Source organism: Streptomyces sp. WMMB303 (assembly GCF_029351045.1).
Lineage (GTDB): Bacteria > Actinomycetota > Actinomycetes > Streptomycetales > Streptomycetaceae > Streptomyces.
In genome coordinates, this window is record NZ_JARKIN010000001.1 from 6,415,001 (window position 1) to 6,472,409 (window position 57,409).

A 57,409-nucleotide genomic window follows, 5' to 3' on the forward strand; every position below is an offset into this window, starting at 1 on the left:
TGCCTTTCCCCGCCCGGCTCCAAATCGAGCCGAACCGCAAAAGCAATTCACCATGCCAAGGCACGACGAACAGACTCCCGCGAAGGGAGCGCGCTCAGTAGTAGAGGTTCCGCCGGAACGGCGGGAGGATGTCACCAGAAGCCGTGACCGGCCGCTGACAACCCGAGGAACCTTACGGACCCATGGCCGCCGTGTCAACTGCCGGTTTCCTCTCCCTTGCCTCGGCCGGCTCCCCCATCGGGCCCCGCTACCGGACCCTGCGCTCCGGCTCCGGATCCGGCTTCCGTCAACGGTCGTCCCGGCCCCGGGTGCTGTGCTCCCGGGCGACGCGGTCCTTGGCCGAGAGCCTGCCGTCCCGGAAGCAGAGCCGGTACAGCGGCGAGTCGGCGAAGGTGGCGGTGCGGTAGAAGCGGCACTCGTCGGTGTCGGCGGGGTCCGGGGGAACGCCGGACGGCCGGGTCTCCTCGTCGTACTGGTAGCCGGGCAGGCGCGGTGCCACGGAGCTCTCCGGGGTGCCGATGCGCAGCCTGTCGTAGGTGCCGCGGGGCAGTACCGATTCGTGTGACGTGTAGATCTGGAAGCCGTACATCAGGATCGCCAACGCCGCGGTGGCGGCGGCCGGGATCCACAGCACGTTGACCACGCCGCGGTGTACGCGCCTGCGGGCCCGGGCCAGTTGCTCCTGTGAGCGGGACGGGCCGATCAGCGCGTCCGAGGGAGCACGCGGAAGCGGCTCGGGGGTGAGCGGGAGGCGGGCCGTCACCTCGAAGCCGTCCCGGGTGGGACGGGCCCGGAAGGTGCCGCCGAGCTGGCGGACGCGCTCGTCCAGACTGATCAGGCCGGTGCCGGAGCCGCTCTCCGGGGCCGGCGGCCCGGCATCCGTCGGCGCGTCCGGCGCCGCGGAGTTGTGAACGCGCACGCTCAGGCAGTCGTCTTCTTTGCGCAGGTCGACGGCGATGCCGGAACCCGGCGCGTGCTTCGTCGCATTGGTCACCGCTTCCTGCACCACCCGGTGGACGGCCCGGTCGACCATCGGGGGCAGCGGGACGGACAGGTCTGTGGCGGCGTCCGGCGCCGCGGCGGTGCCGTGCTGGTGGAGGACGATGTCGACTCCGGAGGCGGCGGTGCGCCCGACCAGTTCCGGAACGGTCTCGGAGGCGTCCTGCGGGAGCCCCGTCGTGTCCTGGCGGAGGAGGCCGATGATCCGGTGCAGGCGTTCGGTGGCGTCGGCGGCGGCCTGCCGGAGTTCGGCGGCCGAGGCGCGGGCGTCCTCGTCGACTCCCCGGGAGACCTGGAGCCCGGCGGCCCGGACGGCGATGAGGCTGAGGTCGTGCCCGAGGGAGTCGTGCATGTCCCCCGCGATCCGGGACCGTTCGCGCAGCCGGGTCCGCTCCGCGACCAGTTGCTGTTCCCGCTCCATGCGGGCGGCCAGCTCCCAGCCCGCGCTCTGGAGTTCGTACTGCTGGCGGCGGAAGCGGCCCAGCAGCCACGGCAGGACCCCGGCGAAGACGACCGTCGTGACCAGTGTGAACCAGTCCCACAGGTCGGCGCCCGGCAGCGTGAGCGCGGAGACGAGTCCGGCCGCGCACAGCAGTACGGCGGCGGCGATCGAAGGGCGCACGTCCTCCGCGCGGCGACCGAGCAGAAAGCTGAGCGCGACCAGAGCCGGGCAGAAGGTGCTGGTGAACAGCTCGGGGGTGGCGGCGAGGCTGAGTACGGCGGGCACGGCGGCTGCTGCCAGCGGGGCCCGGCGGCTCAGGGGTGCCGCGAGGGCGAACAGCGGCGCGGCCACCGCGCGCAGCCAGAGCGGGAGGTCCGTGAAGAAGGGGAGCGGGTAGGAGATGAACAGCCACAGGGCCAGGTCGGCGAGGGCCTCCCTGACGCGTCGACGGCGCAGCGCCTCCCGCAGGCGGTCCCGGACGCCACCTCGCCGACCGGTTGGAGGGTCGGCCCCGAGGCGCCCGGCCGGCCGGCGGGTGCGGGGGTGTACGGGGGAGTTCACCTTGGTCACGGTACGCGGCGCCCCCTACGGGGGCCTCTGTCGAAAGTGCAGGGCACCCGGCGACGATCGTGCGCAGCGGGCCGGCTGCGCTGCTCCGTACGTTCCGGGGCATGAACGAGGCGATAGTGCACGCGGTCGAGGGCTTCGTCAGTACACCGTGGGTGTATCTGGCGCTGTTCGGGATCGCGATGCTGGACGGATTCTTCCCCGTGGTGCCGAGCGAGACGCTGGTGATCACGCTGGGGGTGTTCGCGGCGACACAGGCCGATCCGGCGCTGGGGCTGGTGATCGTGGTGGCGGCGCTCGGTGCGTTCGCCGGGGACCACATCTCGTATGCGCTCGGCAGGCGGTCGGGGGCGCGTATCCGGGAGCGGCTGCGGAAGGGGAGCCGGGCGCATCGGGTGTACGAGCGGGTGGGGCGGATGCTGGCCGAGCGGGGCGGGCTCGTGCTGGTGGCGGCGCGCTACATCCCCGGGGGGAGGACGGCCGCCACCCTCACCACCGGGGCGACGGGGTTCCCGCGTCGGTCGTTCACCCGGTACGACGCCGTCGCGGCGGTGAGCTGGGCGGTCTACTCGGCCTGCCTGGGGTATGCGGGCGGCACCGCGTTCGAGGAGACGCCGCTGTACGGGGTGGCGCTGGGGCTGGCCCTGGCGTTCACGATCACGCTGGTGCACGAGGGGGTCCGCGGGGTCCGGCTGCGGCTGCGGGCTCGGGCGTCCGCTCCCGGGGAGCCGGGCTCGGACCGGGTGCGGGCGGCCGAGCCCGGGGGGCAGCGCTGCTAGCCGTCGGTACGTGGCAGCTCGGCGGGGCGGCTAACCGCCGAGTTCGCGGCTGCGGTCACGGGCGGCCTCGATGGCGTCGATGAAGGCGGCGCGTACGCGGTGGTTCTCCAGTTCGCGGATGGCGTTGATGGTCGTGCCGCCGGGCGAGGTGACGTTCTCGCGGAGGGTGACGGGGTGTTCGCCGCTGTCCCGGAGCATGGTGGCGGCGCCGACGGCGGCCTGGACGATCAGTTCGTGCGCCTTGTCGCGCGGGAGGCCGAGCTGGATGCCCGCGTCGGTCATGGCCTCGACCAGGAAGAAGAAGTAGGCGGGGCCCGAGCCGGAGAGGGCGGTGGCCGCGTCCTGCTGGTTCTCCGGGAGGCGGAGGGTCTTGCCGACGCCGCCGAAGATCTCGTCGGCGAGCTTGAGGTGGTCCTCGGTGGCGTGGGTGCCGGGGGAGATGACGGACATGGCCTCGTCGACCAGGGCCGGGGTGTTGGCCATCACACGGATGACCGGGGTGCCCTCGGCGAGGCGCTGTTCCAGGGAGCGGGTGGTGATGCCGGCCGCGCCGCTGATCACCAGGCGGTCCGCGGGGACGTGCGGGGCGAGCTCGTCCAGCAGTGCGGCCATGTCCTGCGGTTTGGGGGTGAGGATGAGGGTGTCGGCGCGCGCGGCGGCCTCGGCGTTGCCGACGGTCTCCACCTCGTAGCGTCGGCGCAGTTCCGCGGCGCGCTCCGGGCGGCGCGCGGTGGCCAGCAGGCGGGCGGGTGACCAGCCGCCCCTGAGCATGCCGGAGAGCAGCGCTTCGCCGATCTTGCCGGTGCCGAGGACCGCGACGTTCTGGGGGGTCATGGGTGCTTCACCTCGTGCCTCGTTGCGCGCGTCGGGCGGGCCCGTCCGTGTCCGCCCTGTCCACGTTCGTGGACGCGGTGCCCATCCTCGCACCGGTTCGCGCTCCGTAGCGGGGCCGTTCCACAGCGCGGACCGGCCCCGGCGGTCGAGCGGCCCGCACGGTCCGGGTCAGGTGGTGCGGCGGCGGAGGGTGGCGGCGCCGAGGAAGAGGACGAGGAGGGCGCAGCCGGCGACGACGGCCACGTCGCGGACGAAGTCCCCGGTGGCGTCGGGGTGTTTGAGCACCTCCGTCATTCCGTCGACGGCGTAGGACATGGGCAGCACGTCAGAGATCGCCTCCAGGGCCGGCTGCATGCTGCTGCGGGGGGCGAACAGGCCGCACAGCAGGATCTGCGGGAAGATCACCGCGGGCATGAACTGGACCACCTGGAACTCGGACGCGGCGAACGCGGAGACGAAGAGCCCGAGCGCCGTGCCGAGCAGCGCGTCGAGCAGGGCGACGAGCAGCAGCAGCCAGGGCGAGCCGGCGATGTCGAGATCCAGCAGCCCGACCGCGACGCCGGTGGCGACGGACGCCTGGACGACGGCGAGGGCGCCGAAGGCCAGGGCGTAGCCGAGGATCAGGTCGGCCTTGCCCAGGGGCATCGACAGCAGGCGCTCCAGGGTGCCGGAGGTGCGCTCGCGCAGCGTGGCGATGGAGGTGACCAGGAACATCGTCACCAGCGGGAAGATGCCCAGCAGTGAGGCCCCGATGCTGTCGAAGGAGCGCCGGTCGGCGTCGAAGACGTAGTAGAGCAGGACCAGCAGCAGGACCGGGACGAGCAGCAGCAGTGCGATGGTGCGCGGGTCGTGGGCGAGTTGGCGCAGGACTCGGCGTGCGGTGGCGAAGGTGCGGGCGGTGTTCACGGGGTGCCTCGCAGGGGGTGGTCGGCGGGTTCGGCGCGGGCGGATTCGACGAGTTGGAGGAAGGCGTCCTCGACGGTGTCGCTGCCGGTGGCCTCGCGGAGTGCCTGCGGGGTGTCGGCGGCGAGCAGGGTGCCGTCCCGGACGAGGAGCAGCTGTTCGCAGCGGTCGGCCTCGTCCATCACGTGGGAGGAGATCAGCAGGGTGGTGCCGTGTGCGGCCAGGCGGTGGAAGAGGTTCCACAGGTCGCGGCGGAGCACGGGGTCGAGGCCGACGGTGGGTTCGTCCAGGACGAGCAGCTCGGGGTTGCCGAGCAGGGCGACGGCGAGGGAGACGCGGGAGGACTGGCCGCCGGAGAGGTTGCCCGCCAGGTCGTCGGCGTGGGAGGTGAGGTCGACGTCGGTGAGGGCCCGGGTGACGGAGGCTGCGCGGTCGGCGCGCGGGATGCCGAGGATCGCGGCGTAGTAGTCGAGGTTCTGCCGGGCGGTCAGGTCCGCGTAGACGGAGGGGGACTGGGTGACGTAGCCGACGCGGGAGCGCAGCGGTGCGGAGCCGGCGGGCCGGCCCAGGATGTCGAGGGTGCCGGTGACCTTGGCCTGGGTGCCGACGATGGCTCGGATGAGGGTGGATTTGCCGCTGCCGGAGGGCCCGAGGAGGCCGGTGACGGTGCCCGGGGTGACGTCGAAGGAGAGCTGGTCGAGGACCCGGCGGCGGCCGCGGATCACGGTGAGGCCGCGGGCGTGGACGGCGGGCGGGTCCGCGGCCGGGTCTGCGGTGGGCGGCTCGGTGGAGCCGCGCGGAGATTTATTCATCACGTGATGAATTATGTGGCGGCGGTACGGCCGCGTCAAGCGGCCGGAACGGAAAGCGGCGGTGCCGGTCCCCTGCGTGGCTGCAGGGGACCGGCACCGCCGGTGGCACGGGTGCGCCGCTCTCGGTCGGCGGCCGGTCAGGTCAGACGCGCTCCAGCGACCGGCCCCCCGGATCCGGGGAGCTCCCGGCCTCCCCGGTGCCGCCCTCCTCCGGAGCACGGGACCCGGCGGGCGGCTGCTGAGCCCGGCCCAGCCGGCTCGGCCACCAGATGCGGGCCCCGATGTCGAGCGCCAGCGACGGCACCAGCACGGTGCGGACCAGGAAGGTGTCCAGCAGGACGCCGATGCCGACCAGCACGCCGAGCTGGGCCATCGACACCAGCGGCATGGAGGCGATGACCGCGAAGGTGGCCGCCAGCACGATGCCCGCCGAGGTGATCACCCCGCCGGTGGAGCTGAGCCCGGTCAGCACCCCCGCGCGGTGGCCGCGCAGCGCCACCTCCTCGCGGACCCGGGTCATCAGGAAGATGTTGTAGTCGATGCCCAGCGCCACCAGGAACACGAAGCCCATCAGCGGGAGGGAGTTGTCCATGGCGGGGAAGTCCAGCAGGTACGCGAAGACCAGATGCGAGGCCCCCAGCGCCCCGAAGTAGGACAGCACCACCGTGGCCAGCAGCACCAGCGGCGCGAGCAGCGAGCGCAGCAGCGCCACCAGGACGAGCAGGACGACGGCGAGCACGACCGGGATGACGATCTTCAGATCGCTCTCCGCGGCGCGCCGGGTGTCCAGCGACTCCGCCGTCGTACCGCCCACCAGGGCCTCGGCCCCGTCCACCCGGTGCACCGCCGTACGCAGCCGGTCGACGGTGCGCTCGGCCGCCGCGCTGTCCGGCGCGTCCCGCAGGACGACCGACAGGGAGGTCAGCGACCCGTCGGCGGTGCGGTCGGCGGTCTCGACGGACTCCACCCCGGGGACCGCGGCGGCCGCCCGCTCGGTCGCGGCCCGCGCCGCCGTCCGCACGACCACGGTGGCCGGGTCGGAGGAGCCGGACGGGTAGTGCGCGGAGAGCTTCTCCTGGGCGACCACCGACTCCGGCTTGTCCTGGAACATCTCCGCGTTCGTCAGGCCCATGGTGATACCGGTCGCGCTCAGCGCCAGCACGGCGGTGACGGCGACGGACATCAGCCAGGACCAGCGCGGACGGCGGTCCAGCAGCGCGCCGATCCGGGTCCAGACCGTACGGGTGGCCTGCTGCCCGGCCTCCTCCGCCGCCGGAGCCCCGGTGCAGCGGGGAACGAACGGCCAGAACATCCAGCGGCCCGTCACCACCAGCAGAGCCGGCAGCACGGTGATCATCGCCAGCAGGGCGCAGACCACGCCGACGGCTCCGACCAGGCCCAGCGAGCGGGAGGAGTTGATGTCCGCGAAGGCCAGGCAGGCCAGCCCGACGGCGATGGTGCCCGCCGAAGCCACGATCGCCGGGCCGGAGCGGCGCAGCGCCAGCCGCATCGCGTCGTGCCGGTCCTCGTGGCGCTGCAACTCCTCCCGGTAGCGGGCGATGAGCAGCAGCGCGTAGTCGGTACCGACCCCGAAGACCAGCACCATGAGGATGCCGGCGCTCTGCGGGTCGACGGGCAGCGCGGCGTACTTGGCCAGCACGAAGGTGACGACCTGGGTGAGGACCGCGGCGAAGCCGACCGACAGCACCGGGGCGAGCCACAGCAGCGGGCTGCGGTAGGTGAGCAGGAGCAGCAGGGTGACGACGGCACCGGTGGCCAGCATCAGCGTGGAGTCGAGGTTGTCGAAGACCTCGATGCTGTCGATCAGCGATCCGGCCGGGCCGCCGACCTCGACGTCGAGACCGGGCGGTGCGTTGGCCGCCGCGACCGAGCGGACCTTCTCCACGTCACCGGTGATGTCGTCCCCGGCGGTGGAGAGCGGCACCACCAGCATCAGCGCCTTGCCGTCCGCGGACGGGACCGGCCCGCCGATCTGCTCACCCCGGGCCACCAGCGGCGCGAAGTCGGCGCGGTCGGCGCGGGCCTCGGCGGCGTCGGCCGGAGTGGTGGCGGACCCGCGGGAGTAGACGACCACCGCGGGGATGATCTCGTCCTCGCCGCGGAACTTCTCCAGCTCGGTGTTGACCTGGGCCGACTCGGCGCTGCCGGGCAGGAACGCGTTGGAGCTGCTGTCCTCGACCTCGCCGAGCTTGCCGGCCAGCGGGCCGAGCGCCGCGACGAGGATCAGCCAGGCCGCGAGGACCAGCCACTTGGCGCGCCTGCCGCCGGGGGCCGTGGCCAGGCGGCGCAGCAGGGGGGTACTCCCGGCCGGGGGTCGGGGGCGGGCAGGCATGGGTAACCTCCATGGTGTGGGTGCGGGACGCGAGGGGTTCGCGGAATGCTCGCGCTCACAGGTACGGCCGGGAGTTGCCGCTCCCGGCCGTACGAGCGCCGGTGGCCGCCGCGGTGCGGCGGAGGTGACTCGTACGGGGCCGTACGGGGCCCGGGAAGTCCGGAAAGTCCGTACGGGGGTGCTGCGGGGCTCTACTCGACTTCGCGCATCATCTTCTCCATCGAGGCGATCGACTGCCGGGCCTGCGTCAGCTCGTCCAGGGTGCGGCGGTGCAGCTCGACGTTGTCCTCCAGGAGCTGCGCGTACTTGTCGGTCAGCGCCCGGTACTGGTCCTCGCGGGCGGCCAGCATGCGGGCCCGCCAGGTGGCGGCGATCTGCCAGACGATGACGGTCAGCAGGACGAAGACGCCTCCGGTGCCGAGCGCCGCCGCCCAGATACCGGCCGGATCGACCTCTGCCGCGGTCGTGAGCTGCTCGTTCACTGCGTTTCCTCTTTCTGGTCCGAGGCTTGTCCGTCCTGCACTGTCCCGCTCCGCGCTGTCCCGGCCCGCGCTCCACCGCCCGGGGGCGGGGCCGGGATCCCGTCCGGCCCCTGGTCCGTGAGGGTGTGCGCCGCCTCCGCGACGGTCTGCGAGGTCAGGGCGTAGCCGAACGGCGCCACCTCGAAGAACTTCATGGCCTTGCCGCTGTCCGAGAGCTCCAGCGTGCCGACCACGAGGCCGGCGGCCTCCAGCCGCTGGAGGTGCATGTGCAGCAGCGGACGGCTCATGCCGATCTCGCGGGCGAGCCCGCTGACGTAGTTGCGGCCCGCGGCAAGCGCCGCGACGATCCGCATCCGGTGCGGATTGCCGAGCGCCGCCAGAACCTTCAGCAGCTCGTCTCCGGACGGGGCCTCGATCGCGCCCACCGCGGCCCCTCTCCCTCGGGTGTGTAAGAAGAATCTGACACGTGACGGAACGGGGTGTCGAGCGCAACTGACCGCTGTCCGGGGCAGTTCAGGGTTCCCCCTGAGACGGCTGCGGGAGCACCCTCGGGGTCCTCCCGCAGCCGGGAAGCGTCAGGGAGTGGCCGGGAGTGCCGAAAAGGGAAGTGCCGGGGAGCTTCGGCGTTCCGAGAGGCTCAGCGCTTGCCCTTCCGGCGGCGCGCGGGGTTCCCGGTGCGGGCGCCGCGCTGCCGTTCGTGGCGGGCGCGGGCCGCCTCGTACTCGGCGCGGTGCAGCTTCTCGCCGGGGGCCTCGACACAGCTGCGCAGCGCGTAGGCGACCAGCACCCCGATGAAGCCGATGAGCCGGATGCTGCGCATCGACGACTCGGCCGCCGCGTCGCGCTCGTCGGGGCGGCGGCTGTAGGAGGTGAGGGTGCGGGAGAACGCCAGCGCGCTGCACACCGCGAACGCGGCGACCAGCAGCAGGCTCGCCCAGCTCCCGATGTCGGCCAGCACCACGCCCTGGTACGCGAAGCGCAGCACGACCGCGCCCGCGGCGGCCGCCAGCACCGCGCCCACCCCCAGGCCGGCGCGGCGCAGCCGGTAGCCGCCGGAGTGGTCGACCCACGTGGTGCCGTAGAAGCGGAGCGGTTCGGGGGCCGGTGCGTCGGGGGTTCTGTGGTCCTGGGGCACGTCTCGATTATGGCCCGGGAGCCGCGCCGCGCTTCCGGGCCCCTCCGGCCCGGCGGCTCGGTGCCCCCGGGCCCCGCCCTCCCGGCGTCAGCGCTCCAGCTGGGTCACGTCGCGGACGGCGCCCCGGTCGGCACTGGTGGCCATCGCCGCGTAGGCGCGCAGCGCGGTGGAGACCTTGCGCTCGCGGGCGACGGGCGCGTACCGGCCGGCCAGCGCTTCGCGACGGGCGGCGAGCGTCTCCTCGGGGACGTCCAGGCGCAGCTGCCGTTCGGGGATGTCGATGACGACCGGGTCGCCGTCCTCCACCAGCGCGATCGTGCCGGCGCCCGCCGCCTCCGGCGAGATGTGGCCGATGGACAGGCCCGAGGTGCCGCCGGAGAACCGGCCGTCGGTGATCAGCGCGCAGGCCTTGCCCAGCCCGCGGCCCTTGAGGAAGGAGGTGGGGTAGAGCATCTCCTGCATGCCGGGGCCGCCCTTGGGGCCCTCGTAGCGGATGACGACGACGTCGCCCTCCTTGACCGTCTTGTCGAGGATCTTCTGGACGGCCTCCTCCTGGGACTCGCAGACCACGGCGGGGCCGGTGAAGGTGAGGATCGACTCGTCGACACCCGCGGTCTTCACCACGCAGCCGTTCTCGGCCAGGTTGCCGTACAGCACCGCCAGCCCGCCCTCGGCGGAGTAGGCGTGCTCGACGTCGCGGATGCAGCCGCCCGCCGCGTCCGTGTCCAGCGACTCCCAGCGCTCGGACTGCGAGAAGGCCTCGGCGGAGCGCTTGCAGCCGGGCGCGGCGTGGAAGAGCTCCACGGCCCGCGGCGCGGGCGAGTCGCCGCGGATGTCCCAGGTCTTGAGCCACTCCTCCAGCGAGTCGGCGTGCACGGTGCGCACGTCCTCGTTGAGCAGCCCGCCGCGGTGGAGTTCACCCAGGATGGCGGGGATCCCGCCGGCCCGGTGCACGTCCTCCATGTAGTAGGTGCCGCCCGGTGCCACGTTCGGGGCGACCTTGGCCAGGCACGGCAGGGCGCGGGAGAGCTGATCGATGTCGTGCATCGTGAACTCCAGCCCGGCCTCCTGCGCCGCGGCCAGCAGGTGCAGGATCGTGTTGGTGGAGCCGCCCATGGCGATGTCCAGGGCCATGGCGTTCTCGAAGGCGGCGCGGGAGCCGACGTTGCGCGGCAGGACGCTCGCGTCGTCCTGGTCGTAGTAGCGCCGGGCGATCTCCACCACCGTGCGGCCCGCCGTCTCGTAGAGCTCCTTGCGCGCCGTGTGGGTGGCCAGCACGGAGCCGTTGCCGGGCAGCGCCAAGCCGAGGGCCTCGGTGAGGCAGTTCATGGAGTTCGCGGTGAACATGCCCGAACAGGAGCCACAGGTCGGACAGGCGTTCTCCTCGATGCGGAGGATGTCCTCGTCGGAGACCTTGTCGTTGACGGCCTCGGACATCGCGTCGACCAGATCGAGCTTGCGGACGGTGCCGTTCACCAGCGTCGCCCGGCCGGCCTCCATGGGCCCGCCGGAGACGAAGACGGTGGGCACATCGAGCCGCATCGCGGCCATCAGCATCCCGGGGGTGATCTTGTCGCAGTTGGAGATGCAGATCAGCGCGTCCGCGCAGTGCGCCTCGACCATGTACTCGACGGAGTCGGCGATCAGGTCCCTTGAGGGCAGCGAGTAGAGCATGCCGCCGTGTCCCATGGCGATGCCGTCGTCCACCGCGATCGAGTTGAACTCGCGCGGGATGCCGCCCGCGGCCTTGACCGCCTCACTGACGATCCGGCCCACCGGCTGCAGATGGGTGTGGCCCGGCACGAATTCGGTGAAGCTGTTGGCGACCGCGACGATCGGCTTGCCGAAGTCCTCGCGCGCTACACCGGACGCCTGCATGAGGGCGCGTGCCCCCGCCATGTTGCGTCCGTGGGTGACGGTGCGGGACCTCAGCTCGGGCATGACTGCCCCTCCCTTGGTGCGGGCGGCCACCACGGCGGGGGCCCGGCGACCGCTGCGGTACGTATCCGAGATGATCCGAGATGCACGGTGCCGTACGAGGGAATCGTGCGGTACGTGGAACCTCCGAGCGTACGCCTACCGCTCAGGATCCGGACAGGGGGTCCGGATGGTGGACGGAAGCCGGTTCAGCCAGTGGTCCGCAGCCCGCGGCCGCCCCCCGGACCCGGATCGTCCGCCGGGTCCGGCCCGGTGAGATGGTGCTGGATCACCGGCGCCAGCCGCGCGGTCACGGCCGCCAGCGGCTCGGATGCCAGCGGCTCGATGCAGATGAGATACCGCAGCATGGCCGCACCGACCAGCTGGGACGCCGCCAGCGAGACCCGCAGCTCCGCGTCCGGCTCACGGAGCTGGACCGCCAGCCGGCTCAGCAGATTGCGGGTCAGCAGCCCCCGGAAGACGGCCGCCGCCCGCTCGTTGTTGACCGCCGAGCGGACGATCGCCAGCAACGGCTCCCGGGTCGCGGGATCGTCCCAGGTCTCCAGAAACCTGCGGGTGACCGTCTCCCCCACGGCGTCCAGCGCGGTCTCCCGGACCAGCTCCGGGACGATGAGCACCGGTGCGATGGCGCCCTCGACCGCGGCGGCGAACACCTGCTCCTTGGTACCGAAGTAGTGGTGGACCAGCGCCGCGTCCACCCCGGCGCCACGCGCGATGGCCCGGACGGAGACCTTGTCGAAACCGTGCTCTGCGAACTCGCCCCGGGCCGACGCCAGGATGCGCTCCCGCGTTCCGGGCCCGTCCTCGGCGGTACGCCGCGCCGGGCGGCCCCGCCTGCGGGGTGCGGGCGCCGGCTCCCCGGCGGCGGAGCTCCCGCTCATGCCTTCCTCCGGCCCGACCGGCGCCCGGCGGCCCTCCGGCCGCCCTGCTCGCCGGTCCCGTCGCCCGGAGCGGCCCCCGGGGTGGCGAGGTGCAGCCGGGTGAAAGCCAGGGCCTCCGCCAGGTCCTCCTCGCGCTCGGCCGCCGACATGGCACGCCGCGTGTTCACCTCGACGACCACATGGCCGTCGAACCCGCGGGCGGCCAGCCGCTCCAGCACCTCCGCGCAGGGCTGTGCGCCCCGCCCCGGGACCAGGTGCTCGTCCTTGGCCGAGCCGCTCCCGTCGGCGATGTGCACATGCCCCAGACGGTCGCCCATCCGGTCCACCATGGCGAGGGTGTCGTTGCGGGCCGTCGCCGTGTGCGAGAGATCGATCGTGAAGTGCCGGTAGTCGTTCCGGGTGGGGTCCCAGTCGGGCGCGTAGGCCAGCATCTCCCGATCCCGGTAGCGCCAGGGGTACATGTTCTCGACCGCGAACCGCACGTCGGTCTCGTCCGCCATCCGCCACACCCCGCGCTCGAACTCCCGCGCGTAGCTGCGCTGCCAGCGGAACGGCGGATGCACCACGACGGTGGACGCGCCGAGCGTCTCGGCCGCCGCCCTGGCGCGGACCAGCTTCGTCCACGGATCCGTGGACCAGACACGCTGCGTGATGAGCAGACACGGTGCGTGCACGGCAAGGATGGGCACCCCGTGGAAGTCGGACAGCCGCCGCAGCGCCTCGACATCCTGGCTGACCGGATCGGTCCACACCATGACCTCGACGCCGTCGTAGCCGAGGCGCGCGGCGATCTCGAAGGCCGCGGCCGTCGACTCCGGGTACACCGAGGCCGTCGACAGCGCGATCTTCGCCTGGGGGACCCGCACGCTTTCGATGCCCACCCAGCCACCCTAAGCGCGGTTCGCCACCCGTGAGGGACCGGCCCCCGCCGCCCGGCCCGGGCCCAGCCACACCGACGACTGCCACGCGCGGGCCTCACACCGTCCGGAGGCGGTCCAGACGGCGCAGGATGATGCCCTCGCGGAGCGCCCACGGGCAGATCTCGACCTCGGAGACGGCGAACAGGTCCAGGGCCGCCTCCGCCACCAGGGCGCCTGCCAGCAGCTGGCGGGCCCGGCCCTCGGAGACCCCGGGCAGGGCCGCGCGCTCCTGCTCGGGCATCACCGCGAGCTTCGGCACCCACTCCTCCAGCGCCCCCCGGCCCAGCACCCGGCGGGCGTAGAGGCCCTCCGCGCTGCGCGGGGCACCCGCCATCCGGGCGAGCTGCTTGAAGGTCTTGGAGGTCGCCACCACGTGGTCGGGCGGACTGAAACGGTTGAACTCCCCCACCGTGCGGGCGATCTCCGCACGCACATGCCGCCGCAGGGCCCGCACGTCCTCCGGGTCGGGCGGGTCGCCGGGCAGCCAGCCGGAGGTGAGCCGTCCGGCGCCCAGCGGCAGCGACACCGCGGCGTCGGGGTCCTCGTCCAGCCCGTAGGCGATCTCCAGCGAACCGCCGCCGATGTCCAGCACCAGCAGGCGCCCCGCCGACCAGCCGAACCAGCGCCGCACCGCGAGGAACGTCAGCCGCGCCTCGTCGGCGCCGGAGAGCACCTCCAGCTTGACGCCGGTCTCCGTGGCGATGCGGTCCAGCACCCGCTCCGCGTTGGCCGCCTCGCGCACCGCGGAGGTCGCGAACGGCAGCAGCGCCTCGACCCCCTTGTCCTCGGAGATCTGCAACGCCTCGGCGAGCGTGGCGCAGATCCGGTCGATGCCCTCCTCGCTGATCGACCCGTCCGCCTCCAGGAGTTCGGCCAGCCGCAGGGCCGTCTTGTGGGAGTACGCCGGGAGCGGCCGGGCGCCGGGGTGCGCGTCCACCACGAGCAGATGAACCGTGTTGGATCCCACATCGAGGACACCGAGTCTCATACCCAGCACGCTAGCCTCCTCACCGGTCCGCCGCTGCGGGTACCTCCAGGTAGGCCCCGGGGCATCTCCCGGCCGACGGTACGGGAGTTCTCCCGGCCGCGGCAGCCCGCCGCGGCACGCGCTCCGAGCGCGGTGTGCGCGTCCCGCCCCGGCCGCGCCACAGCACACCGCGGGGAGCGGCGCGGCCGGTACCGCGGTCGGCGGGCCGCGGCCCGTACGCTGGGCGGTGTGGGTAAGACGAAAGCGGCGAAGTACAAGAAGCAGGACGGCGCACGCCCGCTGCCTGCGCCCCGGGCGCGCGACGAGGAGATCGGTCTCGACGTCACCCGTGCCTGGGTGGAGTTCCCCGACCCGGCCGACGACGAGCAGGTCTTCCGCTGCGACCTGACGTGGCTCACGTCCCGCTGGAACTGCCTGTTCGGCAACGGCTGCCAGGGCATCACGCCCGGCCGCGCCGCCGACGGCTGCTGCACGCTGGGCGCTCACTTCTCCGACGAGGAGGACGAACAGCGCGTCGCCGAGCACGTGGCCCGGCTGACGCCCGAGACCTGGCAGTTCCACGACGTGGGCACCGGCGCCCTGGGGTGGACCGAGGTCAACGACGAGGGCGAGCGGCAGACCCGGCGCTGGCAGGGCGCCTGCATCTTCAACAACCGGGCCGGTTTCGAGGGCGGCGCCGGCTGCGCGCTGCACACCCTCGCGCTGCGCGAGGGCCGCGAGCCGCTGGAGACCAAGCCGGACGTCTGCTGGCAGGTGCCGATCCGGCGCAGCTACGAGTGGGTGGAGCTGCCGGACGGTGAAGAGGTGCTGTACGTCACGGTCGGCGAGTACGACCGGCGCGGCTGGGGGTCGGGCGGACACGATCTGCACTGGTGGTGCACCTCCGCGCCGTCGGCACACGGCGCCGGGCAGCCGGTGTACGAGTCCTACCGCGCCGAGCTGACCGAATTGATGGGCAAGCCCGGCTACGACCGGTTGGCCGAGCTGTGCGCCGAGCGCCTGGCCGGTCAGCTTCCGCTGCTGGCCGAGCACCCGGCCACGGCCCGCGCGGCGGCCGACCGTGCCGCATCCGACCGCGAAGCGGCCGATCTCGCCGCGGCCGGCCCGGACGCGGTCGGACCGGACGGCATCGCGGCGGAACCGGGGCGCACGGAGCCCCCCGGGCTGTGACGGGGAACCGGTGACTGTGAGGCCCGGCCCGCTGTGACGGGCGGCCGGTGACTGCGACGCCCGGCCGGTGACGGGCGGCCTGTGTGACGCCCGGCCCGGGTGACGGGCGAGGCCAAGGCCGCCCGGCGCGGGCCCCGCTCCCGCTCAGGACGGGGACCGGCTCGGCGCCCGGGGCGGCCCGGAGGGCGCGAGGCCGGCGAACGCCGGCCGGCTCGTCGCGGACGGAGGCTCCGCCGCGGGCGGGGTGGCGGTCGGCGCCGGAGAGCTGCTCCCGGCGGACGGACCGCTGTCGGCAGGCGAACCGCCGGACGGAGAACCGCCGCCGGTCGGGGAGGCCACCGCGGCGCTCGGCACGGCCGCCGCGGGCCGCGACACCGGCACCGTACGGTGCGGCGCGGCCGCCGGTTCCGACCCGGGCCGCCGCACCGCCGGCACGGACGGCGCCCCGGGCCCCCGCACGGGCGGCTCCATGGCGTGCGAGCGGGACGGCACCGCCCTGCCCACCGGGCCCGCCGCGCCGTCGGGGGCCGCCTGCCCCCCGCGGGCCCCGGTCGGTGGAGCCAGGGCGCCCGGTCCGGCCGCGCCACCACTCCGGCCGTCGTCCGCGGTGTCCGGCGCGGTGGCCGACCGGCCGGCCTGCGGCTCGCCCGTGACGGGAGCCCCCCGGTAGGCGGCCCACAGCGCGACCACCGGCGCCGCCAGCACCGCGGCGACGACCGTGGAGGTCAGCGCGCGGCTGCGCAGCCTGTCCCGGCGGACCGGACGCGCGTGCTCGCGCTGGGGGTAGCCGGCACGGTCGAAGCGTGGCGTGCGCTGGGCTCTCGCCCGCCGCGCCAGCGCGACCGCCGCCTCGACGGCGGGCCGCGGCACCGCCACGACGGGCAGCGCGGCGGAGGCGGGCGCTGTACCCGGCCAGGAGACTCCGGCCATGGCGCGCTCGGCGGCCCGGCGGCACTGCGGACACTCGTCCACGTGCTCCACCAGTTCCCGGCGCAGCGCGGTGCCCAGCAGCAGCCGCTCGTCCCCCGCGAGCTGGGCGACCACCGCGCAGCCGCCGGACTCCACGACGCGCAGCGCCGCCCTGGTCCGCTCGACCTCGCAGGCGGCGTGCAGCAGCAACTCCTCGGCCGCGGCGGGCGACAGCGAGAGGACTGCCGCGACCTGGGCGGCGGACAGCCCGTGGCGGACGGACAGTTCGAGGGCCTCGCGCTGCACGGGAGAGGCGCCCGCGGCCTCCGGCCAGGCCAGTGCGGCCAGTTCGCGGCGGCGCCGGACGCTGGAAGGCAGGTGTCCGGCCGGGCCGGGGCTGCCGTCACCGAGCAGTGCGACCCGCTCGGCGGCGGGCGAGGCGGGCGGGGCGGGCGGAGACGCGGCGGGGGCCGGGGGCCGTCCGGCCGCCCGGGTGCCTGCCCCCCGCCGCGCGACAACGGGACCAGCGGCGCATTCACGCACGACGGACGCCCCGCACTCCGGGCGTTCCCCGGCCCGCTGGTCGGCGAGCCGCCGGGCACAGACCCAGCGGGTCAGTGCGTAGAGCCAGGGCCGAAGGGCATGCTCCCCCTCGGGGGCGCGTCCGCGCCCGCGTCGGCGGTCCGCGAGGGCGAGCGCCTCCCCCAGTGCCGCGAGGGCGGATTCGTGCTCGCACAGCACGGCGAGGCAGTAGGTGAACAGCCCGTTCAGGTCCGCGTCGTCGCACTCCGCCACGGTGTGCGCGGCGTGGTGGTGCGTCGTCCTGCCCGCCCGGTGCGCTGGGGGTGCGCCGGGGGCGTTCGTCGGGTGCTCGCGCCTGCTGGTCATCACCCCGGCGACGGTAGGCGGATGATGGCGCTTTGCTGAGGGGAGCGACAGTTGTTTCCTTCCTTCGGGTGAAGAGCGTCGTCAAAACAGGACACGTCCGGTGGGTTTGGCAACACCAAGGGCACAAAGGGGCGCACGGCAGGCGCACATCCTGGGCCCGGCCGACCGCGCACGTTCCGGAGGGCGGGCCGGCCCGCGTTCCGGACACCGCAACGGTGCCGCCGGTGAGCGGCGGGGGCGACACCGCGACGGCGGGCCGGCTGTCGGTGACCCCCTATACGGTGAGGCCATGGCTGCCCGTAAGACGTCCGCCAAGGACCGCCCCACCTACCGCTGCACCGAATGCGGCTGGCAGACCGCCAAGTGGCTCGGCCGCTGCCCCGAGTGCCACGCGTGGGGCACCGTCGAGGAGACGGGCGGTGCCCCGGCCGTGCGGACCACCGCGCCCGGCCGGGTCTCGGCCTCGGCGCTGCCCATCGGCGAGGTGGACGGCAAGCAGGCCACGGCACGCCCCACCGGCGTGCCCGAACTGGACCGGGTGCTGGGCGGCGGGCTGGTCCCCGGTGCCGTGGTGCTGCTGGCCGGTGAGCCGGGCGTCGGCAAGTCGACGCTGCTGCTGGACGTCGCCGCCAAGGCCGCCTCCGGCGACCACCGCACGCTCTATGTGACCGGCGAGGAGTCCGCGGGCCAGGTGCGCCTGCGGGCCGACCGCATCGACGCGCTCGACGACGACCTGTACCTGACCGCCGAGACCGACCTGTCCGCGGTGCTCGGCCACCTGGACGAGGTCAAACCCTCGCTGCTGGTGCTGGACTCGGTGCAGACGGTGGCCTCCCCGGAGATCGACGGAGCACCCGGCGGCGTCGCCCAGGTGCGGGAGGTGGCCGGGGCGCTGATCCGCGCCTCCAAGGAGCGCGGCATGTCCACGCTGCTGGTCGGCCACGTCACCAAGGACGGCGCCATCGCCGGTCCGCGGCTGCTGGAGCACCTGGTGGACGTGGTGCTGCACTTCGAGGGCGACCGGCACGCGCGGCTGCGCCTGGTGCGCGGCGTCAAGAACCGGTACGGCACGACGGACGAGGTCGGCTGCTTCGAGCTGCACGACGAGGGGATCACGGGCCTGGCCGACCCCTCCGGGCTGTTCCTGACCCGGCGCGCCGAACCCGTCCCCGGCACCTGTCTGACGGTGACGCTGGAGGGCCGCCGCCCGCTGGTCGCGGAGGTGCAGGCGCTCACCGTCGACAGCCAGATCCCCTCCCCCCGCAGGACCACCTCCGGGCTGGAGAACTCGCGGGTCTCCATGATGCTCGCGGTGCTGGAGCAGCGCGGCCGGATCAGCGCCCTGGGCAAACGCGACATCTACAGCGCGACGGTCGGCGGGGTGCGGCTCTCCGAGCCCGCCGCCGACCTCGCGGTGGCGCTCGCGCTGGCCAGCGCGGCCAGCGACACCCCGCTGCCGAAGAACCTGGTGGCGATCGGCGAGGTCGGCCTCGCCGGGGAGGTCCGCCGGGTGACCGGCATCCAACGCCGGCTGTCGGAAGCCGCCCGGCTGGGCTTCACCCACGCGCTGGTGCCGGGCGACCCGGGCCGCGTCCCCGACGGGATGCGGGTGCTGGAGGTCGCCGACATCGGGGAGGCGCTGCGCGTGCTGCCGACCCGCCCGGCCCGCACCGGCTGAGGCCCGGGCAGCCGACGGGGAGCGCACGCGGCGAGGGGTCCGCTCGGCGCGCCGGTAGACTTTGCCCCGGTCTCGACCGACCACGAGCACCACGGGGGCTGTGCGCGGCACCACGAGGGGCGGGTACGGCCCGCGCCCGGGTGCGACGGGTCCGGCGGTCGAGAGAATGCCGACAGGCACCCGCACGACCGAAGGAGTGCAGTGGCAGCCAACGACCGGGCAGCGGTCCCCGGCAGGGCCGAGGGGGCGTCCGGCCTGATGCGCGCCTCACTGAGCGCGGTCGCGCCCGGAACGGCGCTGCGCGACGGGCTGGAGCGCGTCCTGCGCGGCAACACCGGCGGGCTGATCGTCCTCGGCATGGACCGGAGCGTCGAGCACCTGTGCACCGGCGGCTTCGTCCTCGATGTGGACTTCAGCGCGACCCGGCTGCGCGAGCTGTGCAAGCTGGACGGCGCGCTCATCCTCGACAAGGACATCTCCAAGATCGTCCGCGCGGGTGTGCAGCTGGTCCCCGACGCGTCCATCGAGACGGAGGAGACCGGCACCCGGCACCGCACCGCGCAACGGGTCTCGATCCAGACGGGCTACCCGGTCGTCTCGGTCAGCCAGTCCATGCGGCTGATCGCCCTCTATGTCGACGGGCAGCGGCGCGTGCTGGAGGACTCGGCGGCGATCCTCTCCCGCGCCAACCAGGCCCTGGCCACCCTGGAGCGCTACAAGCTGCGGCTGGACGAGGTCGCCGGAACGCTCTCCGCGCTGGAGATCGAGGACCTGGTCACGGTGCGGGACGTCACGGCCGTGGCGCAGCGGCTGGAGATGGTGCGCCGGATCGCGACGGAGATCGAGCAGTACGTCGTCGAGTTGGGCACCGACGGGCGGCTGCTCTCGCTCCAGCTGGACGAGCTGATCGCGGGGGTGGAACCGGAGCGCGAGCTGGTGGTACGGGACTACGCGCCGCAGACGGTGGGCGCGGGCCGTCGGGTGCGCTCGGTACCCGACGCGCTCAACGACCTGGACCGGCTCACCCACACCGAGCTGCTCGAACTGGCCACCGTGGCCCGGGCGCTGGGCTACAGCGGCGCCCCGGAGACCCTCGACTCGGCCGTCTCGCCCCGCGGCTTCCGGCTGCTGGCCAAGGTGCCGCGGCTGCCGGGCACCGTCATCGACCGGCTGGTGGACCACTTCGGCGGGCTGCAGAAGCTGCTCGCGGCGAGTGTGGACGACCTCCAGGCGGTGGACGGCGTCGGGGAGGCCCGCGCCCGCTCGGTCCGCGAGGGCCTCTCGCGGCTGGCCGAGTCCTCGATCCTCGAACGGTACGTCTGACGGATCCCGCTCCGCACCGGCGGACGGCGCCGGAGCGGCACCTGCGGACCGTCGGCTACTTCACCAGGGTGAAGGACGTGCGGACCGTCTTCTTGAGCCCCTTGACCTTCACCTCGACCTCGTAGGTGCCCGGCTTCGGCGCCTCGAAGGTCGGGGTGCCGCAGTTGGCGGCGCTGGCCTTGCGGAACCAGGTGAGGGTGTGCGTCGAACTGCCGTCGCCCGGCACCAGCCGCGGCAGCGGCTTCCTGGTCGGAGGGCAGTCGTCGGAGGCCCAGAACTTGGCGTCCTCCGGGGTGTTGATCGTCACGATCGTCGCGGTGCGGCCGAGATCGATCCGGCAGTCGCTGTCCCGCTTGTTGGTGACCTTCAGCTCGAACCGGGGCTTCTCGTCCGGGCCGTACTTCTTCTTGACGCTGCGCAGCGCCACGGTCACCGCGCCGGGCCGGCAAGCGGCCAGGTCCGGCGGAGCCGGCACACCCGCCGCTCCCCCGCCGCCGGTGCCGCCCGAGCCCGAACCGCCGGAGCCCGAACCCTCCGAGCCCGAACCGCCGTTGTCCGACGCGCTCGAACCGTCTCCCGCGCCCCAGCCGGTACCGCCCGCCGAGGACCGGTCCTCCTCGTCGGAGCCTCCGGAACCGCTGGACCCGTCGGAGCCGCCGTCCTCCTCGTCCCGGCCGCCCGGGCGCTCGCTGATCGCCGGGCCGGAGTCGGTGGGGCCCGGAGTGATGGTGCCGGCGGGGCCGTTGCCCTTGCCGTCGCCCTTGCCCTCGTTCCGGGACGGGTCGCCGCCGAACGAGGTCACCGCCCAGACGACGATCAGGACCAGCAGCGCGAGGACAGCAAAGGCAACTGCCCTCCGGCGCCAGTAGATGGAGGAGGGAAGCGGCCCGATCGGATTGCGCAGAGATCCCACGCGGAAACCTTACGAGACATCAGCCACACCACAGGACCACACCCACCGCTAGGAGTACCAATTGTTGTGATGAGCGGCAGCGGACGGATGCCCGAACGGTGATTCGCACCGTTCCATAGGGCTTTGCTGCTTCTTTTCGCATTGTTGGGATTAAAGGCTGTAAACAGCTTGTGCGGCTTCTTGGATCTTTGCGCCACTACTCCCGAAACCCTCCGGATATGCGAGCGGGAGCAGCGGACAGGCTTTCGTACCGCGTGTGCGTTTTTCGGATGAGGGACGCCGTGCCAGGATCGGTCGTGCCATGACTGCGACCACCGAGACTTCCCAAGCCGCTTCGGCCGGCGCCCCGTCAGCGCGCGCCGCGGAATCCGAAGCCGTCGACCCCGCCCTGCGCGAGACGGCGCGCGCCCTCCATGCCCCCGTCGTCGACTGGTTCGCCACACACGCCCGCGACCTCCCCTGGCGCCGCCCGGAGGCGGGCGCGTGGGGCGTCATGGTCAGCGAGTTCATGCTCCAGCAGACCCCCGTCAACCGCGTACTGCCGGTGTACGAGGAGTGGATGAAGCGCTGGCCGCGCCCCGCCGACCTGGCCGCCGAGGCGCCCGGCGAAGCCGTACGCGCCTGGGGCCGGCTCGGCTACCCGCGCCGTGCGCTGCGCCTGCACGGGGCCGCCAAGGCCATAGCGGAACGGCACGGCGGTGAGGTCCCCGTCGAGCATGCCCAGTTGCTGGCGCTGCCGGGCGTGGGCGAGTACACGGCGGCCGCCGTGGTGTCCTTCGCGTACGGCAAGCGGCACGCCGTGCTCGACACCAATGTGCGCCGGGTCTTCGCACGCGCCGTCAGCGGCCGCCAGTACCCGCCCAACGCGACGACCGCGGCCGAACGGAAGCTCGCCCGCGCGCTGTTGCCCGAGGACGACGAGACAGCCTCGCGGTGGGCGGCGGCCACGATGGAGCTGGGCGCGCTGGTGTGCACGGCGCGCAGCCCCGAGTGCGGTCGCTGCCCGATCGCCGCGCAGTGCGCCTGGCAGCGCGCGGGCGCCCCCGCACACCAGGGGCCCGCCCGACGCACTCAAGCGTACGCCGGGACCGACCGGCAGGTGCGCGGGCGGCTGCTGGCGGTGCTGCGGGCCGCCAAGGAGCCGGTGCCGCAGTCGGATCTCGACCGCATCTGGCACGAGCCGGTCCAGCGCGCACGGGCGCTGGACGGACTGGTGGCCGACGGTCTGGTCGAGCCGCTGGACGGGAACCGCTACCGCCTGCCGCTCACCTGACCCGATCCGGCCCGGCCCCGCCCGACCCGACGAGGAGGGGCCGAGCCGGAACGAGGCGGCTGCCGGGCCCCGGACCCGCGTGCGGAGACGCCGTCACGACGCCGCCCCCGCGGGTCGGGCTCCTGCGCGGGGGCGGACGGGGCGGAGTGCGGGTGCGGGCGGGCGAGAGCGCCGCGCACCGACGCCTACTTCTGGGCCTCCGCGTCCTTGAGCGGGACCTCCTTGATGAACCACGCGGCCACGAAGGTGAGCAGCGCGACTCCGGTGGCGAGCAGGAACACCCCGTGGGTGCCCCCGGCCACCGCGTGCTCGTACGCCTCCCGCACCTGGGCCGGGAGCTTCTCCAGCGAGGCGGCGTCGAGCTGGGGGCCGGTCTCGGCGAGCTGCTTCCCGCCGCCGGACCCTCCGGAGGCCGCGGCGCTCTCCCGCATGGAATCCTCGACCCGCCGGGCGAAGACCGTGCCCATCAGGGCCACACCGAAGGAGCCTCCGATGGTGCGGAAGAGCGTCGTCGTCGAGGAGGCGACGCCCATGTCCTTCAGCTCCACGCTGTTCTGCGCGATGAGCATGGTGAGCTGCATCAGGAAGCCCATGCCCGCGCCGAGCACCGCCATGTAGAGGCCGGAGGTCAGCCTGCTGGTGCCGACGTCCATCTGGGCCAGCAGGAAGAGGCCGACCGGGATCAGCGCACCGCCCATGATGGGGTACATGCGGTACTTGCCCGTCCGGGTGGTGGCCCGGCCGGTGACCACCGAGACGACCATCATCGGCAGCAGCACGGGGAGCAGCAGCAGCCCGGAGTTGGTGGCCGAAGCGCCCTGGACGCTCTGCTGGAAGAGCGGCAGGAAGGTCATCGAGCCGAACATCACGAAGCCGAGCACGAAGCCGATGAAGGCCATCAGCGAGAAGTTCCTGCTGTGGAAGACCCGCAGCGGGAGGATCGGCTCGGCGACTCGGCGCTCCACGAAGGGGAAGGCGGCCAGCGCGACCACCGCGAGCAGCGCGAGGCCGACGATGGTGGCCGAGTCCCAGTCGTACTCGGTGCCGCCCCAGCTCGTGACGAGCACGGCCGAGGTGATGCCGGCGGTCAGCAGCCCGGCGCCGAGGTAGTCGATCCGGCCCTTGGCGGGCTTCTTCGGCAGGTGCAGGACGGTGCCGACCATGGCGAGCGCGACGGCGCCCAGCGGCAGGTTGATGTAGAAGGCCCAGCGCCATCCGAGGTGGTCGGTGAGCGTCCCCCCGACGAGCGGGCCGCCGATCATGGCGAGGGACATCACTCCGGCCATCAGGCCCATGTACTTGCCGCGCTCGCGGGGCGGGATCAGATCACCCATGATCGCCATGGCGCCGACCATGAGCCCGCCCGCGCCCAGGCCCTGCACGGCGCGGAAACCGATGAGCTGGCCCATCGTCTGGGCCGCGCCCGAGGTCATCGAGCCGATGAGGAACAGCACGATCGAGGTGAGGAAGACGCCCTTGCGCCCGAACATGTCGCCGAGCTTGCCCCACAGCGGTGTCGAGGCCGCGGTGGTGAGGGTGTAGGCGGTGACGACCCAGGAGAGGTGTTCGAGGCCGCCGAGCTCGCCGACGATGGTGGGCATGGCCGTACCCACGATCATGTTGTCCAGCATGGCGAGCAGGACGGCGATCATCAGGGAGAGCAGGACCAGGCGCACGCTGCGCGGTTTGCGTCCTCCGGCCCCCGCGCCGGAGGCGGAGCCGGCGCCGTCGGCGCCCTCCGCGTCGGTGGCCGCTGCCGCGAGCGGGGCGGCTTCGGCCCCGGGGGCGGCGTCCTCGGTCGCCTCGGGGGTCGTCCCGGACGCGTCCTCGGCCACCTTGGGAATTCCTTGGCCCGGACTCGGCCCTTCCTTGACCTGGAGATCCTCCGGTCCCCGTTTCGCCCCGTTTGTCGCGCTGCTCGCACTCATGCGCGGCCACTCCCTTTGCTCGCCACTTACTTGCCGCACGGCTAGTTCAGTACGATGGACAAAGTAGGGCGCCACTAGCCGGGCGTCAAGTAAGTTCTGAAGGGACCGACATGAGCAGGGGAAACACCCGTCAGCGCATCCAGGACATCGCCCTGGAGCTGTTCGCTGAGCGCGGTTACGAGAAGACCTCGCTCAGGGAGATCGCCGAGCAGCTCGGCGTCACCAAGGCCGCGCTCTACTACCACTTCAAGACCAAGGAGGACCTGGTCACCAGCCTCTTCGAGGACCTGGTGCTGGGCCCGGCCGACGAGGTGATCGCCTGGGCCGAGGCGCGGCAGCCGACCACCCTGGAGACGAAGCTGGAGATCCTCAACCGCTACAGCGCGTGCATCAGCAAGGCCACCCCGCTCGTCCGGTTCATGCACGAGAACCAGGCCGCGCTGCGCGAGCTGTCCGTGGGCGAGCAGATGAAGGCGCGGATGTTCACCCTGCTGAAGCTGATCAAGGACGAGGACGCCGCCCTGTCCGACCAGGTGCGCTGCAGCTCGGCCCTGTTCACCATGCACTCGTCGCTCTTCGCGCTGGAGAGCTCCGGCGCGGGTGTCGAGGAGAAGCGCCGGGCCGCCCTGGAGGTCGCCCGGGAACTGGTCACCTCGGCCCACCACCACGGCCCGGCGCCGCGGCCCGGCGCGGAGACGAGCAGCGCCCGTCACGGATGACGGGCGCTGCTGCCGACTCCGGCACGTCCCCTGAGCCGGAGTGTCCTGTGGTGGCGCGGGCCGCACGGCACCGACCGGCGGTCGGCGCCGCGGCGGGCCGCACCGTGGGGGCGTGGGTCAGAAGGTGACGCCGACCGCCCGCATGGCCGCCACCGGGTCGACCGCCGTGCCGTAGTTCGGACCCTTGCGGATCTCGAAGTGCAGGTGCGGCCCCGAGGAGTTACCGGTGTTGCCGGACTTGGCTATGTCCTGTCCGGTCTTGATCTGCTGACCGGGCTTGACGTTGATCTGCGACAGGTGCGCGTACTGCGAGTACGCACCGTTGTCGTGCCGGATCACGATGGCGTTGCCGTACGCGGGGCCGTCACCGGCGCCGTTCGGGCCGGCCTTGACCACGGTGCCCTTGTGCACGGCCTTGACCGGGGTGCCGACGCCCACGGCGAAGTCCTGGCCGGAGTGGTTGTGCGCCCAGCGGCCGCCTGCCTTGCCGTAGGAGGCGCTCAGCTCGTACTCGCCGCCGACCGGCGTGATCCAGGACGCCTGCAGCCGCTTGGCGTCCCGGGCGGCCTTCCGGGCCGCACGCTTCTCCGCCTCGGCCGCGCGCTTCTTCGCCTCGGCTGCGCGCTTCTCGGCCTTCTCGGCGGCCGCGAGGGCCTTGCGGTGCGCGTCGGCCTGCTGCTGCGTGGACTTCGCGAGGCTGCTCGCCGTGCCGGTCGCGAAGATGTCGTGCTGGGCCGTGTTCGCCTCGGCCTTCGCGGCCGCCAGCGCCGTGCCGGCCCCCAGGGCCATCGACGCGCCCATTCCGACGGCCAGCGCCGTCGTGTAGGTACGGGCGCGGTTGGTGGTCCTCGACATCGCCATAGGGGTGCTACCTCCGGAAGGGGGTTCGTGGAGTGCGCCTCGAAGCGGACGCGCCACCTTGGTAACCCGCCCGAAAAGGGGCATCAAGGACCCCTTCTACTAAAGAGCCCCGTACCAGGAGGAGAGACCCAGGTCACTCCGCGCCGCCGCGCCGGGCCCCGCCCGGAAGGCCGGACCCCGCGCGGCGGCTCCCGGTCTCCTATCGGGCCTCGTAGTCCCGCCGGACCCTGTGCCGCACCTCACGGCGGACCCGCGCCGGACGTGGCCCGGCTCATATGGCCCCGCTCACTCGGCAGGCCCCGGAGGGAGGAGGGGGCCGTCATCGACGCGGCGTACCGACCCCTCTACGCTTGCTCGCCGTACGCGGCTCCGTACTGCGGGGAGTCGAGCGCCGAACGGGGGGGGTTGGGGATGGACGCGGGGGTCGTCGGGCTGCGCATCGCCTCCAGCGTGCTGGCACCGCTGGTCAAGCGGCTGTTCATCGCGGAGGGCGCGGGCGCCGGACTGGTGGACCGGCCGGTACGCGTCGCACGGCTGGTCTCCTTCACGGGCGAAGCCCGTGAGCTGGGCCGGCGGCAGCTGGAGAAGCTCGCCCGGGAGCTGGTCCACCGGGCGGTACAGGGCATCGGACCGCACGAGGCCCCCTCGCCCGGCGAGGCGGAGCGGGCAGCGGAGCGGCTCGCCGACACCCTGCACGCGCTCGGGGACATCGGCCTGAGCGACGTGGAGGCGGTCAGCCTCGGCCACACCGACTTCGCCCGTGCCCTCCGGGCACAGGCCGCCATGGACGACCCCCACCGGGACGCCACCCCCGCGGAGGAGGCGCTCCACCAGCGGGTGCTGGAGACGGCATGCCTGCACATCCTGCACTTCCTCACCCAGCGCTCCACCTTCGTGGCCCGCACCCTGGTCGAGCAAAGCCGCAGGCTGGGAGACCTGGTCACCCTCGTCGACGTCCTGATCGAGCGCGTCCCCTCCCAGTCCGCGCAGGACGCCGGGTTCGAGCAGCAGTACGCCCGCTACATCGTCAACCGGCACCGCACCGTCACCATCTACGGCATCGACGTCCAGCAGGCCAACGAGTGGCCGCTGGACACCGCCTATCTGAGTCTGGAAGCCGTCACGAGCGGCCGCAGCGCCACACCCTTCGAGGGCCGGGAGAGCTGGTCGGCCGGCTCCCCCGCCGACGACCCGCAATCCGCCGACCGCGCCTTGGCCGGGCACCGGCGGGTGCTGCTGCGCGGCGTCGCGGGCTCCGGCAAGACCACGCTCGTCCAGTGGCTGGCCGTGGCGACGGCCCGCCAGTCCCAGCTGACCGGGCGGCTCGCGCACCTGATCGGCCGGGTGCCCTTCGTGCTGCCGCTGCGCACCCTCACCCGCGCGGGCGGTGCGCTGCCGGTGCCGGCCGACTTCCTGTCCGCCGTGAGCTGCCCGCTGACCGGCGCCCAGCCCGGCGGCTGGGCGGACCGCGTCCTGGCGGCCGGGCGCGGGGTCCTGCTGGTCGACGGGATCGACGAGGTCCCGGAGGAAGAGCGGGCCCGCACCCGCGACTGGCTGCGCGAGCTGACCCTGGCCTACCCGGACAACCTCGTCATGGTCACCTCCCGGCCCAGCGCCGTACAGGAGGACTGGCTGGACCGCGCCGACTTCACCGAGCTGTCCCTCTCCCCGCTGCGCCCCGCCGACGTCGACCTGTTCATCGACCGCTGGCACACGGCGGCCGAGGCGGACGCCGAGCTGGGCGGCGCCCTGCGTACCGCGGTGCGCGCCAGAGCCGACCTCTCCCTGCTGGCCACCAACCCGCTGATGTGCGGCCTGATCTGTGCGCTGCACCGGGAGCGGCGCGGCTTCCTGCCGCGCGGCCGCAAGGCGCTCTACGACGCGGCGCTGTCCATGCTGCTGGAGCGACGCGACCGGGAGCGGGCCGTGTACGCGGCGCATCCGGCGCGCGTCGAGCTGGACGAGGAGACCCAGGTCGAACTGGTGCAGAAGCTGGCCTACTGGCTGATCCGCAACGGCCGCTCCGAGATGGCGCAGGAGGACGCGGTCGAACTGGTGGAGCGGATGCTGCCCGCGATGCCGTACGTCGCCGAGCAGGGCTCGGCCGCGGAGATCTTCCGCTTCCTGCTGGTGCGCTCCGGACTGCTGCGCGAGCCCGCCCCCGGGGCCGTCGACTTCGTGCACCGCACCTTCCAGGACTTCCTGGGCGCCAAGGCCGCCGTCGAGGAGCGGGATTTCGGCGTCCTGGTGGCGAACGCGCACCTGGACCAGTGGGAGGACGTGGTGCGGATGGCGGTCGCCCACGCCCGGCCCGACGAGCGGGCCCGGCTGCTGTGCGGGTTGGTGGAGCGCGGCGACGCCGAGCCGGAGTGCCGGACCCGGCTGCATCTGCTGGCCATGGCCTCGCTGGAGCAGGCCACCAAGCTGGACCCGGGGACCCGGGCGGCGGTCGAGGAACGGGCCAGGGAGCTGATCCCGCCACGGAGCATCGACGAGGCCAAGGAGCTGGCACCGCTGGGCGGAGTGGTGCTGGACCTGCTGGGGGAGACGGCGGACCTGCCGGCGGACGAAGCGATGGCCGTCGCGCACACCGCCGCCCAGATGGGCACCGACGCGGCGCTCGTGCTGCTGCAGCGGTTCCTGGCCCACCCCTCGAACGGGGTGCTCCAGCAACTGGCCGGGCACTGGGACCGGTTCGACACCGACACCTACGCGCGGGAGATCCTCGCCCACCTCCCGGACCGACGACCGGTACGGGTCACCGCGAGCACCCGGGAACACCTCGCCTGGGTACGGAACCTGACCCCGCGGTCGACCCTGCGCATCCGCGGCACGTTCGGCGAGGAGGAGATCGTCGCGGCTCACCCGTCCCCCGGGGAACTGGTCGAGCTGAGCCTCGCCCACAACGCCGCACTCGACCGGCTCGACCTGGTTCAGGCGTTCCCGCACCTGGACGCGGTGGAGCTGCGCGAGTGCCCGGTGACCGACCTGTCGCCGCTGACAGGGCTGCCGCTCCGCACGCTGTACCTGTGGAACGTGCGGACCCTGCGGGAGCCAACGGGCCTCGGAGAGCTGACCGGCCTGCGCACGCTGGCACTCCGCGAGGGGACTCTCTGCCCGGAGATGGTGCGGCTCGCGCCCCTCACGGCACTGGAGACGCTCCTCCTCCCCGAGGACACCCGGACCCTCCGCGGCATCTCGACGCTCCGGAACCTGCGCGTGCTGAACCTCTTCCAGGTGCCGCACCGGCTCCCGGAGGAGGACTGGAGGGAGGTGGCCGGACTCCCCCGGCTCCGGGAGCTCACCTGTGAGCCCCATCACCTGGCGGGCCTGCACGCCTCCGGGGTGCGGCTCACGGAGCTGGAGGGGCTGTATGTGCCCCTCGGCGGGAGACCGCTCGACGCATGGCCGCTGCCGGCCACCTTCCCCGCGCTGGAACATCTCTCCCTCACCGAAGCGCCCGCCGCGCCCGGCCTCGCTCCGCTGGCCGGGCTCCCCCGGCTCCAGCACCTCACTCTCTTCCGTCCCCCCAGCTCCCTCGACCTCAGCTCTCTCCCCTCGCACATCGAGGTCGACATCCTGCCGCGCCCCCGCCGGGGCTGACCGGGACGCAGGGTGACCGGATCCACACGGACGGCCTACGCTGGTCATCGACCAGTCAACGAACCGCCGAGCGCCCCCGTCCACCGTCATCGCCGCCCGCCGACCACCGTGCCCGCCCACAGCCCACCGTCGTCGCCCTCGACAGGGAGTCCCCGACGTATGGACCCCGCCGTCCGACTCGCCTCGACCGTCGCCGATCCGCATGTCAGCCAACTCCTGCTCCCCGTCGAGTCCACCCCCGACCAGGCCCAGTCCGAGGGGGAGCTGCTGGCCCGGCTCGTCTCCTTCCGGGGCGAGAACCCGCCGCTGTCCTACGAGTCGCTGCTCTCACTCGCCCGGGAACTGGTGGGCCTCGCCGCGCCCGCACACCGGCTGCCGCACCTGGACGAGGGGCCCGTCGCCGCGATACTCGCCCGCACCCTGTGGATCATCGGGGAGCTCGACACCACCGATGAGCAGGCGGTCCGGCTGGGGCCGCAGGACTTCGCCCGCAAGCTGCGCTCCGCGCTCCCGGGCGCCGACCGCGAACTGTCCACGGACGCGGCCTGGTTCCACGACCGGCTGCTGGTCACCGTCTGCCTGCACCTGCTGCACCACCTCATCCGCCGCTCCCCCCTCCTCTCCGACCGCATGCCGGAACGCGCCCACCGGATACGCCAGTTGATCGACCTGAACGATGTGGAGGCCGTACGGGGCCGACCGGAGCCCTCCGCCGTGGACGCCGAGTTCGAGGCCCGCTACGCCCGTTCCATTGCCGAGCAGTACAACCGGGTGACCATCTACGGGATCGATCTGCCCAACCCCAACACCCCGGACAACTGGTCGCTGGACGCCACCTATCTCAGCCTCAGCGCCGAGTTCGACAGCCCGGACCGGCGCGAGGAGGACGGGGGCAGCGGCGAGCCGGTGCTTCCCGCCGACCGCGCGCTGGGCGGCCACGAGCGGGTGCTGCTGCGCGGTGTGGCCGGGTCGGGCAAGACGACGCTCGTGCAGTGGCTGGCCGTCTCCGCGGCACGCGATGTGCTGCCGCCCGAACTGGCCTCGTTGCGCGGCCGGATCCCGCTCGTGCTGCCGGTGCGCCGGTTCGCCCGCGAGGGGTTCCCCTCCCCGGACGACTTCCTGCGGGCCGTGCGCCATCCGCTGGCCGACGAGGCGCCCGACGGCTGGGTGGCCCGGGTGCTCACCGAGGAGCGGGGGCTGCTGCTGGTCGACGGGATCGACGAGGTGCCCGAGTCCGAGCGGGCCGCGCTGCGGCACCAGCTGCGCCGCCTGATGCGGATCTACTCGGGCAACTTCTGCCTGGTGACCGCGCGGCCCTCGGCCGTGGAGGCGAACTGGCTGGCCGACGAGGGCTTCGACGAGCTGGCGCTGGCTCCCATGAGCCGCGACCAGGTGGCCGCCTTCATCACCGCCTGGCACACCGCGGCCGCCGACGACGAGGGCAAGGACCACCGGCGGCTGGCCGACTACCGCGACCAGCTCCTCTCCTCCATCCCGCTCTACCGCGAACTGCGCGGCCTGGCGACCAACCCGCTGATGTGCGGGCTGATCTGCGCCCTCAACCGGGACCGGTCCGGCTCGCTGCCGCAGGGGCGCAAGGAGCTGTACGAGGCCGCGATGGAGATGCTCCTGCAGCGCCGCGACCCCGAGCGCCGCGTCCTGTACGCCGACGCCGTGAAGCTGCGGCGCGGCGCCCGCGAGCGGCTGCTGCGCAAGCTCGCCTACCGGATGCTGGTCGGCCGGCGGGCGGAACTGACCATGGACGAGGCGCTGGAGGAGATCGCCCGGCAGCTCCCCGCCATCCCCTCCACCTCCGGCCAGGGCCGGCCCGAGGACATCTTCAATCATCTGCTGCTGCGTACCGGGCTGCTGCGCGAGCAGTCCGACCGCTCGGTCGAGTTCGTCCACCGCACCGTGCAGGACTACCTCGCCGCCAAGGAGTCCGTCGAGCAGGGCGCCTTCGACATGCTGCTCGACCACGCGCACGAGACCGAGTGGGAGGAGGTCATCCGGATGGCCGTCGCGCACTCCCGCCCCGCGGAGTGCGCACGGCTGCTGGGCGGGCTGCTGGCGCCCGGACGCAAGGGCATGCAGCGCAACCGGCGGCGGCTGCTGGCGGCCGCCTGCCTGGAGCATGTGACGGAGCTCGACCCGGAGACCCACGCCCGCATCCGCCGCGAGACCCGCAACATGGTGCGGCCCACCACCCTGGAGGGCGCCCGCAGTCTGGGGTGGGTGGGGCCCATCGTGCTGGAGATGCTGCCGGACCCCGGCACCGTCCCCGACCGGGAGGCGCACCGGCTCGCCGTGACCACCACCCGGATCAACGACGACGCGGCCATCCACTACCTCGCCCAGCTGCGGAACCGGGCTTCGCTGGAGCTGCGCGCCGAGCTGGCCCGCGGCTGGCGGAACTTCGACACCGACCGGTACGCCGAGGAGATCATCGCGCACCTGGACCCGGAGGGACTGTACTTCCCGGTCTCCGACCGCTTCGAGCTGGCGGCGCTGCGGAAGCTGGGCGGGCGGGCACGGGTGCAGATCGTCGGACCGTTCACCCCCGACGAGCTGCTGGAGGGGCTCGCCCACGAGCAGCTCACCCATCTGTGGCTCGCCTATGACCTGGGCGTGCCGATGGGGTGGCTGGCGGCCTTCCCGCACCTGACGACCCTGCGCGTCAACCCGCGGCTGCCCCGGGTCAGCGGGGTGCCCGACGGCATCCGCATCCTGTCCTGAGGGCGCCCGGCGGTTTCGAGCGCCCTGCCGGCGGAGGGCCGGGACGCCGCGGGCCGGAAACACCGGTGGGGACCGACCCGGCACGGGTCGGTCCCCACTCGGATGATCCGGCGTACAGGCCCTGCGGCCGTCACGCCTCCTTGCTGAGGTTGGGTCCGCCGCCCGCGGCGGACTCCACCGGAGGAGCGTCCGGCAGTGCGGACTTCTCCTCGCCGCGGAAGGTGAAGGTCTTGCCCTCGCCCTCGCCCTCGGTGTCCACGACCACGATGTGACCGGGCCGCAGCTCGCCGAAGAGGATCTTCTCCGACAGGATGTCCTCGATCTGGCGCTGGATCGTCCGGCGCAGCGGCCGGGCGCCCATCACCGGGTCGTAGCCCTTCTCGGCGAGCAGCTCCTTGGCCTCGGTGCTCAGCTCGATGCCCATGTCGCGGTCCTTCAGCCGCTCGTCCACCTGCGAGATCATCAGGTCGACGATGCGGATGATGTCGTCCTGCGTGAGCTGGTGGAAGACGACCGTGTCGTCGACACGGTTGAGGAACTCCGGCCGGAAGTGCTGCTTGAGCTCGTCGTTGACCTTCGCCTTCATCCGCTCGTATCCCGCGCGGACATCGCCCTGGGCGGTGAAGCCGAGGTTGAAGCCCTTGGAGATGTCCCGGGTGCCGAGGTTGGTCGTCATGATGATGACCGTGTTCTTGAAGTCCACGACCCGGCCCTGGGAGTCGGTCAGCCGACCGTCCTCCAGGATCTGCAGCAGCGAGTTGAAGATGTCCGGGTGGGCCTTCTCGACCTCGTCGAAGAGGACCACGGAGAACGGCTTGCGACGCACCTTCTCGGTGAGCTGGCCGCCCTCCTCGTAGCCGACGTAGCCGGGCGGGGAGCCGAAGAGCCGCGAGACGGTGTGCTTCTCGCCGAACTCCGACATGTCGAGGGAGATCAGCGCCTCCTCGTCCCCGAACAGGAACTCGGCCAGCGTCTTGGACAGCTCCGTCTTACCCACGCCGGAGGGACCGGCGAAGATGAACGAGCCACCGGGGCGCTTGGGGTCCTTCAGGCCCGCACGGGTGCGCCGGATCGCCTGGGAGAGCGCCTTGATGGCGTCCTCCTGGCCGATGACGCGCTTGTGCAGCTCGTCCTCCATGCGCAGGAGCCGGCTGGACTCCTCCTCGGTGAGCTTGAAGACCGGGATACCGGTGGCCGTGGCCAGGACCTCGGCGATCAGCTCCTCGTCCACCTCGGCGACGACGTCCATGTCGCCGGCCTTCCACTCCTTCTCCCGCTTGGCCTTCTCGGCCAGCAGCTGCTTCTCCGTGTCCCGGAGAGAGGCGGCCTTCTCGAAGTCCTGCGAGTCGATCGCGGACTCCTTGTCCCGGCGCACGTTCGCGATCTTCTCGTCGAACTCACGCAGGTCCGGCGGAGCGGTCATCCGGCGGATGCGCATCCGGGAGCCGGCCTCGTCGATCAGGTCGATCGCCTTGTCGGGCAGGTAGCGGTCCGAGATGTAGCGGTCGGCGAGGGTGGCCGCGCCGACCAGGGCCGCGTCGGTGATGGAGACGCGGTGGTGCGCCTCGTACCGGTCGCGCAGGCCCTTGAGGATCTCGATGGTGTGCGGCAGCGACGGCTCCGCGACCTGGATGGGCTGGAAGCGGCGCTCGAGGGCCGCGTCCTTCTCCAGGTACTTGCGGTACTCGTCCAGCGTCGTGGCACCGATGGTCTGCAGCTCGCCGCGGGCCAGCATCGGCTTGAGGATGCTCGCCGCGTCGATGGCGCCCTCGGCGGCGCCCGCGCCGACCAGGGTGTGCAGCTCGTCGATGAACAGGATGATGTCGCCGCGCGTACGGATCTCCTTGAGCACCTTCTTCAGGCGCTCCTCGAAGTCGCCCCGGTAGCGGGAGCCGGCGACCAGCGCGCCCAGGTCGAGGGTGTAGAGGTGCTTGTCCTTGAGGGTCTCGGGCACCTCGCCCTTGACGATGGCCTGCGCCAGCCCCTCGACGACGGCGGTCTTGCCGACGCCGGGCTCACCGATGAGCACGGGGTTGTTCTTCGTACGGCGGGACAGGACCTGCATGACCCGCTCGATCTCCTTCTCGCGCCCGATGACCGGGTCGAGCTTGGACTCGCGGGCGGCCTGCGTGAGATTGCGGCCGAACTGGTCCAGCACCAGCGAGGTGGACGGCGTGCCCTCGGCGGGTCCGCCGGCCGTGGCGGCTTCCTTGCCACCGGAGTAACCGGACAGGAGCTGGATCACCTGCTGGCGCACCCGGTTCAGGTCGGCGCCCAGCTTGACGAGGACCTGGGCGGCGACGCCCTCGCCCTCGCGGATCAGCCCCAGCAGGATGTGCTCGGTACCGATGTAGTTGTGGCCGAGCTGAAGGGCTTCGCGGAGCGACAGCTCCAGCACCTTCTTGGCACGAGGAGTGAAAGGGATGTGGCCGGACGGCGCCTGCTGGCCCTGTCCGATGATCTCCTCCACCTGCTGGCGGACAGCCTCAAGCGAGATCCCGAGGCTCTCCAGTGCCTTAGCGGCGACACCCTCACCCTCGTGGATCAGGCCCAGAAGGATGTGCTCGGTGCCGATGTAGTTGTGGTTGAGCATCCGGGCTTCTTCCTGAGCCAGGACGACAACCCGCCGCGCGCGGTCGGTGAACCTCTCGAACATCGTTAATCGCTCCTCAGAGCGGTCAGGCAGTGAGGGGACGCTCCCCTCGCTGTCCTTCCGCAGCTTAGTCCCGCAACGGGGGACCGCTCATTCCAACTGCCGACTGCGGCCCGGTCGACCCGGTCGATCATGCGCCTCCTGCCCGGACAGCCGACACCAGTTCCAACCCGATGGTGCGAGACGATGTTCCCGCAGGCCAGGCGTATTCACCTGGATCCACTACGCCGAAGGCGAACACCTCCGCACCGGCACCCTGGCCGTGCGGTGGCACCTGTCACTCCGCACCCCCGATCCGCCGCCGCCACCTGGGGCTTCCTGGCTGTCAGAGCCTTCTTACCCGCTCGGTGTGACAATCCATGCGGCTTCGGCCGGATACGGCACCCCGCATCCGCTGAGGGCGAACAGACGAGTGCCCTTTCCGTGGACACCGCAGGAGCGGCACACCGGGTGACGCGGCACAGCGGCGCGTGACGGGGCCGATGCGCGACGGACCCGCCGACCGGCGGTCGGCAGGCCCCTGGGGAGGCCGCCACGAGGGGGCCTCCCGAACCGGGACGGCCATCGGGGTCAGGGTCGGCCCGTGAGCCGGGACGCCTCAGCCGTTGGCCTTCTCGTACGCCTCGCGAATGCTGGCCGGAACACGGCCGCGGTCATTGACCTCGTAACCCTGCTCCTTGGCCCACGCGCGGATCTTCGCGGTGTCCTGGCTGCTGCTGGAACCCGATCCGGAGCGGCTCCCCTTTCCACGCGAGGAACGGCCGCCGGTGCGCCGGCCACCCTTCAGATAGGGCTCCAGAGCGGATCGGAGCTTGTCCGCATTAGCGGTCGTGAGGTCGATCTCGTAGGACTTACCGTCCAGCGCGAACGTCACCGTCTCGTCCGCCTCGCCGCCCTCGAGGTCGTCGACAAGAAGAACCTGAACCTTCTGTGCCACCTGCTACTCCCATTCGTCCTGGATAACGGATTACAGATACCGACGTGGAAAGCAAACCGCTTTTCTCCGGGAAACACAAACCCTGTGCCGAGTTTGACCGTCGGCTCCGCTGGGATTGGCGGGATCTTTCGGACATAGTGCCGGGCCTTCGCCCCCGGTTCACAGATGCAGCAGCATCCGGCTGTTGCCCAAGGTGTTGGGCTTCACCCGTTCGAGACCGAGGAACTCGGCCACGCCCTCGTCGGGGGAACGCAGCAGCTCGCTGTAGACATCACCGTCCACCGGCGCCTCGCCGATCTCCGTGAAGCCGTGCTTGGCGAAGAACTCGACTTCGAAGGTGAGGCAGAAAATGCGCCGCACCCCGATCCAGCGGGCGGTACGCAGAAGCTTCTCCAGCAGCAGATGCCCGACGCCGGTTCCGCGCCGGGAACTGTCCACGGCCAGGGTCCGGACCTCCGCCAGATCTTCCCACATGACGTGCAGCGCGCCGCAGCCCACGACTTCCGCGTCCGCGTCCCGTTCCGCCACCCAGAACTCCTGGATGTCCTCGTAAAGGGTCACGGTGGCTTTGTCGAGCAGGATGCGGTCGCGCGAGTAGGCGTCGAGCAACTGGCGCACCGCCGGGACATCGGCCGTGCGGGCCCTGCGGATGGTGATCTCGGATAGCGGTGCGCGTTCTGTCATGAACGGACGCTATCGATCCTCGGTCTCGCCGCCCGCAGCGGGGGGATCGAGATGGATACCGTTCAGATGTGCGACTCGCAAGGCGGTCCGCAACACCTCGGCCTGTTCCGGGGACATCATCCCGAAGAAGTCGACAAGAGCGGCTGCGGGGTTGTCACTGGCCGACCACGCCTCATGCATGAGAGCGGCCGAGTATGCGGCCCGGGTGGAGACGGCTGCATAACGATAGGCGCGACCTTCTTGATCCCGGCGCAGCCAGCCCTTCTGGCGCAGGTTGTCCATTACGGTCATCACCGTCGTGTACGCGACGGTGCGTTCCTTCTGGAGATCTTCGAGGACTTCCCGGACGGTCACCGGGCGGTTCCAGCGCCACACCCGGGTCATCACGGCGTCTTCCAACTCTCCCAATGGCCTCGGCACAGAAGAACAATAGTGGAAAATGTCCGAATCGAGGAAATTACCCGGACGGTGGGCGGGGTGCACCGGAGGCCGGGATCCGGAGCCCGGAGTCCGGACGTCCGGCGCGAGAGGTTCCCCGGGGCTCAGCTCCGGCGCTGCCGCCCGCCCGCCTCGGCGCGCGCGGCGGCGGCGTCCACGATGCCGTCCTCCTTGGCCTTGTTCGCGCCGCCCTGGGTCCTGACGATCGTCACGATGAGCGCCGTGAAGGCCACCGCCATCACGAGCGGCGGGGTCAGTGCGGCGACGTAGTCCATGCCAGGGCCTCCTCGGTGAACGGAGCCCCCAGGGTAACGCCGCCCCCCGCGGCCGGACCGGCAGGGCGGGGCCGCGGCGGGGCGGAGGCCGGACGACCGTGCGCAATGCAGGGCGGAGAGGCGGGACGGAGAAGCAGGACGGGGCGGGGTGTCCCGGCGGCGCGGGCCGCCGGCGGCTACCGCGTCACGCAGGGACGGCGCGGGGCGCCAGAAGGGCCTGTCGCGGACGGCACCCGGCGGACCGCTGTTCGGTGCCCGGTTCCGCGTCCGGCTCCGTGGGCGGCTCACTCGGGGGCTCGGGCGGGGTCCGGCGGCGCCGGGGCGGAAAGACCTCGGCGGGAGTGGGCACGGGGCGCGAGGGGGTGGCGGGGCGCTCGGCGGGAGGCGGCTCGGCCGGACCGGGTGCGGGCTTGCCCGGCCGCCGGGGCGCCGGTTCCGGCCCGTCGCCGTCCTCCTGCTCGCCGGCCCCCCGCACAGCGGGCACCCGGGCCTCCTGGCGGCCGTCCTGCGGCCGGGGCAGCCGGGGCACGCGAGCCTCCTCGGCGCGCTGCAGCAGGCCCGTGCGGCGGGCGGTCTCGCGCGGGCCCACGGGCTGGGCGCACAGCTCGCGGAGCGCGGCGAGGTCGGCGGGAGCGGGGAGGTACCCGGCGGCGAGGGCGTCCTCGAACTGCTCCAGATAACCGGCCGCGGCGCCGGGCAGTGCCGCGCGGTGGCGGGCGAGATCGGCGCGCACGAAGGAGCGCAGCCGAGCACCCTCACCGATCGCCTCGTCCACGGCCCGGACGAGCCGCAGGTACTCCTGGACCCGCTCGGGTGCGGGGTCGGACTGGAGGGCGATGGCGAGAGCGCCGCCGAGCACACGCAGCTCGTGCGGGCCGAACGCCACGCCGCCTCGGGAACCGTATGGCGTGGGCATGCGGCGACGATAGAGGGCGCGGGGGGTAAATGTACGTATTGCCTGATTTACGGCGTGGCGACTCCGGACCACCCGCCGCACGGACCCCGCGGGGTCCGCGGGCACCGCCCGCCCCTCGCACTGGCCGCGTTCAGGCCCGTTCGACGTTGCGCTCGTACACCAGCCGGAGGCCGATCAGCGTCAGCCAGGGCTCGTGCTCGTCGATCACCGTCGACTCGCCCAGCACCATCGGGGCGAGCCCACCGGTCGCGATGACGGTGACGTCCTGCGGATCGTCCGCCAGCTCCGCCGCCATCCGGTTGACGACCCCGTCCACCTGGCCCGCGAACCCGTACACGATGCCCGCCTGCATCGCCTCGACGGTGTTCTTGCCGATCACGCTGCGCGGCCGCGCGATCTCGATCTTGCGCAGCTGCGCACCCCGCATGCCCAGCGCGTCCACCGAGATCTCGATACCCGGTGCGATGACGCCGCCGACGTACTCGCCACGCGCCGAGACCGCGTCGAACGTGGTGGCCGTGCCGAAGTCGACCACCACGCACGGGCCGCCGTACAGCTCGACCGCCCCCAGCGCGTTGATGATCCGGTCGGCCCCGACCTCCTTCGGGTTGTCCATCAGGATCGGCACACCGGTCCTGACGCCGGGCTCCACCAGCACTGCCGGGATGTCCCCGTAGTAGCGGCGGGTGACCTCGCGCAGTTCGTGCAGCACGGAGGGGACGGTCGAGCAGATGGCGATGCCCTCGATGTTGTCGCCCAGCTCCTCGCCGAGCAGCGGGTGCATCCCCATCAGCCCGTTCAGCAGCACGGCCAGCTCGTCCGCCGTCCGGCGCGCCTCCGTCGAGATCCGCCAGTGCTCGACGATCTCCTCGCCGTCGAACAGGCCCAGCACGGTGTGGGTGTTGCCCACGTCGATGGTGAGCAGCATCAGCGCTGTTCCTCCCGCAGGTCCAGGCCGATGTCGAGGACCGGCGCCGAGTGGGTGAGCGCCCCCACCGCGAGGTAGTCGACACCGGTGGCCGCGTACTCGGCGGCGTTGGCGAGGGTCAGCCGCCCGGAGGACTCCAGCCGGGCCCGGCCCGCCACCAGGGTGACCGCCTCGGCGGTCGTCCCCGGGGTGAAGTTGTCCAGCAGCAGCAGATCGGCCCCCTGGTCGAGCACCGGCGGGATCTGGTCGAGGCTGTCGACCTCCACCTCGATGGGAATGTCCGGGAACTCCGCGCGCACCCGCGCGAACGCCTCGGCCACCCCGCCCGCGGCGATCACATGGTTGTCCTTGATCAGCGCCGCGTCGGACAGGGACATCCGATGGTTGACACCGCCGCCGCAGCGCACCGCGAACTTCTCCAGGGCACGCAGCCCCGGCGTGGTCTTGCGGGTGTCGCGAACCCGCGCCCCGGTGCCCTCCAGCGCGTCCGCCCAGGCGCGGGTCGCGGTCGCGATCCCGGAGAGCCGGCACAGCAGGTTGAGGGCGCTGCGCTCGGCGGTGAGCAGGTCACGGGTGCGGGTGCGGACCGTCAGCAGCCGCTGCCCGGCCACCACCCGGTCCCCGTCCAGCGCGTGCCGCTCCACCTCGAACTCGTCGGTGCACACCACCGAGAGGACCGCCTCGGCGACCCGGAGCCCGGCGACGGTGCCCGCCTCCCGGGCCGTGAAGTCGCCCGTGGCGACGGCCTCCTCCGGGATGGTGGCGACGCTGGTGACGTCCACACCGCGGTCGAGGTCCTCCTCGACCGCCAGGTGGGCGATGTCCTCGACCTGAACGGGATCCAGGCCGGAGTCGCTCAGCAGCTGCGCCAGATCGGGGTCCAGGCCGCACTCCAGCGGGTCGAGCCCGTCCGGTTCCGGCTCGGCCGAGCAGCCGCAGCCGTCGCCGCAGCCACCGCCCTCGGACGGCGCCGAGGGGCCCCGGCCGATCTGCAGGAGGGGGAGGTCGTCGGTCACTGTTGCTCCTTGGGCAGGGCGACAACCGGCGGGAAGGCGGTCGTCCGGGTGGTACGGAGAGTGAAGCGGGCGTCGGGCTGTGCCGCGCCTTCGGGGCCGGTGCCGAGGCTCACGACGATGTGGCGGGACCACTCCTCGTCGTCGCGGTCCGGGAAGTCCTCCCGCCAGTGGCAGCCTCGGGTCTCCTCGCGGCGGAGGGCCGCTGCCACCAGGACCTGTGCGACCAGGTGGAGGTTGGTCGTCTCCCAGGTGTCGACGCCCGGCTCGGGAGGCTTCCCGGCTGCCGTGCCGGGGAGGGCCCTCAGGCGGTCGGCGGCCGCGGAGAGGGTGCGGGCGCTGCGCAGCACTCCGGCACCCGCCGTCATGATCTGCTGGATGCTGGTGCGGGCGGTGGCCGGAAGGAGGGTGGCCCCTGCCCCGCCGCTGATGCCCGCGGGCCCACCGCCGTGGCCCGCCGTTCCACCGCTGTCGGACGGCGGTGCCGGGAGCGCCCGCCCGGAGCCGGCCGCCGACCCCAGGACCGACTCGGCGATCCGCTCCGCGAAGACCAGACCCTCCAGCAGACTGTTGGAACCCAGCCGGTTGGCTCCGTGGACGCCGGTGCAGGCGGCCTCGCCGCAGGCGTAGAGGCCGGGGACCGTGGTGCGGCCGGTCAGATCGGTGCGGATGCCGCCGCTGGCGAAGTGGGCGGCCGGGGCGACCGGGACGAGCTGCGTCACCGGGTCGATGCCGTGGGCGCGGCAGGCGGCCAGGATGGTGGGGAAGCGGGTCTCCCACATGGCGGCGCCGAAGTGCCGGCCGTCCAGATACATGTGATCGGTGCCCTGCTGCGCGGCGTGCCGCGTGATGCCCTTGGCGACGATGTCGCGCGGCGCCAGCTCGGCGAGAGGGTGGGCGCCCTGCATGAAGCGGACCCCGTCGGCGTCCACCAGATGGGCTCCCTCGCCGCGCACGGCCTCGGAGATGAGCGGCTGCTGCCCCTCGGCGTCCGGACCGAGGTAGAGCACCGTCGGGTGGAACTGGACGAACTCCAGGTCGGAGACCTCGGCGCCGGCGCGCAGTGCGAGGGCGACGCCGTCGCCGGTGGAGACGGCGGGGTTGGTCGTCGCGGCGAAGACCTGACCCATGCCGCCGGTGGCCAGTACGACTGCGGGGGCGCGGACGGCGCCGACGCCGTCGTGCTGCCCCTCGCCCATCACGTGCAGGGTGACGCCCGCAGTGTGACCGTCGGCGTCTTTGAGCAGGTCGAGGACGAGGGCGTTCTCGACGGTGCGGATGCCCTGTTCGCGTACGGCCTCGACCAGCGCGCGGGAGATCTCGGCCCCGGTCGCGTCGCCGCCCGCATGCGCGATGCGGTTGCGGTGGTGGCCGCCCTCGCGGGTCAACGCGATCTCACCGGTGTCGGCGGAGCGGTCGAAATCGGCGCCCGCCGCGATGAGCCGCCGTACGGCCGCGGGACCCTCGGTGACCAGGGTGCGCACCGCATGCTCGTCGCACAGTCCGGCACCCGCCTCCAGGGTGTCGTCCAGGTGCTGCTCCGGGCTGTCGCCCTCGCCCAGCGCGGCGGCGACGCCGCCCTGGGCCCAGCGGGTCGATCCGGCGTTCAGCCGGGCCTTGGTGACGATGACGGTACGGCCGCCGCCTGCCGCGCAGCGCAGCGCGGCCGTCAGCCCGGCGACCCCGGAGCCGACGACGACCACATCGGCGTCGAGGGTCCAGCCCGGGGCGGGCGCGGGCAGCGCGGTGCCGGCTATGCCGGGTCCGACGGCTTCGGGGGGCCGGCTGTGGGCGGTCATCGGGCTTCTCCGAGGTTCGAGTGGCCGAAGTGCAGGGGGACGTTGTCGATCAGCCGGGTGGTGCCCACGTGGGCGGCGACGGCGAGCACGGCGTCGCCCTGCCGTGCCTCGTCGGTGACGTCGGCGAACCCCTCGGGGTCGACCAGCGCGACGTAGTCCACGTCCAGGCCCTGCCCGGCGGCCGGCTCCAGCACCTGCTGTGCGGCGCGCAGGGCTGCCGCCGGGCCCTGCGGCGCGGCCTGCTCACCGGCGCGCAGGGCGCGGGAGAGGGCCAGGCCGCCGACGCGCTGCGCGTCGTTCAGGAAGCGGTTGCGGCTGGAGAGGGCGAGACCGTCGTGCTCGCGGACGGTGGGGACCGCGACGATCTCCACCGGGAAGTTGAGGTCCCGCACCATCCGGCGGACGAGGGCGAGCTGCTGCGCGTCCTTCTGCCCGAAGAACGCCACATCGGGTGCCGTCAGGTGGAGCAGCTTGGCGACGACGGTGAGCATCCCGTCGAAGTGCCCGGGCCGGAAAGCGCCCTCCAGCACCTCGCCCATCGGCCCCGCGGAGATCCGCACCTGCGGCTCGCCGCCCGGGTAGACCTCGGCCGAGGACGGCGCGAAGACCACGTCCGCGCCCTCCTTCCCGGCGACCTGCAGGTCCGCGTCGAGGGTGCGCGGGTAGCGGTCCAGGTCCTCGCCCGCGCCGAACTGCAGCGGGTTGACGAAGACCGTCACCACGACCTGGCCCTGCGGACCCACCCGGTCCCGGGCCGCGCGCACCAGCGCGGCGTGGCCCTCGTGCAGCGCGCCCATGGTCATGACGACGGCCCGGTCGCCCACGCGCGCCAGGGCGCGCAGTTCGGCAGCCGTACCGACGACTCGCGGCGTCATGCGCCCGCCTCCCCGTCCCGGCCCTCTCCCGGGTCGTCGTCCCGGCCGTCGTCCGGGGGGTCGCCGCCGGGTGCGCCCGCCGCCGCCAGCACGCCCAGCAGCGCCTCGGCGGGCTCGGGCCGCAGCAGGCCGTGCGCCAGGGCCCGGTCGGCGGTCGCGCGGGCCATCGCCAGATATCCGGCCACCGTCTCCGGAGCGCTGCGCCGCAGCTCCTCGACGTGCGCCGCGACGGTGCCCGCGTCCCCACGGGCCACCGGGCCGGTCAGCGCGGCGTCACCGGAGCGCAGCGCGTTGTCCAGGGCGGCCCCCAGCAGCGGGCCCAGCATCCTGTCGGGAGCCTGCACCCCGGTGGCCCGCAGCAGGTCCATCGACTGGTTGACCAGCGTGACCAGATGGTTGGCGCCGATGGCGAGGGCCGCGTGGTACAGCGGACGGGCTTCTTCGGCGACCCACTCCGGCTCGCCGCCCATCTCGATGACGAGGGCCTCGGCCGCCAGCCGCAGCTCCTGCGGCGCGGTCACCCCGAACGCGCACCCGGCCAGCCGCTGCACGTCGACGGCCGTACCGGTGAACGTCATCACCGGGTGCAGCGCGAGCGGCAGCGCCCCGGCCCGCAGCGCGGGCTCCAGCACCGAGACGCCGAACCGGCCGGAGGTGTGCGCCACCAGTTGGCCGGGGCGCACGGCACCGGTCCGCGCCAGACCGGACACCAGGTCCGGCAGCGCGTCGTCGGGCACGGTCAGCAGGACCAGCTCGGAGCGGGCCAGCACCTCGGCCGGGTCCACCAGCGGCACGCCGGGCAGCAGCTCGGCCGCCCGGCCGCGGGACGCGTCCGAGACCCCGGAGGCCGCGACCGGGCGGTGCCCGGCCAGCCGGAGCGCCGCGGCCAGCGCCGGGCCGACCCGTCCGGCGCCGACGACGCCCACGGACAGCCGCGCCGGGCGGTCCTCGGCGCGGGCCGGGGCCGCGGGCTCGGGCCTGCTCCCGGCGCCGGGCCGGGAGGCGTCCCCGGTGCCGTCCGGGGGAGGGGAGTGGTGTGCGTTCACGAAAGCGGCCTTCCGTATGCGTTCCGGTCCGCTCAGTGGCCGGTACCGGACGAGACCACGCCATGCTAAGCCCTCCGCGCCCGGCGCCGGAGGGGCCGGGGTGCCGTCCGGGAGGCCCGCTGCCGTGCCCCGTCCCGGTCCGCGCGCGGGCCGGCGGAGGGCGCCGCGGCCCGGTCCGCGGCGGCGCCCCCGGACCCGAGCTCCTGCCTGGCCTCCCGGCGGGCCACCCACCAGGCCCGCAGGAGCTTCGCCTCGTGGCTGCCGGGTGCCGGGGGCGGTGCCTGACCGTGGGAGCCGAGCCGCCAGCTGTCCAACGCGTACTGATCCATGAGTGCCATGCGCACCACGGTGCGGCGCCGCCGCAGCCGGAGCACGCGGGTTGACCGGGGCCGTCAATCGACCCGGCGTGGATTGACGGCCCCGGTCAATCGGGGAAGAAGCCGCAGCGGAAAGGGGGGTTCCGGCAGGGGCGGCGTCCAGCCGGGGAGGCACCATGGGGGCATGAGCGTCACCATCGACATCGCCGGGCTGCCGCTGGAGCGCCTCGTCTTCGCCCCCTCCCCGCTGGCGGAGCTGGGCGCCGCGCTGCACACCCTCTCCGAGCCCGGGCACCATCCCCGGGCGCACAACTGGGCGACCGCCGTGAACGCCTCCCTGGCGCCGGAGCTCGCCGACCGGCTGTGCGAGGCGGACTTCCTGTGGCGTACGACGTTCTCCGACCTGCTGATGGGCTTCGCCGGGCTGGGTGACGCCGCCGTCCAGCCCGGGGCGACGCTCGCCGAGGACCTGGACGTGGTCGACAAGCTGAACGACGAGCAGTTCGTCACCACCGCGCTGGAGTTCACCTGCGGCGCCGACTACGCGGCCGCTGCCGGGCTCTCGCCGCTGACGGACGCGGCGCTGCGCACCCGGGCGGTCGAACTGGCCGCCGCACGGGGTCCGCAGCAGCGCCGGTTCACCGAGCGGCTGCTGGAGGACCCGCCCGCCGTACGGGCCTGGGTGCGGCGCCTGTTCGAGGACTGCGAGCAGGCGTTCTTCGCCGACACCTGGAACCGGGTGCGCGGCCAGCTCGCGGCGGACGCGCGGCAGAAGACAGAACTGCTGCGCCGCCGCGGGCTGGCGGCGACCCTGGAGGCCGTCTCCGCATCGCTGTCGACCGACGAGCGGGGTTCGGTCATCGCCGTGGACAAGCTCGTCAGCGGGCGCACCACGGCCGTCGACCCGGCGGTGGGCCCCGGGGTGACCTTCGTCCCGTCCGTCCACCAGTGGCCGCATCTGATGGTGCTGTACCGGCACGGCTGGCGGCCCGTCGTGCACTATCCGCTGGCGTCGCGGGAGCTGTCGGTTCCGCTGTCGGTCGAGCGGTTCAAGCTGCGGATGGAGGCGCTGGCGCACCCCATGCGGATGCAGCTGTGCCGGAGCCTGGCCCGCGGCCCGTACACCACCGGCGAACTGGCCGACCACCACTCGGTCAGCTCCCCGGAGATCTCCCGGCACCTGACCGTGCTGAAGAAGGCCGGTCTGATCACCGCGCAGCGGCGGGGCCGGTACGTCCAGTACCAGCTGGACCTGAAAGTGGTGGGCCGGCTGGGCAGCGACTTCCTGGAGACGGTGCTGCGCTGACCGCGCCCGGCCGCGCCCCCTCCCGACGGTGACGGTGCACCGCCGGGCCGTCCGCGGCCGCCGGGCTCCTCACTGGCTCCCGGCGCGCACCAGACCCGTCTCGTATGCCAGCACCACGGCCTGCACCCGGTCCCGCAGCTCCAGCTTGGCCAGGATGCGGCCCACGTGGGTCTTGACCGTGGCCTCGGACAGCACCAGCCGGGCGGCGATCTCGCTGTTGGACAGGCCCTGCGCGATCAGGGTGAGGACCTCGCGCTCGCGGTCGGTGATACGGCGCAGCTCCTTGGCGACCGGCTCCGAGGACGAGGCGGGCAGCACGGAGGAGAAACGGTCGATCAGTCGCCGGGTGGTGCTGGGGGCGACGACCGCGTCCCCGCTGCGCACGGCCCGGATCGCGGCCAGCAGGTCGCCGGGCGGGACGTCCTTGAGCATGAAACCGCTGGCCCCGGCCTTGAGCGCGGAGAAGGCGTACTCGTCCAGGTCGAAGGTGGTCAGTATCAGCACCTTGGGGTCGCCCGGCCCGCCCTCGCCGCCCTCGCAGATCCGGCGGGTGGCCTCCACGCCGTCGACGCCGGGCATCCGCACGTCCATCAGCACCACGTCCACCGGCTGCTCCCGCAGCACGGCCAGCGCCTCCGCGCCGTCGCTCGCCTCCGCCACGACCTCCATGTCCTGCTGTGCGGTCAGCACCATGCGGAATCCGGTGCGCAGCAGCGCCTGGTCGTCGACGAGCATCACACGGATGGTCATGGCAGGTCCTCGGGTTCTTCTCGGCTCGGGCAGCAGGTCGGTGGACGGTGGGGGCGGACCCGGGGCGCGGGCCGGGCGGTACCCGCCGGGGGCGGCGTCAGTCCGCGCCCTTGAGGGGGAGGGCGGCACGGATGCGGAACCCGCCGCCGGAGCGGGGCCCGGCCTCCAGCGCGCCCCCCACCATGCCGACGCGTTCGCGCATCCCGATCAGCCCGTGTCCGAGGCCGTCGGCGCCGCCGTCCCGGTACAGCTCGCGCTGGGCGCCGCGGCCGTCGTCCTCGGCGAGCACCGACAGCTCGTCGTCCCGGTAGCAGAGCTGCACCGTAGCGCCCACGTGCGGACCGCCGTGCTTGCGGGTGTTGGTCAGCGCTTCCTGCACGATGCGGTACGCGGTCAGCTCGACGCTGCTGGGCAGCGGGTGCGGGTCGCCCTCCACCCTGAAGTCGACCGTCAGACCGGCGCCGCGCACCTGCTCGACGAGGTCGGCGATCTGCTCGACACCGGGCTGCGGCACATAGGCGTCCCCGTCCCGCTTCGCGGTGTCGCCGCTGCGCAGCACGCCCAGCAGCCGGCGCATCTCGGCGAGGGCCTGGCGGCCGGTCCCGGAGATGGTCTCCAGCGCCATCCGGGTCTGGTCGGGCGAGGCGTCCAGCACGTAGGAGGCACCGTCGGCCTGGACGACCATCACCGAGACGTTGTGCGCCACCACGTCGTGCAGTTCGCGGGCTATCCGGGCGCGCTCCGCCGCCACCGCCACCTTGGCCTGGGCCTCGCGCTCCTTCTCCAGCCGCCTGGCGCGCTGCTCCAGCTCCAGGTAGTAGGCACGGCGGGTGCGCAGCGAGTCGCCGAGCACCCAGGCCAGCACGAACGCCAGGGTCATGAAGAGGGTGCCGAAGATGTCGGCGGTCGGATTGTGCGGCGAGCTGGGCCAGCGCAGCGTGCTGATGGTGGGGGCCAGCAGCGCCCCGGCCAGCGCCCAGCGGGAGGCCCAGCGGGTGTGCCGGGAGGCGACGGTGAACAGGATGACGAGGAAGGCGAAGTTGCCGGGGAACGGGCCCACGTCGGCGACGACCTGCGCGACGCCGGCACCGGTGGCCAGCAGCAGCATCTTCTCCGGCGCCCGCCGCCGCAGCGCCACCACCAGGCTCAGCGCGAGCGAGATCGGGACGATGGCGATCTGCTGGCCGATACCCCGCGGCAGCGGGTCGGCGGCGTCCGGGCCCGGGGGTGTCGACACGCTCGCGACGATCCACAGCGACGACAGCATCAGCAGGAACACAGCCCAGAGGCTGTCCACCCACGTGGGGTGCCTGCGGATGAAGTCGTAGAGCCGATTCACGTAACTAAGCGTATGCAGGGCAGGCACGTGCGGAGGTCAACCGGACGGCCGATCCCGGGCCGCCCGCCTACTCCGCAAGGTGGAGGACAGGGGTCCGCACCAGCGGTGAGACCGGCCCGGGTCCGTCGTCCGGGCCGGCCCGTCACCGGCCGGGAGCGGGGCCTGACGCCTGCCGGTGCCCGGAGGCGCGCGCCCGGCACGGGCTCCGCGGCGGCCTAGAGTGAGGCCGTGCACAACGAGCCGCCCGGGTGGCGCACAGCCACCGAACACGCGCTCTACGGGCCGGACGGCTTCTACGCCCACCAGGTCCCGGCAGCGCACTTCCGCACCTCGGTGCACGCCTCGCCGCTGTTCGCCGACGCCGTGGCGCGCCTCCTGCTGCGGGTGGACGAGGCGCTGGGGCACCCCGAGCCGCTGGACCTGGTGGATGTCGGAGCGGGCGAGGGCGAACTGCTGACCGGGGTGCTGGCGGCGCTGCGGACCCGGGAGGCGGCCGGCGCCGACGTGGCGGCCCGGCTGCGCCCCCTCGCCGTGGAACGGCGGGCCCGGCCCGCGCGGCTGGAGCCGGCGATCGGCTGGCAGCAGAAGCTGCCGGAGCCCGGGACGTGCACGGGGCTGCTGTTCGCCAACGAGTGGCTGGACAACGTCCCCGTGGACGTCGCCGAGTACGACGCGGCGGGCACCGCGCGGTTGGTGCTGGTGGAGCCGGACGGCACCGAGCGGCCCGGCCCCCCGGTGTCCGGCACCGACGCGGACTGGCTGGCCCGCTGGTGGCCGCCCGCGGGGGACGGCGCGCGGGCCGAGATCGGGCACCCGCGGGACACCGCGTGGGCCGGCGCCGTGAGCGCGCTGCGCCGGGGCGCCGCCGTCGCCGTCGACTACGCGCACCGGCGCTCCGACCGGCCGCCCTTCGGCACGCTGACCGGCTTCCGCGCGGGGCACGGCTGCCGGCCGGTGCCGGACGGCTCCTGCGATCTGACCTCCCATGTCGCCCTGGACGCGGTGGCCGCCGCGGCGCCGGGCCGCAGCACGCTGCTGACCCAGCGGGCGGCGCTGCGGGCGCTGGGAGTGACCGGGCGGCGCCCGGCGCTGTCCCTGGCCTCCGGCGACCCCGCTGCCTACGTGCGGGAGCTCGGTGCGGCCGGTGCGGCCGCGGAGCTGCTGGACCCCGGCGGGCTGGGCGGATTCGGCTGGCTGGTGTGCGAAGTGGAGTGCGCTGCCGGTCCCTGGGAGTGACCCGGCCGTTCGGCGGGTGACCCGCTCGAGAGCGACCGCGCCCGGAATGCCCGTCGGCGCAGGGGCTCTTATGCTCGCCGGAGGCCCGGCACCGCCCGGGCGGCGGGCAGCGGCGCCCGGCCGGGCCGACGAGCGGAGGAGTCCGGGGTATGGCGCGGGAATGCGATGTCGTCGTGCTGGGGATGGGGCCGGGCGGCGAGGAGGTCGCGGGCCGGCTGGCCGAGGCGGGCCTCGACGTGGTGGGCGTCGAGGCGGAGCTGCTGGGCGGCGAGTGCCCGTACTGGGCGTGTGTGCCCAGCAAGATGATGGTGCGGGCCGGTGATCTGCTCGCCGAGGCGCGGCGGGTGCCCGGGATGGCGGGCACCACGCGGGTGGAGCCGGACTTCGCTCCCGTCCATGCCCGGATCCGGGACGAGGCGACGGCCGACTGGGACGACGCGGCGGCCGTGGAGCGGTTCACCGCCAAGGGCGGCCGCTTCGTACGCGGCCGCGGCAGGTACACCGGGCAGGGCCGGGTCGAGGTCGATGCCGCTGCCGGAGCGGAGACGTTCGCCGCGCGCGTCGGCGTCGTCCTGGCGACCGGCAGCGCCCCGGCGGCGCCGCCGGTGCCCGGCCTCGACCAGGTGCCGTACTGGACGAACCGGGAGGCGGTCTCCGCGGCGGAGGCCCCGGAGTCGCTGCTGGTGCTCGGCGGCGGCGCGGTGGGGGTGGAACTGGCCCAGTCCTACGCCCGCTTCGGCACCCGGGTGACCCTGGTCGAGGCGTCCGAGCGGGTGGTCTCGGCCGAGGAACCGGAAGCCGGTGACCTGCTGCTGGAGGTCCTGCGGCGGGAGGGGCTGACGGTGCTGACCGGGACGCGCGCCCGTGCGGCACGGTACGCGGACGGTGCTTTCGTCCTCACGTTGGACGGCGGCGAGGAGGTGTCAGCGGAGAGGCTGCTGGTGGCGACGGGACGGCGGCCGCGGCTGGACGCGCTGGACCACGCGGCGCTGGGGCTGGGCGCGGAGGCCCGCCGGGTGGAGGTGGACGCGCACATGCGGGCGGCCCCCGGCGTGTGGGCCCTGGGAGACCTGGTCGGCCGGGGCGCCTTCACCCACGTGGCCATGTACCAGGCGGACGTGGCGGTACGCGCCGTGCTGGCCGCGGCGGGCCGCGGCGAAGCGGGCCCCGGCGCCGACTACCGCGCGCTGCCCCATGTGACGTTCACGGACCCGGAGATCGGTTCCGTGGGGCTGACCGAGGCCGCGGCGCGCGAGCGGGGGCTGACGGTCCGCACCGGGACGGCCCGGGTGCCGGACGGGATCCGCGGCTGGATCCACAAGGCGGGCAACGACGGCCTGATCAAGCTGGTGGAGGACGCCGAGCGGGGCATCCTGGTGGGCGCGACGGCCGCCGGACCGATGGGCGGGGAAGTGCTCTACGGTCTCGCCGTGGCCATCCGCGCGGCCGTGCCCACGGCGACGCTGCGCGACATGATGTTCGCCTTCCCCACCTTCCACCGCAGCGTCCTGGAAGCGCTCGGCGACCTCGCCGCGGACTGACGGCCGCCACGGGTCGCAGCGCGCCGGGGGCGCGCCCGGGCCGCCCGGCCGCCGTCGGCCGCCTGCCGTGCGCGGACGTACGCGCCACGGCCGCCCGGCGGCTGTCCGCCGGGCCGGGAGCTCCCGGCCCGGCTCAGGAGCTCTCGATCGTCTCCAGTTCGACCTCCTGGCGGGCCACGGCGCGGGCGTCGGCGTCGACCGAGCGGCGCAGCGCCTCGTGCAGCTTGGCCGGGGTGAGCACACCGACGAACCGGTCCGCGGTGTCCAGCACGGCGATCCATCCGGCATCGTGCTGGAGCATCGTGCTGAACGCCTGCTTGAGGGTGGAGCCCAGCGGCAGCCACGCCTCCATCCGCTGCGCGTGGTCACCGACCGTCCCCGAGCCGCCCCCGCCCCGCACCGACGCCTCGACCAGGGCGGCGGCCGAGACCCAGCCGTGCAGCTCCTCCGCGCCGTCCAGGACCACGGCCCAGCGTGCGCCGTCGGTCGCCATCCGCGCGGCCGCCTCGGCGAGCCCGTCGCTCAGATGGAGGGTCGGCGGCTGCTCCAGGTCGCCGGGCTCTATCGGGGTGACCGACAGCCGCTTGAGGCCGCGGTCGGCGCCGACGAAGTCGGCCACGTATCCGGACGCGGGGGCGCCCAGCACGGTGGCGGGGGTGTCGAACTGCTCGATCCGGCCCTCCCCGTAGACGGCGATCCGGTCGCCGAGGCGGACGGCCTCCTCGATGTCGTGCGTGACGAACAGCACCGTCTTGTGCAGCCGGGACTGGAGCCGCAGGAACTCGTTCTGCAGGTGCTCGCGCACCACCGGGTCCACGGCGCCGAAGGGTTCGTCCATCAGCAGCACCGGCGGATCCGCGGCCAGCGCCCTGGCGACCCCGACCCGCTGCCGCTGGCCCCCGCTGAGCTGCTCGGGGTAGCGGTCGCCGAACACGTGCGGGTCCAGACCCACCAGGTCCAGCAGTTCACGGGCGCGTTCCCGCCTGCGCGCCTTGGACCAGCCCAGCAGGTGCGGAACGGTGGCGGTGTTGTCCAGCACCGTGCGGTGCGGGAAGAGCCCGGTCTGCTGGATGACGTAGCCCATCCGGCGGCGCAGCTCGACCGGTTCGACGCCGGCGATGTCGGCGCCGTCGACCAGGATGCGCCCCTCGGTCGGCTCGATCAGCCGGTTGACCATCTTCATGGTGGTGGTCTTGCCGCAGCCCGAGGGCCCGACGAGGGTGACCAGTTCCCCGTCGGCCACCTCGAAGGAGAGCCCCTCGACCGCGACAGTCCCGTCGGGGTAGCGCTTGGCCACGTTCTCGAAGCGAATCATCTGCCCATCCTCGTCTCCGGCCCGTTCCCGGCTGTTGCCCCGGCCGCTCCGGTCGTATGCGGAAAGCGAAACACAGCCCGCCGACAATCCTCCCGGCAGCCGTGCTGATCCCGCGGACAGCGGATGAACCGAACGGTTCCGGGGTACGGCACTCCGGACTGATTGTCAGTCCGCCGGGATAGGGTCGGCCGTCATCGTGGCATGACACTTCACAACATCGTCCGAACAGCATCAACAGCACGTCGTCCGGACACCGTCGTCCGAAGAACGTCGTCCGAGCACCGCACAGCGCGGGGAGGTGACAGATGAGCAGCACGGCAGCAGGCGGCCCGCAGGGCTGCCTCGCGCAGAACGACTGGCTGTGCTGGACGTATGTACGCACCCGGCAGAGCGAACTGCTCGACGCGACGGTGGAGCACGTCTGGATCACCGCGCTCTCCATCGCGATCGCCCTGACCATCGCCCTGCCGCTGGCGGTGGCGGCCCGGCGCTGGCGCGCGGCCCGCGCCCCGGCCCTGGGCGTGACGACGATCCTCTACACGATCCCGTCGCTGGCGATGTTCGCGCTGCTGCTGCCCGTCTTCGGGCTGTCGGCCGCCGTGGTGGTGACGGGCCTGGTGCTGTACTCCCTCACGGTTTTGGTGCGCAACATCCTGGCGGGGCTGGACGCGGTGCCGGGCGAGGCCCGGCAGGCCGCCGAGGGGATGGGGTACGGGCCCGGCAGGCTGCTGCTGGAGGTGGAGCTGCCGCTGGCGCTGCCCGCACTGCTGGCGGGGGTGCGCATCGCCACCGTCACGGCGGTCTCGCTCACCACGGTCGGTGCCATCGTCGGCTACGGCGGGCTGGGCAACCTCATCTACGACGGCATGGAGAGCTACTTCAAGGCGCAGGTGCTGACCGCCTCGGCCATCTGCGTCGTCCTGGCGGTCGTCGCGGACCTGCTGCTGCTGTGGCTCCAGCGGATGCTGACCCCGTGGACCCGAGCGGGCGCCCGCAAGCGGGCCGTGCGCGCCCCGTCCGCGCTTCCCGCGGCCGCGGCACCGGAACCCGTGGGGAAGGCGGACTGAGCACATGGGCATCGTCACCGACGTGTGGACCTGGCTGACGACCGGCTCCCACTGGACCGGGACCGGCGGCGTGCTCCAGCGGCTCGGGGAGCACATCTATCTGACGGGCGTCTGCCTGCTGCTCTCCTGCGCGCTGGCACTGCCGCTCGCGCTGTGGCTCGGCCATGTGGGGCGGGGCGGCGCGCTGGCGGTGAACCTCTCCAACGCGGGCCGGGCCGTGCCCACCTTCGCCGTGCTGGTGCTGCTGTCGATGGGCCCGCTGGGCCGGTACGGCGACTGGGCGACGATCGTGGCGCTGGTGCTGTTCGCGCTGCCGCCGCTGCTGACCAACGCGTACACCGGCGTGCGCGAGGCGGACCGGGAGGTCGTCGAGGCCGCCCGCGGCATGGGCATGACGGGTGGACAACTGCTGCGCCAGGTCGAACTGCCGCTCGCCCTCCCGCTGATCATGACCGGGGTGCAGACCGCCGCCGTGCAGCTCGTCGCCACCGCGACGCTCGCCGCGCTGCCGGGCGGCGGCGGCCTCGGCCGGCTGATCACCGCCGGATTCGGCAACTACGACACACCCCAGGTGGTCGCGGGCGCCCTGCTCGTGGCCGCGCTGGCGCTGCTGGTCGAGCGCGTCCTGACCCTCACCGAGCGACTCCTGGACCCGATGCGGCGGCAGCCCGCCCGCCGCACGACGCCCGTCTGACCGCCCCACCAAGAACGACACCGGACGAATGGACGCATGATGGCCCGCTCCCGCACCACACCCGACACCACCGCCCCCCGGCGCGGAACGGCGGCCCGGCGCGGTCTCGCCGCCGTCGGTACGGCCTCCGCGCTGGCTCTGACGCTCGCCGCCTGCGGCGGCAGCGACCTGGAGGAGAAGGAGTCCGGCTCAGGCGGCGGCAAGGGCAGCCTGGTCATCGGCTCGGCAGGCTTCACCGAGTCGGAGATCCTCTCCGAGCTCTACTCCGGAGTGCTGTCCGAAGCCGGTTGGAAGACCACGGTCAAGAAGGTCAAGAACCGCGAGCTGTACGCCCCCGAACTGGAGAAGGGCCGCATCGACGTCGTACCGGAGTACGCGGCGACGATGGCCGAGTTCCTCAACGCCAAGAAGAACGGCGCCAAGGCCGAGCCGGTCGCCTCCAACGACGCGGACGAGACCGTCGAGGCGCTCCGCGACCTGGCCGAGCCGCGCGGTCTGAAGGTGCTGGAGGCCGGTGACGCGGTCGACCAGAACGCGTTCGCCGTCTCCGCGGACTACGCGAAGAAGCACGACCTCAAGACCCTCAGCGACCTGGGCCGCTCCAAGGAGCGCGTCACCATCGCGGCGGGCGACGAGTGCGAGACCCGGCCGTTCTGCCGCCCCGGTCTGGAGAAGACCTACGGGATCGACGTCAAGGGCATAGACCCCAAGGGCGTCGGGACCAGCCAGTCCAAGCAGGCCGTCAAGGACGGCAAGGACCAGCTCGTGCTGACCACCACCACCGACGCCACCCTCGACCAGTTCGGCCTGGTGCTGCTGAAGGACGACAAGAAGCTGCAGAACGCGGACAACATCGTGCCGGTCGTCAACGCGAAGGACGCCGGTGACAAGAAGGTGGCGGACGCGCTCGGCAAGCTCACCCGCACCCTCACCACCAAGGACCTGACCGAGCTGAACCGCAAGGTCGACCAGGACCGGGAGAAGCCCGCGAACGTCGCCGAGGAGTACCTGAAGAGCAAGGGACTGGCGTGACACGGTTCGTCCGGTGTCATCCCCCCGGCGGAACACGGTAAATTCCCAGCCATGCCACGTGGACGTCATCGCCATTCCCCGCCGCTGCACCGACGCCTGCCCCCGGTGTCCGTGGCGGTGCCCGCACTGGCCTGCGCCGGCGGGGCCTGGCTGATCGGTGAGCCGGGGGTCGCCGACCCGGAGACGGTGGTGCTGCGCGCGCTCACCGCGGCAGCGGCGGCCGCCGCCGTCACCGGCGCGGTCCTGCTGCGCGGCTGGGACCGCGCGGCGGGCAAGCAGGTCGGCGATCTCAAGGCGCAGCTCGCCAGCTCGGCCTGGCGGGCCGAGGAGAAGCAGGCGGACCTGGAGGGCGAGGTCGAGGAGCTGCGCGAGCTCCGCACCAAGCTGGAGGGCAGGCTGCGCGAGAAGCGCGCCGAGCTGACCGGGCTCCGCTCCGAACACGCCGACCTGCTGCGCCGCTACGCCAACGCCCAGACGGAGCGGGCGAGTGCGCTGGAGGGCCGCAGGGTGCTGGAGCTGGAGGCAGGGACGACGGCCTCCGCCAAGGCCCTCACCACCTCGGCGACCGACCACCGGCACAGCTCCGGCGCGCCGACCCCGCTGACCTACCGGCAGGCGGCCGAGGCGCTGGACACGCTCGCCCGCAACGCGGTCCGGCAGCGCGCCGCGGCCCGGCTGTCCCACAGCCGGGCCGCCACCGTGGTGCCTCCGCAGACCCCGCCGCGCTCCCGGCCGGTGTCCGCGCGGCACACCGAGCGGCGCACGGCCGGGCCCGCCGCGCAGGACGCTTCGGCGGCCGGACCGGGCGGCCCCCGGGATCCGGAGGCCGCGGACGGCCCGGAGGCCGGTTCGGCCGGGGCAGCCGCGACGACCGGGACGGCGGCGGGCGGCGCACCCGGGCCGGACGGCCGCGACGGCGGCACGGGCGGCTTCGACTTCTTCGGGCGCAGCAGGCGCCGGACGCACTCGCCCTCTTCCTGAGCCGCGGCGCCGGAGGGCCGCCCGCGGCCCCCGGAAGCGCTGCGGGCGCGGGGCGCCGCTCGGCGCCGTGTGATGCTCTGTGGCGTCACTCGGCGTCACTTGTCGACGTCGCCCACCACGAAGAAGAACGAGCCCAGGATCGCGACCATGTCGGCCACCAGCGTCCCGGGCAGCAGCTCGGTGAGCGCCTGGATGTTGTTGAACGAGGCCGAGCGGAGCTTGAGCCGGTGCGGGGTCTTCTCCCCCTTGGAGACCAGGTAGTAGCCGTTGAGGCCCAGCGGGTTCTCGGTCCAGGTGTAGGTCGCGCCCTCCGGGGCCTTGAGCACCTTCGGCAGCCGCTGGTTGACCGGGCCGGGCGGCAGCTCGGCGAGCCGGTCCAGGCAGGCGTCGGCCAGATCCAGGGAGTTGTGCGTCTGGTCGAGCAGCAGCTCGAAACGGGCCAGACAGTCGCCCTCCGACCGGGTGGCCACCCGCAGCACGTCGGCCAGCTCCCCGTAGGCCAGATACGGCTCGTCGCGGCGCAGATCGAAGTCGACCCCGGAGGCGCGGGCGATCGGACCGCTGACCCCGTAGGCGTGCACCAGCTCCGGGCTGAGCACACCGACGCCCCGGGTGCGGCCCCGGAAGATCTCGTTGCCGAGCACCAGCTTGTCGAAGGTGTCCATCCGGCCGCGGACCGCGGCCACCGCCTGCCGCGCCCGGTCCCGCCAGCCCGCCGGCAGGTCGTCCTTGAGCCCGCCGACCCGGTTGAACATGTAGTGCATCCGGCCGCCGGAGAGCTCCTCCATCACGTTCTGGAGCACCTCTCGCTCCCGGAAGGAGTGGAAGACCGGCGTGATCCCGCCCAGCTCCAGCGGATAGGAGCCCAGGAACATCAGATGGTTGAGCACCCGGTTCAACTCGGCCAGCAGAGTGCGGGTCCACACCGCGCGCGCCGGGACCTCCATACCGAGCATCCGCTCGACGCCGAGCACCACACCCAGCTCGTTGGAGAACGCCGACAGCCAGTCGTGGCGGTTGGCGAGCACGATGATCTGGCGATAGTCGCGGGCCTCGAAGAGCTTCTCGGCCCCCCGGTGCATGTAGCCGACCACCGGCTCGGCGCGCTCGATCCGCTCGCCGTCCAGGACCAGCCGCAGCCGCAGCACCCCGTGCGTGGAGGGGTGCTGCGGGCCGATGTTGAGCACCATGTCGGTGCTCTCCGCGGCACCGCCGATGCCGACGGTCGTCTCCGTCTGAGTCATGACGCTCATCCTGTCAGCTTCCTCCTGCGGGCGGACACGGGCTCCGGCCGCCCACACGTACGCTGAACGGATGACCGACCCCATCCCGATATCGCCCGCCACACCGGGCTCCGGACAGCCCGGCTCCGGCCCGGACGGAACCGGCCCGGCGGAACCCGGAACCGGGCACCGGCCGACGGACCCCCAGGAACCCGGCAGCTTCCCGGACGGGACGGGGAGCGACCCCGCGTGGCGCGGCGTGGAGCGGAACCTGCTGCCGCTGCGCCGGTGCGTGCTGCTGGCCTGGCTGCTGCCGCTGGCCGCGGCAGCGGGAGTGGTACCGGCGCTGATCGCGGGGCCGGTGTGGGCGCTGTGCGCGCTGCCGCCGCTCGCGGCGGCCGGATGGGGCTGGGGAGCGCTGGCGCGCAACTGGCGCTCGTGGCGCTACCGGGAGCGGGCTGACGACCTGCTCGTCTCGCGCGGCGTGCTGTGGCGCGAGACCACTGTGGTGCCCTACGGGCGGATGCAGCTCGTGGAGGTGACCTCGGGACCGCTGGAGCGGCGTTTCGGGCTGGCCTCCCTGCAACTGCACACTGCCGCCGCGACCACCGACGCGGGCATCCCGGGGCTGGCCCCCGCGGAGGCCGAACGGCTGCGCGACCGGCTCACCGAGCTGGGCGAGGCCCGGTCGGCGGGCCTGTGACCGGCGACCCCGCGGCCGGCGGCCCGCGCTTCCTGCCACGCCGCCCCGAGGGCAACCGGCTGCACCCGGTGACCCCCTGGCGGCGGGCCTGGGCGCCGCTCGCCGGACTGCTGGCGTTCGCCGCGCACGACCTCGACCGGGCCCGCGAGTGGTCCGAGCAGCTCACGGGGGCCTGGCTGGCGCTGGGCCTGGCGGTGCTGCTGCCGGTGGCCGCCGGGTACGGATTCCTGTCCTGGTGGTGCACCAGCTACCTGGTCACCGCCACCGAGCTGCGCATCCGTACGGGTCTGCTCTTCCGCCGCACCGC

The 57,409-nt window shown here is 73.3% G+C and carries 49 protein-coding genes (1 of these 49 only partly in view); 17 read left to right on the forward strand and 32 right to left on the reverse strand.

Translation table 11 applies throughout. The features are described from left to right. Window positions 1-286 precede the first annotated feature (286 nt). A complete protein-coding gene (locus P2424_RS27945; RefSeq protein WP_276478440.1) occupies window positions 287-2,002 on the reverse strand; it encodes a histidine kinase in 1,716 nt (571 codons plus the stop codon). 110 nt (window positions 2,003-2,112) lie between these two features. Between P2424_RS27945 and P2424_RS27950 the strand changes: the two genes are divergently transcribed. Beyond that, window positions 2,113-2,787 (forward strand): DedA family protein, encoded by a 675-nt coding sequence (locus P2424_RS27950; RefSeq protein ID WP_276478441.1) that lies wholly within the window; start codon window positions 2,113-2,115, stop codon window positions 2,785-2,787. 30 nt (window positions 2,788-2,817) lie between these two features. Here the strand turns inward: P2424_RS27950 and proC are convergent, their stop codons facing one another. The 11 genes from proC to P2424_RS28005 all read right to left on the reverse strand — a co-directional run bounded on the left by proC (window position 2,818) and on the right by P2424_RS28005 (window position 14,033). Beyond that, complete coding sequence (gene proC, locus P2424_RS27955; protein ID WP_019354066.1) at window positions 2,818-3,621, reverse strand: pyrroline-5-carboxylate reductase; 804 nt, start codon at window positions 3,619-3,621, stop codon at window positions 2,818-2,820. A 168-nt stretch (window positions 3,622-3,789) separates the two neighbouring features. Then, the gene (locus tag P2424_RS27960; RefSeq protein ID WP_276478442.1) at window positions 3,790-4,527 is read right to left on the reverse strand and encodes an ABC transporter permease; all 738 of its coding nucleotides are present in this window, start codon (window positions 4,525-4,527) and stop codon (window positions 3,790-3,792) included. Continuing rightward, complete coding sequence (locus P2424_RS27965) at window positions 4,524-5,336, reverse strand: ABC transporter ATP-binding protein (RefSeq protein WP_276479160.1); 813 nt, start codon at window positions 5,334-5,336, stop codon at window positions 4,524-4,526. Before P2424_RS27965 ends, P2424_RS27960 begins: the two co-directional genes overlap by 4 nt. Window positions 5,337-5,478: 142 nt before the next feature. After that, window positions 5,479-7,689, reverse strand: coding sequence for an MMPL family transporter (locus tag P2424_RS27970; RefSeq protein WP_276478443.1), 2,211 nt, complete (start codon window positions 7,687-7,689; stop codon window positions 5,479-5,481). 191 nt (window positions 7,690-7,880) lie between these two features. Beyond that, window positions 7,881-8,171 carry a hypothetical protein gene (locus tag P2424_RS27975; protein ID WP_276478444.1) on the reverse strand — a complete coding sequence of 97 codons (291 nt, stop codon included), beginning with the start codon at window positions 8,169-8,171 and terminating at the stop codon, window positions 7,881-7,883. Further along, window positions 8,168-8,596, reverse strand: a complete 429-nt coding sequence (locus P2424_RS27980; protein ID WP_276478445.1) for a winged helix-turn-helix domain-containing protein — start codon at window positions 8,594-8,596, stop codon at window positions 8,168-8,170. Before P2424_RS27980 ends, P2424_RS27975 begins: the two co-directional genes overlap by 4 nt. A gap of 212 nt (window positions 8,597-8,808) precedes the next feature. Continuing rightward, window positions 8,809-9,306 (reverse strand): hypothetical protein, encoded by a 498-nt coding sequence (locus P2424_RS27985; protein ID WP_276478446.1) that lies wholly within the window; start codon window positions 9,304-9,306, stop codon window positions 8,809-8,811. 87 nt (window positions 9,307-9,393) lie between these two features. Next, a complete protein-coding gene (gene ilvD / locus P2424_RS27990) occupies window positions 9,394-11,247 on the reverse strand; it encodes a dihydroxy-acid dehydratase (protein WP_276478447.1) in 1,854 nt (617 codons plus the stop codon). 185 nt (window positions 11,248-11,432) lie between these two features. After that, a complete protein-coding gene (locus tag P2424_RS27995; protein WP_276478448.1) occupies window positions 11,433-12,125 on the reverse strand; it encodes a TetR family transcriptional regulator in 693 nt (230 codons plus the stop codon). Continuing rightward, the gene (locus tag P2424_RS28000; RefSeq protein WP_276478449.1) at window positions 12,122-13,006 is read right to left on the reverse strand and encodes a sugar phosphate isomerase/epimerase; all 885 of its coding nucleotides are present in this window, start codon (window positions 13,004-13,006) and stop codon (window positions 12,122-12,124) included. Before P2424_RS28000 ends, P2424_RS27995 begins: the two co-directional genes overlap by 4 nt. Window positions 13,007-13,100: 94 nt before the next feature. Next, the gene (locus P2424_RS28005; protein ID WP_276478450.1) at window positions 13,101-14,033 is read right to left on the reverse strand and encodes a Ppx/GppA phosphatase family protein; all 933 of its coding nucleotides are present in this window, start codon (window positions 14,031-14,033) and stop codon (window positions 13,101-13,103) included. 228 nt (window positions 14,034-14,261) lie between these two features. Between P2424_RS28005 and P2424_RS28010 the strand changes: the two genes are divergently transcribed. Continuing rightward, window positions 14,262-15,203 (forward strand): hypothetical protein, encoded by a 942-nt coding sequence (locus tag P2424_RS28010; protein ID WP_276478451.1) that lies wholly within the window; start codon window positions 14,262-14,264, stop codon window positions 15,201-15,203. 144 nt (window positions 15,204-15,347) lie between these two features. Here the strand turns inward: P2424_RS28010 and P2424_RS28015 are convergent, their stop codons facing one another. Further along, a complete protein-coding gene (locus tag P2424_RS28015) occupies window positions 15,348-17,000 on the reverse strand; it encodes a hypothetical protein (protein WP_276478452.1) in 1,653 nt (550 codons plus the stop codon). 289 nt (window positions 17,001-17,289) lie between these two features. Here P2424_RS28015 and radA point away from each other — a divergent pair, with 289 nt between their 5' ends. Next, entirely contained in the window at window positions 17,290-18,678 is a 1,389-nt protein-coding gene (gene radA / locus P2424_RS28020) for a DNA repair protein RadA (RefSeq protein WP_276478453.1), read from the forward strand. Between the two features lie 201 nt (window positions 18,679-18,879). Next, a complete protein-coding gene (gene disA, locus P2424_RS28025) occupies window positions 18,880-20,001 on the forward strand; it encodes a DNA integrity scanning diadenylate cyclase DisA (RefSeq protein WP_019355680.1) in 1,122 nt (373 codons plus the stop codon). Between the two features lie 55 nt (window positions 20,002-20,056). On the opposite strand, the gene P2424_RS28030 is transcribed toward disA, so the two are convergent. Next, window positions 20,057-20,914: a hypothetical protein gene (locus P2424_RS28030; protein WP_276478454.1), complete on the reverse strand. Its 858-nt coding sequence runs from the start codon at window positions 20,912-20,914 to the stop codon at window positions 20,057-20,059. Window positions 20,915-21,215: 301 nt separating this feature from the next. Between P2424_RS28030 and P2424_RS28035 the strand changes: the two genes are divergently transcribed. Next, window positions 21,216-22,187, forward strand: a complete 972-nt coding sequence (locus tag P2424_RS28035) for an A/G-specific adenine glycosylase (RefSeq protein ID WP_276478455.1) — start codon at window positions 21,216-21,218, stop codon at window positions 22,185-22,187. Between the two features lie 185 nt (window positions 22,188-22,372). On the opposite strand, the gene P2424_RS28040 is transcribed toward P2424_RS28035, so the two are convergent. Beyond that, on the reverse strand, window positions 22,373-24,115 hold the full coding sequence (locus P2424_RS28040) for an MDR family MFS transporter (RefSeq protein WP_276478456.1): 1,743 nt from the start codon (window positions 24,113-24,115) through the stop codon (window positions 22,373-22,375). Window positions 24,116-24,225: 110 nt separating this feature from the next. Between P2424_RS28040 and P2424_RS28045 the strand changes: the two genes are divergently transcribed. Continuing rightward, entirely contained in the window at window positions 24,226-24,834 is a 609-nt protein-coding gene (locus tag P2424_RS28045) for a TetR/AcrR family transcriptional regulator (protein ID WP_276478457.1), read from the forward strand. A 117-nt stretch (window positions 24,835-24,951) separates the two neighbouring features. Here P2424_RS28045 and P2424_RS28050 read toward each other — a convergent pair whose 3' ends face one another. After that, the gene (locus P2424_RS28050; protein ID WP_276478458.1) at window positions 24,952-25,695 is read right to left on the reverse strand and encodes a M23 family metallopeptidase; all 744 of its coding nucleotides are present in this window, start codon (window positions 25,693-25,695) and stop codon (window positions 24,952-24,954) included. Window positions 25,696-26,106: 411 nt separating this feature from the next. Between P2424_RS28050 and P2424_RS28055 the strand changes: the two genes are divergently transcribed. Both P2424_RS28055 and P2424_RS28060 read left to right on the forward strand, forming a co-directional pair. After that, window positions 26,107-29,298, forward strand: coding sequence for an NACHT domain-containing protein (locus P2424_RS28055; protein WP_276478459.1), 3,192 nt, complete (start codon window positions 26,107-26,109; stop codon window positions 29,296-29,298). A 159-nt stretch (window positions 29,299-29,457) separates the two neighbouring features. Further along, window positions 29,458-32,034, forward strand: coding sequence for an NACHT domain-containing protein (locus P2424_RS28060; protein WP_276478460.1), 2,577 nt, complete (start codon window positions 29,458-29,460; stop codon window positions 32,032-32,034). 130 nt (window positions 32,035-32,164) lie between these two features. Here P2424_RS28060 and P2424_RS28065 read toward each other — a convergent pair whose 3' ends face one another. The 12 genes from P2424_RS28065 to P2424_RS28120 form a co-directional block, all read right to left on the reverse strand. Continuing rightward, window positions 32,165-34,690, reverse strand: a complete 2,526-nt coding sequence (locus P2424_RS28065; RefSeq protein ID WP_276478461.1) for an ATP-dependent Clp protease ATP-binding subunit — start codon at window positions 34,688-34,690, stop codon at window positions 32,165-32,167. Window positions 34,691-35,285: 595 nt separating this feature from the next. After that, a complete protein-coding gene (locus tag P2424_RS28070; RefSeq protein ID WP_019355671.1) occupies window positions 35,286-35,624 on the reverse strand; it encodes an Lsr2 family protein in 339 nt (112 codons plus the stop codon). Between the two features lie 159 nt (window positions 35,625-35,783). Beyond that, window positions 35,784-36,308, reverse strand: a complete 525-nt coding sequence (locus P2424_RS28075) for an amino-acid N-acetyltransferase (RefSeq protein ID WP_276478462.1) — start codon at window positions 36,306-36,308, stop codon at window positions 35,784-35,786. 9 nt (window positions 36,309-36,317) lie between these two features. Next, a complete protein-coding gene (locus P2424_RS28080) occupies window positions 36,318-36,728 on the reverse strand; it encodes a BlaI/MecI/CopY family transcriptional regulator (RefSeq protein WP_276478463.1) in 411 nt (136 codons plus the stop codon). Window positions 36,729-36,850: 122 nt separating this feature from the next. Beyond that, window positions 36,851-37,021 (reverse strand): hypothetical protein, encoded by a 171-nt coding sequence (locus tag P2424_RS28085; protein ID WP_276478464.1) that lies wholly within the window; start codon window positions 37,019-37,021, stop codon window positions 36,851-36,853. A 184-nt stretch (window positions 37,022-37,205) separates the two neighbouring features. Then, window positions 37,206-37,937, reverse strand: a complete 732-nt coding sequence (locus P2424_RS28090; RefSeq protein WP_276478465.1) for a hypothetical protein — start codon at window positions 37,935-37,937, stop codon at window positions 37,206-37,208. A 130-nt stretch (window positions 37,938-38,067) separates the two neighbouring features. Further along, on the reverse strand, window positions 38,068-38,865 hold the full coding sequence (locus P2424_RS28095; RefSeq protein ID WP_276478466.1) for a type III pantothenate kinase: 798 nt from the start codon (window positions 38,863-38,865) through the stop codon (window positions 38,068-38,070). Continuing rightward, window positions 38,865-39,881, reverse strand: coding sequence for a carboxylating nicotinate-nucleotide diphosphorylase (gene nadC, locus P2424_RS28100; protein ID WP_276478467.1), 1,017 nt, complete (start codon window positions 39,879-39,881; stop codon window positions 38,865-38,867). Before nadC ends, P2424_RS28095 begins: the two co-directional genes overlap by 1 nt. Further along, entirely contained in the window at window positions 39,878-41,677 is a 1,800-nt protein-coding gene (locus P2424_RS28105; protein ID WP_276478468.1) for an L-aspartate oxidase, read from the reverse strand. The genes nadC and P2424_RS28105 overlap by 4 nt, the downstream gene beginning before the upstream one ends. Beyond that, window positions 41,674-42,552 carry a pantoate--beta-alanine ligase gene (panC, locus tag P2424_RS28110; protein WP_276478469.1) on the reverse strand — a complete coding sequence of 293 codons (879 nt, stop codon included), beginning with the start codon at window positions 42,550-42,552 and terminating at the stop codon, window positions 41,674-41,676. Before panC ends, P2424_RS28105 begins: the two co-directional genes overlap by 4 nt. Next, window positions 42,549-43,598: a DUF2520 domain-containing protein gene (locus P2424_RS28115; protein ID WP_276478470.1), complete on the reverse strand. Its 1,050-nt coding sequence runs from the start codon at window positions 43,596-43,598 to the stop codon at window positions 42,549-42,551. The genes panC and P2424_RS28115 overlap by 4 nt, the downstream gene beginning before the upstream one ends. A gap of 65 nt (window positions 43,599-43,663) precedes the next feature. Next, window positions 43,664-43,936, reverse strand: coding sequence for a hypothetical protein (locus tag P2424_RS28120; protein WP_276478471.1), 273 nt, complete (start codon window positions 43,934-43,936; stop codon window positions 43,664-43,666). Window positions 43,937-44,099: 163 nt separating this feature from the next. Here P2424_RS28120 and P2424_RS28125 point away from each other — a divergent pair, with 163 nt between their 5' ends. Next, window positions 44,100-45,221, forward strand: a complete 1,122-nt coding sequence (locus P2424_RS28125) for a DUF5937 family protein (RefSeq protein WP_276478472.1) — start codon at window positions 44,100-44,102, stop codon at window positions 45,219-45,221. A gap of 69 nt (window positions 45,222-45,290) precedes the next feature. Here the strand turns inward: P2424_RS28125 and P2424_RS28130 are convergent, their stop codons facing one another. Continuing rightward, complete coding sequence (locus tag P2424_RS28130; RefSeq protein WP_276478473.1) at window positions 45,291-45,971, reverse strand: response regulator transcription factor; 681 nt, start codon at window positions 45,969-45,971, stop codon at window positions 45,291-45,293. Window positions 45,972-46,068: 97 nt separating this feature from the next. After that, window positions 46,069-47,310 carry a sensor histidine kinase gene (locus P2424_RS28135; protein WP_276478474.1) on the reverse strand — a complete coding sequence of 414 codons (1,242 nt, stop codon included), beginning with the start codon at window positions 47,308-47,310 and terminating at the stop codon, window positions 46,069-46,071. Window positions 47,311-47,538: 228 nt separating this feature from the next. On the opposite strand from P2424_RS28135, the gene P2424_RS28140 reads away from it, so the two are divergent. Next, a complete protein-coding gene (locus P2424_RS28140) occupies window positions 47,539-48,546 on the forward strand; it encodes an SAM-dependent methyltransferase (protein WP_276478475.1) in 1,008 nt (335 codons plus the stop codon). A gap of 149 nt (window positions 48,547-48,695) precedes the next feature. Continuing rightward, window positions 48,696-50,087: an NAD(P)/FAD-dependent oxidoreductase gene (locus P2424_RS28145; protein ID WP_276478476.1), complete on the forward strand. Its 1,392-nt coding sequence runs from the start codon at window positions 48,696-48,698 to the stop codon at window positions 50,085-50,087. Between the two features lie 133 nt (window positions 50,088-50,220). Here P2424_RS28145 and P2424_RS28150 read toward each other — a convergent pair whose 3' ends face one another. Further along, on the reverse strand, window positions 50,221-51,402 hold the full coding sequence (locus P2424_RS28150) for a betaine/proline/choline family ABC transporter ATP-binding protein (protein ID WP_276478477.1): 1,182 nt from the start codon (window positions 51,400-51,402) through the stop codon (window positions 50,221-50,223). A 305-nt stretch (window positions 51,403-51,707) separates the two neighbouring features. Here P2424_RS28150 and P2424_RS28155 point away from each other — a divergent pair, with 305 nt between their 5' ends. The 4 genes from P2424_RS28155 to P2424_RS28170 are packed head-to-tail and all read left to right on the forward strand — an operon-like array spanning window position 51,708 to window position 55,176. Next, on the forward strand, window positions 51,708-52,469 hold the full coding sequence (locus P2424_RS28155; RefSeq protein ID WP_276478478.1) for an ABC transporter permease: 762 nt from the start codon (window positions 51,708-51,710) through the stop codon (window positions 52,467-52,469). A 4-nt stretch (window positions 52,470-52,473) separates the two neighbouring features. Then, window positions 52,474-53,163 (forward strand): ABC transporter permease subunit, encoded by a 690-nt coding sequence (locus P2424_RS28160; protein ID WP_276478479.1) that lies wholly within the window; start codon window positions 52,474-52,476, stop codon window positions 53,161-53,163. 36 nt (window positions 53,164-53,199) lie between these two features. After that, window positions 53,200-54,195 (forward strand): ABC transporter substrate-binding protein, encoded by a 996-nt coding sequence (locus tag P2424_RS28165; protein ID WP_276478480.1) that lies wholly within the window; start codon window positions 53,200-53,202, stop codon window positions 54,193-54,195. A 51-nt stretch (window positions 54,196-54,246) separates the two neighbouring features. Further along, a complete protein-coding gene (locus P2424_RS28170) occupies window positions 54,247-55,176 on the forward strand; it encodes a hypothetical protein (protein WP_276478481.1) in 930 nt (309 codons plus the stop codon). Window positions 55,177-55,271: 95 nt separating this feature from the next. Here P2424_RS28170 and P2424_RS28175 read toward each other — a convergent pair whose 3' ends face one another. After that, window positions 55,272-56,429, reverse strand: a complete 1,158-nt coding sequence (locus tag P2424_RS28175; RefSeq protein ID WP_276478482.1) for an NADH-quinone oxidoreductase subunit D — start codon at window positions 56,427-56,429, stop codon at window positions 55,272-55,274. 61 nt (window positions 56,430-56,490) lie between these two features. Between P2424_RS28175 and P2424_RS28180 the strand changes: the two genes are divergently transcribed. Continuing rightward, window positions 56,491-57,102 (forward strand): PH domain-containing protein, encoded by a 612-nt coding sequence (locus P2424_RS28180; protein WP_276478483.1) that lies wholly within the window; start codon window positions 56,491-56,493, stop codon window positions 57,100-57,102. Further along, window positions 57,099-57,409 carry the 5' portion of a PH domain-containing protein gene (locus P2424_RS28185; RefSeq protein ID WP_276478484.1) on the forward strand. 1,063 nt of this gene lie beyond the right edge of the window, so only the first 311 of its 1,374 coding nucleotides appear in the window; the start codon lies at window positions 57,099-57,101; its stop codon lies off the right edge, out of view. Before P2424_RS28180 ends, P2424_RS28185 begins: the two co-directional genes overlap by 4 nt.

Bases quoted from the DNA above. Each gene is read 5' to 3' on its own strand.
- P2424_RS27950 (WP_276478441.1), top strand. From the start codon at position 2,113: ATGAACGAGGCGATAGTGCACGCGGTCGAGGGCTTCGTCAGTACACCG.
- proC (WP_019354066.1), bottom strand. From the start codon at position 3,621: ATGACCCCCCAGAACGTCGCGGTCCTCGGCACCGGCAAGATCGGCGAA.
- P2424_RS27965 (WP_276479160.1), bottom strand. From the start codon at position 5,336: ATGAATAAATCTCCGCGCGGCTCCACCGAGCCGCCCACCGCAGACCCG.
- P2424_RS27970 (WP_276478443.1), bottom strand. From the start codon at position 7,689: ATGCCTGCCCGCCCCCGACCCCCGGCCGGGAGTACCCCCCTGCTGCGC.
- ilvD (WP_276478447.1), bottom strand. From the start codon at position 11,247: ATGCCCGAGCTGAGGTCCCGCACCGTCACCCACGGACGCAACATGGCG.
- P2424_RS27995 (WP_276478448.1), bottom strand. From the start codon at position 12,125: ATGAGCGGGAGCTCCGCCGCCGGGGAGCCGGCGCCCGCACCCCGCAGG.
- P2424_RS28005 (WP_276478450.1), bottom strand. From the start codon at position 14,033: ATGAGACTCGGTGTCCTCGATGTGGGATCCAACACGGTTCATCTGCTC.
- P2424_RS28015 (WP_276478452.1), bottom strand. From the start codon at position 17,000: ATGACCAGCAGGCGCGAGCACCCGACGAACGCCCCCGGCGCACCCCCA.
- radA (WP_276478453.1), top strand. From the start codon at position 17,290: ATGGCTGCCCGTAAGACGTCCGCCAAGGACCGCCCCACCTACCGCTGC.
- P2424_RS28035 (WP_276478455.1), top strand. From the start codon at position 21,216: ATGACTGCGACCACCGAGACTTCCCAAGCCGCTTCGGCCGGCGCCCCG.
- P2424_RS28040 (WP_276478456.1), bottom strand. From the start codon at position 24,115: ATGAGTGCGAGCAGCGCGACAAACGGGGCGAAACGGGGACCGGAGGAT.
- P2424_RS28045 (WP_276478457.1), top strand. From the start codon at position 24,226: ATGAGCAGGGGAAACACCCGTCAGCGCATCCAGGACATCGCCCTGGAG.
- P2424_RS28050 (WP_276478458.1), bottom strand. From the start codon at position 25,695: ATGGCGATGTCGAGGACCACCAACCGCGCCCGTACCTACACGACGGCG.
- P2424_RS28055 (WP_276478459.1), top strand. From the start codon at position 26,107: ATGGACGCGGGGGTCGTCGGGCTGCGCATCGCCTCCAGCGTGCTGGCA.
- P2424_RS28060 (WP_276478460.1), top strand. From the start codon at position 29,458: ATGGACCCCGCCGTCCGACTCGCCTCGACCGTCGCCGATCCGCATGTC.
- P2424_RS28065 (WP_276478461.1), bottom strand. From the start codon at position 34,690: ATGTTCGAGAGGTTCACCGACCGCGCGCGGCGGGTTGTCGTCCTGGCT.
- P2424_RS28075 (WP_276478462.1), bottom strand. From the start codon at position 36,308: ATGACAGAACGCGCACCGCTATCCGAGATCACCATCCGCAGGGCCCGC.
- P2424_RS28085 (WP_276478464.1), bottom strand. From the start codon at position 37,021: ATGGACTACGTCGCCGCACTGACCCCGCCGCTCGTGATGGCGGTGGCC.
- P2424_RS28090 (WP_276478465.1), bottom strand. From the start codon at position 37,937: ATGCCCACGCCATACGGTTCCCGAGGCGGCGTGGCGTTCGGCCCGCAC.
- P2424_RS28095 (WP_276478466.1), bottom strand. From the start codon at position 38,865: ATGCTGCTCACCATCGACGTGGGCAACACCCACACCGTGCTGGGCCTG.
- P2424_RS28105 (WP_276478468.1), bottom strand. From the start codon at position 41,677: ATGACCGCCCACAGCCGGCCCCCCGAAGCCGTCGGACCCGGCATAGCC.
- panC (WP_276478469.1), bottom strand. From the start codon at position 42,552: ATGACGCCGCGAGTCGTCGGTACGGCTGCCGAACTGCGCGCCCTGGCG.
- P2424_RS28120 (WP_276478471.1), bottom strand. From the start codon at position 43,936: ATGGCACTCATGGATCAGTACGCGTTGGACAGCTGGCGGCTCGGCTCC.
- P2424_RS28125 (WP_276478472.1), top strand. From the start codon at position 44,100: ATGAGCGTCACCATCGACATCGCCGGGCTGCCGCTGGAGCGCCTCGTC.
- P2424_RS28130 (WP_276478473.1), bottom strand. From the start codon at position 45,971: ATGACCATCCGTGTGATGCTCGTCGACGACCAGGCGCTGCTGCGCACC.
- P2424_RS28145 (WP_276478476.1), top strand. From the start codon at position 48,696: ATGGCGCGGGAATGCGATGTCGTCGTGCTGGGGATGGGGCCGGGCGGC.
- P2424_RS28150 (WP_276478477.1), bottom strand. From the start codon at position 51,402: ATGATTCGCTTCGAGAACGTGGCCAAGCGCTACCCCGACGGGACTGTC.
- P2424_RS28155 (WP_276478478.1), top strand. From the start codon at position 51,708: ATGAGCAGCACGGCAGCAGGCGGCCCGCAGGGCTGCCTCGCGCAGAAC.
- P2424_RS28160 (WP_276478479.1), top strand. From the start codon at position 52,474: ATGGGCATCGTCACCGACGTGTGGACCTGGCTGACGACCGGCTCCCAC.
- P2424_RS28165 (WP_276478480.1), top strand. From the start codon at position 53,200: ATGATGGCCCGCTCCCGCACCACACCCGACACCACCGCCCCCCGGCGC.
- P2424_RS28170 (WP_276478481.1), top strand. From the start codon at position 54,247: ATGCCACGTGGACGTCATCGCCATTCCCCGCCGCTGCACCGACGCCTG.
- P2424_RS28175 (WP_276478482.1), bottom strand. From the start codon at position 56,429: ATGAGCGTCATGACTCAGACGGAGACGACCGTCGGCATCGGCGGTGCC.
- P2424_RS28180 (WP_276478483.1), top strand. From the start codon at position 56,491: ATGACCGACCCCATCCCGATATCGCCCGCCACACCGGGCTCCGGACAG.